Below are 57671 nucleotides of genomic sequence, written 5' to 3' on the forward strand. Positions count from 1 at the left end.
TATCGACTCCGCTCGACTTGCATGTATTAGGCACGCCGCCAGCGTTCGTCCTGAGCCAGGATCAAACTCTCCATAAAAGTGTTTGACTTGCTCATTTCTTGCTGGCGAGAACATTGCTGTTCTCTATTGTTTGAAGAACCGAAGTTCTTCACTCACTCGTTGTTCAGTTTTCAAAGATCAAACTCTTTCGTTGCCGCTCAGTGTCTCTCGCAGCAACTTTTATATCATATCATGTTGTGTTTCTTTCGTCAAGCACTTTTTTTAAGAAGTTTTTCTCGTTTTAAGTGTTTAACTTGGATCTTCATGATATTCCTTACATCGTTCTCACTCGTTCGTGACAACTCTTAGATCATATCATGTTATCAATTATTTCGTCAACAACTTTTTTTCCAAAATCATTTAAAAGTTTGTTTGATTGAAATTAATGACATTGTTTATTCTGCTTGTAAAACTGTAAAAGCTTTAAGCGGAACGTTTTATAATTTATCATAGATGAATTGTTTGAGTCAACTATTTATTTAGCATTTTATTCTCGGTCTACCAAGGTCACTACTTTGCTATTACAACTTATGTGGTCGATTCCTTTTCTATTCTGAAAACTTTTCTGATCTGTGATAAAAAATGGGATCATGATATAGATTGTTTTCTAGTGTATAACATTTATGAAATAAGGCTTGGACACTTGTATCTACTACCTTAAAGGAATTACATGTTTACTCTCTAGCTTCATAAGCAAACTCGACTATTCGCTGTTCTATGAAGACCATGAATTCAATTCTCTATCTACAATTGTAATTAGCTCTGTTTTATGGGTAAGTTCAAATATACTTCTTGCTTTATTGATATAACTCCTACCTTCTTCTCTTCGCTGAAGATTTACTAGATTGATCCCCATTTGATAATGTAATTCTCCAAATAAGTACAGACGTTCTTCCTGAATGCATAGTTTGATTCCTTTTTGACAATACAATAAAGAGTTCTGATATTGCTCCAGATTGATTAATGCTTTGGATAGATTGTAGTAGAGACGTAATTGGATATTACGATCCTGTACGAGAGGAAGTTTGTCCAAGCTTTGTAATGCAGTATGAAATGTCTCTGCTGCTTGGCTGTATTCGTGCAATTGGTCGTGAATAATTCCGATGCTGTTCAGAATCTCGGTTTGACGTTCAGAGTAGATTCGATTGATTTGTGGTGTGAGGTCGAGTGACGCACACAGACATTGCATTGCATAGTCGGCATTTTTATAAATCTGAAAGTGGCACATGCCTTCATGCCATAACAAAAACTGCTTTTTGTCTTTGGAGTCGAATAGCGGATTATCTTTTTCTTTTTGTACCATCCATAATGCTTCATCGTATTCTTTGTTCCTGGCATGCTTTCGTAAAAAATAAAAGAAATCACTCACGTAATCAAATTCAGGGCTTCTTACAAACGAAAAGAAATAATCCAATGTAATGCCAAGCCTGCTGGTCAACTCAGATAATGTGCTGCTTAATGGAAGAATGTCACCTTTTTCAATTTTGCTGATTTGCGCTTGAGTACATATGTCTTGTGCCAGCTGTTGCTGCGACATTCCCATTTCTAGTCTAAACTTTTTTAAAGTTGATCCTAACGTATTATACTGCTGCATGCCATTCTCCTTTCTTCATGATACATGGAATATGCCTACAATTATATTTTATCACGCTACAAGTACTATTTGTTATTAAGTGTAATAAAACCCAAAAAATATGATCATTCTGGCTTTTTCCACCCTTTTAGACAATGTTGTATGATCAATTCAGTTCTTACATAAGGAGTGGTGATCATGAACATTGTATTCAAATCATTGTGTGCAGGGCTGCTATTTTTTTCAACAGTTAACTCCATATTGACAATAAGTATGACCACCATGCATCCCGCTTCTACTCATGATGTGATCTTTTCCGGCAAGCAGGAAGAACTGCCTCACGAAAATGGATTAAAGGTCTAATTGACTTTTAATAAATATTACTCGTGAAAGGAGGAGTCCATCATGAAAAAAAGTATCGTTCTGAAACCTGTTGACGCGAAAGACCTGAAAGAACTGGAAGCGAACCGCAGAAATGCTTCTGGTTGCTGTGCAAGCGGACGCTGTGCTTCTGGCCGCTGTTAATATACTTAGGAGGTGCAGAAAGCTTCGGCTTTTTGCACCTCCATTCCTTTTCTCAAGGAGGAATGGGCATGCTGATCATTATGTGGATTGTGTTGGTCTATATTTTGTTTACGTTCGTAAGCACGTATATTCATGAACTTGGGCACGCGTTAAGTGCTTATGCTCTTGGTGCTAATCAGGTAGTTATTGCCAAAAGTCGTCGTTCGTATCAGGTAGAGTTCAAAACATACTTTGCGTTTGAACAGGAGATGACAGAAAAGCAAAATATCATTGTCAGTGTAGCGGGCGTAGGATTGCAATTTATTTTCTCTATGATTCTGATCTGGCAGCCTTTCTCCATGATGCTATCCTGTATCGCGCTCATCTATATGCCTTATATTTCCTTTAACCTTTTACCATTTTATGGATTGGACGGTCATTATGTATTGGAAAACATGGCTACATTCAAAATGCGAATATGGAGTATATTGCTGTACCTTTCATTTTGCATTAGTTGGATAGCAGCCTTATCGGGTTTACAAAGTATATTAGCATTGTCTCATTCGTACGCTCAATGGACGTACCTGTTATTGTGCCTGCTGATATGGGGACAGGTGGTACTGAAATTTATACGCTATTCCATAAAAGGAAGAAGGTTGGAACATGAATAAGACGAAATATGTATTAGATAAAAATCTTCGGGGCGAGGCAATCATTAGCGATTCTTCTTTGGAAAACTTTTGGCTATCTGAAGACGTTACATGTTCCAGCCCTACGCAGGATATATGCTTCTATCACGCCTCTCTACCATCCGCCCCTTATTCGGAGCAACTTCATATTATGGGTCTACCCTTCGCTGACGGCTCCAACCATCCAGACAGCAAGGTACGGCAGTTTCCGGCGACGCTACGTTATGTGAGTACGAAAACGCCGCTTTACCCAGCACTGGAACGTACACAATCCAGTGGAATTTTCGATATAAACTATCAGGAGCATATCCTCACCCATTGTCATCTACATGATTGCGGCGACATGGCGCTCCAAGACTACAATGCTGAAGCACTTTCACAATCGTTGGAACTGCCGATTCGGCAATTTTGCTCCGCTAACGCCAAATTTGCATATATTGGCGGCGATCACTCGGTTACATACCATATTCTGAAACAATTGAAGCAGAATGGTCGACGTATTCTTTATTTACATTTTGATGCCCACCTGGATTGCGGCTCTGATCCTCTACGCCTGGATCATGAAGTACATCACGGAAATTTTGTGCGTCATTTACTTGCCAATCAAATTGTTGAGCATGTGATACAGCTCGGTGTTCGGGGACTTCGCTCACTTGGGCAATATTATGAGCATCCACGCCTATCCTGTATTCCTGCTGCACAATTGAATGCGCAAGAACTACAGCATATATTGGAATCGTTATCAGCGTATCATTATGATATCTACGTCTCATTCGATGTCGATGTTTTGGACCCTTCTGTATTTCCTTTTGTTGATTTCCCTTCTCCTGGTGGTCCGTCTGTACATGTATTGCTGGATGTCATTCGCAGCTTGCGGTATGTACCAGGCATCATCGGCATGGATCTGGTCGAAGGTCATGGCGCAGATATAAACGCAGAACGTATTCCTTTTCAATATGACACTGTGATTCATATCTTCTCTCAGTTACTGCATATGCTTCAACAATCTGTATCTATTCCAGAAAGGAGCATCCCCCATGAATACGAAAACAACACCATTACAAAATGAGTTAGATCAACTGCTTCGATATGAAAAAGAACATGGACTGGGCTATGATGATTTTATGGCACTCGTGAACATCTCCAAAGAGCTGCTGCCATTAGATTCCGCTGATACCAATCATATTGAATCCACTTGGATGAAATATCGTATGAACAATCTGGAACAAAATGAATATCGTTTATCCCCAGATGCCTTTGCTGGTTTTGACGAGATTGTCGGTGCCGAGCATATTTTACAATGTGTTCGAAACAAGGGAGTATTCGGTACGTTTCATTATGGAGCCTATCGATATGTCGGTCTTGAACTGGTACGCATGATGGAGAATCTGAATTCGCGTCTGGATGTGGTGGTGGATCAGGATTCGTATGATAGCGAAAAGGAACTGGAGCCATGGAACGATATTCGTCGAGAGTCGGATATTCATTATATTGTTTCCGAGGAGCAGGGCAGCGGTCTAAAGTTGGTACGCATTCTTCGCAACCGTGGAAATATTCTCCTCTATCTCGACGGTAATACCGGGTCCGGCGAGGATTCGCAGCCTCTCGTTTGTCAGCATTTGACTTCTTCCGTGCAGATGCGTAGCGGGATTTACCGTCTGGTATCGCTATTAAAAAAAGAACTGTGTATTGTAATCGCGGATCAATCGGAACCGGGTCATAATCGTCTGATCGCCTATAAACCATTTGCTGTAGATAAAACAACATTGCAGAGCAGTGCGGATCATAGTTATTCCCTATTTCGCGATTCCCTGATGAAGCGACCGGATTTGTGGCGTTTCTGGTATCGTCATCATCAGTATGTGCATCAGTGGCGCGACACACTTACTGATGAGAGTTCCTTTTCGCCAAATGTCGATTGGATAGATGAGGAGTATGGGTTAGGTGTGGATTTGAGAACGGGTCAGATTTACGAAACCAAAACAAACTGAGGTTGATCATATGAAGCTGTGGAAAAACCGACCTTTTGTATATTTGTTTCTCGCCCGCTTTGTAGCGTTAATCGGTGATGGTTTATTATTTTTAGCCTTATTGAAAATGCTGGAATTGCAGCAAACGGGGAGTATAGGATTGTCGTTTTATTATTTAGCTGCCGGTATCCCCGCTTTTCTGTTTGCGATTCCAGCAGGTGCCGTTGTCGAAAAATCCAATTTACAAAAAACGATGATCATAACGGATCTGACGCGTGCGCTATTGATCGTTATATTTATCGTCATGCAAATCTATGGTTGGCAGCATCCGGCACTAATTTATACGCTGTTGTTCGTTATTACGATCAACGATATGTTTTTTCTGCCTGCCAGCCAATCGCTACTGCGCTGGATCGTTCCAGAGGAGTTACGACCTTCCGCCAACGGTCAATTGCAAATGGCCATGATGACCGGCAAGTTGCTGTCCTATTCGATGGGTGCATTTTTAATCAAACAAGGGATGAGCCTATCCATGCTGTTAGTCGTGACGATTGCAACGTTTCTATGTTCGGCTAGCATTGTACTACGTATTCGCCCGTATATTGTCAATCACAGTAATCAAACAGCTAAAACACTTCAACTTGCTGTTGAGGGTGTGCGATTTATACAACGAACGCCTGTTATTCGTAGCATCTTTATCATCTTTGGATTGGCATGGCTTGTTGGATCGTCCATTGATATCTTTTTGATCTCTTATTTAAATCAAATTCTGCATATGGGTACGGAAAATCTGTATTTGATCTCTATCTTTTCACTTTGCGGAATCGTGATCGGCTCCCTGCTTGCCCCGTGGTGTTATAAAACTATAAATAAAAAGATCGGCTTTTGCCTGCCCAGTCTGATCTTCGGATTGGTGTTTGTCGCCTATGCTATGCAGCTTCCGCTACCAGTTCTACTTGTTTCTCTCATGATTGGCGGAATTGCGCAAGGTATTTTCATTACGTTTGTGAACTCGTATTTGCAAGAGATTACGTCTCAGGATTATTATGCAAGGATATCCAGCTTCTACACACTGCTAATGCAAGGTGCGAGTTTACCGGGTTTTTTCCTGATTGGTGTACTTATTGAGCGTACTGGTGTCCTTTATACCGGATATATGATTGGATTGTACATGATCCTGCTTGCCGTCTTCTCGCTATTCATTCTGCCTTCGCTACAAAAACAAAAAGAAGAGCAGACAGATATTGCTCTTCCGGTACATCCATTGCAGGATGAGTATTCTGTTTCCAATCGTTAATACCGTTCATCGTCTATAACTAACCACTCATAAGTAATGATCAAAGTGTGCCTTATTCGGGCATGCTTTTTTGTTTTAGTTTTATGACGCTATTTTGTACCTGATACCCTTAGCCGATCCAATAACGGATCTCGCGTTCGCCGCCGGGTGTTGGTTTCCAAGTGATGGTCTCGTTAATGAGTGAGCGATAGACCAGCTTGCGAATAACCATCGACAGGTTGCTGCCGATATGAGACAGTTCGGGATGATCCATTAATTCACGGATACTCCACGGCTGTTTGCGACTGCGCAATACGCGGAATAATGCTTCTGAGCATTCTCTCATTTTGGACATGACGGAGAATTCACAGGCGAGTAGAACCAGCTCTACACGCTGCTCCATCGTTTCGGTACTGAAGGCGAGCTGCTCGTACAGCTTGTGTACGTCCAGCTTGTGTTCGCGCACCTGCTCCCAGACGGCAGATACTGGGTAGATGCCTTTTTCACATAGATCGATGCGCGCCCAATGCTGTAGCGCCTGAAAAATACAGTTGTACGCATCCATCGTTTGCTGCTCTTGCATATGACGTTTGGCTTCTACATACAAGGCGAGAAATTGGGCAAATTCCAGCAGAATACGGCGCTCGCTCAGTGGACGAGAAAAATGAGTGAACTGTTCACGCATTCGTTCCAATTCGCGCTCGGTATCCCAAATGATCTCGCCATTCATAAATTGCTCAACCAGCATAGGGTTGCGGCCGGTAATCGTATCGTTTTCCAACATTTGACGGTCGACGTAAATAACTTGAATATTCGTATTAAACGCATCCATACGATGCTCGATGATTTCCTCTTCCTCATGGTGTCGGTAAACGACAATAATCAGCACATCGAAATCATGCAGCAGCGAACCGTTAAAGTTGCTGCCTTTGCTGCGAGAAGCGACGGCTCCGATGATCCGGTGATTGTTTTTGTTTTCATGAAGAAAAGAAAGATTGGTTAATTCCACAATATCCTCCCTTATCCGTTCAACGAAATATGGACGGCAAACCAGGCAAATCTCATTCTGACGATGCTATGCCTTCTTGAATAATAATTTCGCTGACCAGCCCTTTTTCTCCTGCTGGCACAAAGCAAAATTTCGTAAAAATGAATCTGCGTGAAATTTGCAACATGGATGCAAAGCTTGCTGTTATGCACATAAACGTTGTATCAACACGGAAAAAGACAATCGTTTCCGCCATAATTCGGAAACAATTGTCTTTTTCTGAAAAAAATCGCTTTGGTGCTTGAATACGTATCTTCGCATCTCTACTTATCTTTGGCACTGGAAAGATTATGATGATCTATTTTAAAGCGGCTTGCTTGTATCTGCTGTCTGTTGGAGCATGCCGTGGAGAGTAAAACCCTGTTGTGAAGCGTACTATTACGATACTTATTTCAACGAAAAATGTACGGGAGAGTGCCGATCATTTTTATTGGCAACGTGTATAGATTCCTCTGTGATGCTCTTACTCTGTGGTACTGTTATTTACCGGAGATGCTGGACAGTGCTTTCCAAGCGCGGTCGTCGCCGAGGCTGCGTGTCCATGAAGCGATACCACCAAGACCAAGTTCGCGCGCGAGCTTAACACGGGTTTGCAAAGATACCTCGTCTTCGATCCAAATTTTCTGGGTAGCGCCATTCTCTTGATATTCCACATAATTTTGTCCGGTTGTTTTATCGTATATGGGTTGTAGCTTTTTGTCCTGAATGAGGTTGGCAATCTTCTCCATGCCGTATGCACGAGAGGAGACTTTGGTTTTGCCGTTTTCCTGCTGCTCGGTCCAGATGCGCGTATAGAGCGGAACACCAAGTATGAGCTTATCCGCTGGGACCTCATCTTCGTCCAGCAAGCGACGCGTTGCCTTCTCTACCCAAGGAAGCGAAGCAACGGACCCGGCTTCTGGGCTGGATGCCCAATGCTCGTCATACGCCATCAGCATCATATAGTCTAGCGAAGGAGCAAGCGCACGGCGATCCAGAAACTTCGACCATAGTTCACTATTTGATTTAGGGGTTACATCCATCGACAGAATCAGATTACGTTGTGCTGCCAGCGGCTTCAGTTCGCGGATGAATTGCACAACATTCGGTCCATCAGAGGTATGCACACTTTCAAAGTCGATATTGATGCCATCTAGTTGATAGAGATGAGCGTATTCCAGCATCTGTGCAATAATACGGCTACGCTTCTCATAGGTGGACAATGCCTGTGTCGTACGATCCGCATCAAATCCATTGCTGAGCAGACCCCATACTTCGATATTACGGTTATGCGCCCAATTGACATATTCCATATCGGCTTTGCTACGCACGTTACCGTTATCGTCAATAACCTCGAACCAGGTTGGGCTGAGAACGTTGATTCCTGGCAAAGAACCGATTTTGTGCGGATCGATACGCTGCTCATAAACAGCTTCCCATGCGAGATTGACCTTTTTGCCCCGCCAGTCGATGTCTACACGGTTATCCGCAATGGTCGGCACGGGTACAGTCACCAGCTTATCCAGCTTGATCTGACTGCGCTGGATATACCCAGCCACTCCGCTATCCAGCTGAGCAAATACCCATTGATCACCGGTTTCCCATATACGTAAACGACTATCTGGCGCTACATCAGCGTAAATACGCGCATGAATACTGGCATCGGTTCGCATGGGTACAGTACCATCCCCATTAGAAGCATGGGCATATTGGATATGATCACCAGCACGCATGAGAATAACAGCGCCCGTCTGCGGATCTTCGTATACATCGACATGATAAATTTGCTTGAGCGGTGCGATGGGAATATAGACGATATTATGTTCCTGCTGTGGAGCAACACGTAGCTGCTCGGACTTCATATTTAACTCTGCTTCGGTACTGCCTTCCTGTAGGTGCATAATATTGCTACCCGTCGTTAAAATGACGGAACGTGTACGTTCTTCGTAACGGATATTCTCGTTGATCTGTGATTGGACAACCGATAACGGCAGTTGCAGCGATTCTCCACTTCCTGCTGCGGGTTCATCCATCAGTACGCCTTCCACGAAAATCGGCTTATTCAAGCCTTTCCAATTCGGATCTTCATGTAACGGGTTAGGCAAAATCAAAAAAGCAGCAAATCCAGCGACGATGATGAATACCCAAATGCCAATCCACCATTTGATGATACGGCTCTTGCGTGCGCGTGAGCGCCTCTGTCTGGTCAAGGTAACCCTCCTATGTGCTGTGCGATATCTGTAGATGCGACGACGATAGCGACTGTACTGGATGGACAGGATGGACGTAGAATGCGGCTTGCTTCTCTCTATGTAGTTTAACCTTGTGCGTTATAAAAAAAGCAGCACAGGATGAAAAGGTCTGTGCTGCCCAAAAGATGTGTCATTACATGACGTATTATTTATGCTGACAGGATGGACAAACTCCATACAGTTCCATCCGATGACCAGATATACGGTATCCAGTATGCTGTGCTGCCTGATGCTCCACATCGGTTAGAACTGGATAGTGAAAGTCTTCGATTTTGCCGCATTGCTGACAAATAATATGATAATGCTCAGTGACGTCGGCATCAAAACGGCTGGAGCTATCTCCATACGTCAATTCGCGTACCATGCCAGTTTCCATTAGCATTTTCAGATTATTATATACAGTAGCTACGCTCATGCTTGGAAAGCGCGGCGCCAGCGAACGGTAAATCTCATCCGCGGTTGGATGCTCCAATTCCTCTAGCAAATAAGTCAATATGGCGTGTCGTTGTGGCGTGATGCGCACTCCACTTGTTTTCAATTGTTCTAGTGCATGTTCTACCCGTGCTGTCATCTGCCCACCGTCCTGTTGAACTTCCAAATTTCGCAGTCTCCTGTTCCTTTGCGATCCGTGATGCCTGCATGTAACGCGCAGACTCATATGGTTTACATTTTACGTGCTGGAAAAAGGGATTGTCAACGCTACACGCGGGCTAGTCTGTAGCGGTCGTATTCGATTCCGTGGTCGATGATGATGAATCAGAGGACGAATTAGACGTTGATGTCGAATTGTTCGTATCTGCTGCATTACCATCCGTTGTGCCTTCCTGCGGCACGGTTTCTCCGTTACTCGGAACGACCTGCTCATCATCGTTATCTTCAACCAGTGCATCGGTATTGCGCAAAATATTCAGATCGCCATTACCATCCACCTGCACGGTATGCTCACCGGTGCCAAATTCGCCGCTGATGTTTTTATTTTTCGTTTCCAAAGGCAAATCGGTCTTGATCGTACCATAGCTGTTGGAGCCGTCGACGGCATAATCTCCGCTTGGCGGTAAGTACAGGCTGATGACACCAACGGCACTGTATACAGACCAATCAGCACCAATACTGACGGAACGAATCTCGATATTGCCGTTCAACGTTTGAGCTTTGACGCCAAAGTTAGCTTCATTGACCAAAATATTGCCGTTGCGGGTATTCACATCGATATCACCAAGTCCGCTAGTTAGGGAAATATCGCCAACCTGAGTGTATAGTTTGGCTGCACCGCTAATATCGTTAACTTTAAAGGTTCCTTGGCTCGTCTCGGCATTCAAGCTGCCAAGAATAGAGTTGATGTTGATATTACCATTTGTAGATTGGGCTTTGACATCGCCCATCAGATTGCGCAGTACGATACCGCCACTGCCGGTACGCACTGAAATATTGCGCAATGCTTCCACATTACTCATGGTGATTTTGCCATTGGTTGTCTGAACGTTAATATCAAAATGACGATCCGTTGGCAGCGTAATGTCCATATTCACACGAGGCTGACGATTCTTGGATTGACCATAGGTTTGCGTCTCCGCATGGATGTTGATCTCTTCGCCTTCACTCGTTTGGATGGTAGTAGCTTGAGCGATTTGCTGAGCCTGTTCGGTGTCGAGTTCATCTACCCAAACGACAGGACGTACCCGTACCTGATCCACATTGCCTGTATGAATAATAAGATCGCCGTTGATGCCTTCCACGGTCAACTCGTCGGTCTCTTCTGCAATGGGAACATTGACCTGCTCCAGTTCGGTACGCGTACCGGAAGCTTCGCTAAATTCGGCGGAAGCAGCAGTCAGATCGAGACTGACTTTACTCCACAGATACAAGTACTGGTTCTGCTCCGTAACGAGAAATACAGCCGCTGCTGCTACAATCGCAATCAGTACACCTTTAATATCCAGTCGTAAACGCAGCTTGCGTAGACGTGCCAGAATGTAAAAGACCAGATATTCGATGCCCCATGCCACAAGGATGAGCGGCCACCATGTGAGCAGCAGCATCAGCTGTCCATCGCCAGTGCGCTGATCCATAATGACGAGTACACCAAGTGTGAGCCAGAGTAGAGCTGCCGTGATACGACCGGCTTTAATTTTTACGGGCATGGATGACACCTCCTGCCTCGCCAGATGCCGGACGATGAAGCGCGCGATAGATGCGCATGATCTGGAGGATTAGCAGCGCCAGACCAACTGCTAGACAAACGCCAGCAGTCAAATAGCCTGCCCAAAAGCTGACGATATTGCGCAGCCAATACGGTCGCAGCCAGAACAAGCAGATCAGCACCCCTTCGATAATGAGCAAAATGCCGAAGGTAATACCACGCAGACGCGCGAAGCTGCGATGCTTCTTTTTGAACGGAATCAATGCACGGATATGATCATTGATCCAGTCCGTCGATTGCAGCACGTCGTAAATGTTGTAAAAGTAAATAATCGGGATCAGCAGCGCCAGCAAGATCAGCAGCGGCAAATTGATCTGAATGCCTTTGGATGTAAAATACAACAGTGCCGATACATCTAATAGCAGTAGAGCAATAAACTGAATCCCTTTCTGGGCCAATCCCAGATACATGTGACCCAAACCCGGAACTAGTGCAGCGATAAGCAGCGCAAAAAATTTGCGCTTCAACGGGAGTTTGGACGGTGGTGTGGTCATGCCGGGTCCTCCTTCCATTCAAAACAATCCATCATGAAAACAACCTGTTTACTATTTACACCGTTATGGCGCTTTTGACTTGCTTGCATGTCAGAGCATGTGATTTATTCATCAAAGTATGAGAATTATTCAAACGAAACAGCGGTGACGCCTTCGATTTTTTGTAGACGACCGATAATGTCCATCGGGCTATACTCGTGGTGAATCTCCACATTCATACGCAGCTCGGTCAGCAAAATCTCGGACGAGATCGTATGACCACTGCGCTCCTTGATAAAGGTTACTTTCTTGATGCTGATATTCTCAGCGTACATAAATTTGGAGACGCGCTCTAATGTCAATATGCCGGAAATGCCTTCGACTGTAATAGAGTGCGCCTTGCTGCGGCGAATATAGCGCAGCTCAACAATATTGAGCACCCACAGATTGAGCAGCACCAGCACAGTCGCCGTAATGGAGGCAAAATAAAAGCCCGCGCCAATTGCCAATCCAATCGCCGCTACGACCCATAGCGATGCAGCGGTTGTTAAACCGGTGATCGCTTTGCCGGTAAACAGAATCGTACCCGCACCGAGAAAACCAATACCGGAAATAACTGCCGTTGCCAAACGCGCGGGATCAATCCGCACATTGGTTTCATTTACAAATTCAGAAAAGCCATAAACGGACAGCAGCATAATCAGCGTAGAACCGACGCACACAAGAATATGCGTGCGAAGACCAGCGGCATGACTGGAACGTTCGCGCTCCCATCCGATCAGACCACCCAGCAGCATCGATACCAGCAAGCGGATCAAAATATGTGTATTATCAATAAACCAAGGACTGTCGATCACCAAGCCTATTCCTCCCTGTTGTCTGTTGGTGGTTGCTCTGGATTATGCCGGTGAAAGGTCGTCAATTCCACACCAGGCGCCACCTGAAACGCTTCAATCGGTTCAAAACCGGCTTTGCGGTACAATCGAACTGCCGGTTCGTTCAGCGTACCCGTAGAGACGATATACAGCGGCACTTGTGGATGCTGGGCAAAGACATGATTTAGCAATTGACTACCAATGCCTCTTCGACCGTAATTGGGATGGACCATCATGCGGGTAATTGTCAGCGTGCCTGGCTTCTCCCGCAGTACAGCGACTACGCCATGAATCTCGCCGTCTTCGTCCACTTCTCCGTAAAAGGTTTCGCCGCAGGTACGTAGGCTTTCGACCGTATCCATTAACGGCGGCAGCTCCTTAGCGCCGATCATCTCGGCTTCAATGCGGTAAGCGATATGTTGAAGGCTCCATATTTGACGTACGGTATCATCATCGTGCAACGAAAACTGGCGTATCATGATTACCTTCCCCTCTCTCTGTTAGACAACTGTGTGCCCTTTGACAACTTCTGCGTTATCTTTTTCATACAGCTATCGATATAAGTATACCTGCAAAGAAGGACCTCATGCTCCACAGAGTGGAATGTGAGGTCCTTGTACTAATATTGGCATAGATGATGCTTATTATAATTAACGAGGCAGCAGTTCCGCCAGCAGTTGGTTAACCATGCCAGGGTTTGCTTTCCCTTTGCTTTGCTTCATAACTTGACCAACCAGGAAGCCGATTGCTTTGTCCTTACCTGCCTGATAATCAGCAACAGATTGCGGATTGGCGGCAATGACTTCTTCGACGATCGATTTGATCGCACCGGTATCACTGATCTGAGTCAGACCTTTTTCTTCAACGACCTGCTGTGGCGATTTGCCCGATTGCAGCATTTCTTTGAAGACGGTTTTGGCGATTTTGTTGCTGATCGTGCCTTTCTCGATCAAGCCAATCATCTCGCCCAGATGCTGTCCGGTCAATGGTACATCGGTCAGTTCTAGATTACCTGCGTTAAGATAACCAAGCAGTTCACCCTGAATCCAGTTGGCTGCCGATTTGGCATCCTTGGTGTAATTCAGACTTTCTTCGAACAGATCCGCGAGCGGCTTGGACGAGGTAACGACTGCGGCATCATACGCTGGCAATCCGTATTCGGACGCATAACGCGCTTGACGTGCATCTGGCAGCTCTGGAATCGATGCACGAACGCGATCCTTCCATTCCTGATCGATATGCAAAGTCACGAGATCTGGGTCTGGGAAATAACGATAGTCGTGTGATTCTTCCTTGCCACGCATAGAGATCGTTTTGCCCTGAGTTTCATCCCAGCGACGCGTTTCCTGTACAACCAGCTCGCCGTCATCCAGAATTTGTGCTTGGCGCAGTTGCTCGTATTCCAGACCGCGCTGTACGCCGCGGAAGGAGTTCATGTTTTTCAGCTCAGCGCGTGTACCCAGCTTTTCCTGACCAACTGGACGCAAACTGATATTGGCGTCACAGCGCAGGGAGCCTTCTTCCATTTTCACATCAGATACATCGCAGTATTGCATGATTGCGCGCAGCTTTTCCAAATAAGCACGTGCTTCCTCCGGTGAGGAAATATCTGGCTCGGACACGATCTCAATCAGCGGTGTGCCGACACGGTTAAAGTCAACAAGCGAATCGTAGCCGCCGGAAGTGTGCGTCAGCTTGCCCGCATCTTCTTCCAGATGCAGACGAGTTACGCCGATTCGCTTCGTCTTGCCATCGACTTCGATGTCGATCCAGCCGTGTTCGCCGATGGGCTGATCAAATTGGGAGATTTGATAGGCTTTGGGCGAATCGGGATAAAAGTAGTTTTTGCGGTCGAATTTGCTGACATCTGCCACCTGGCAGTTCAGTGCCATTGCTGCTTTCATCGCATAATCGACTGCCTGACGGTTCAGAACGGGCAATACGCCCGGATGACCGAGACAGACAGGGCATGTATGGGTATTCGGCGGTGCGCCAAAGGCGGTGGAGCAACCGCAGAAAATTTTGGATTTGGTATGAAGCTCGACGTGAACTTCAAGCCCGACAACAGTTTCGTATCTGGCTGTGGACATCGGTAGTTCCTCCTTGTTCAGATAGGGTTACAGCTGTGGACGCTGCTTGTGAAAATCGGTATGTTGTTCAAACGCATGCGCCACACGCAAAACCGTCTGTTCATCAAAGGCTTTGCCGATAATTTGCATGCCGACCGGCAATCCAGATACGAATCCGCATGGAACGCTGATTGCTGGTACGCCTGCCAGGCTGACCGGAATGGTCAGAATGTCGTTCAGGTACATCGTCAATGGATCATCTACCTGCGAACCGAGTTTGAAGGCGGTTGTTGGTGCAGCTGGTCCGATGATTACATCGTATTTGGCAAATACATTGTCAAAGTCCTGTTTGATCAGGGTACGAACCTTTTGTGCTTTGAGGTAGTACGCGTCATAATAACCGGAGCTGAGCGCATACGTACCAAGCATGATGCGACGTTTCACTTCCGGTCCGAAGCCTTGACTACGGGACTGGTGATACAGTTCCAGCAGATTGCCCGGATTGTCGGCACGCACGCCATAACGTACGCCATCAAAGCGCGCCAAATTGGATGATGCTTCCGACGAAGCAAGCAGGTAGTACGTCGCTACAGCATACTCCGTGTATGGCAGGGATACTTCTTCCCATTCTGCGCCGAGTCCTTCCAGCACTTTAAGCGAGTCCATAATGGATTGCTTGATTGCCGGATCCACGCCTTCACCAATGTACTCGGATGGTACAGCGATTTTCAGACCTTTGATGTCTCCGGTCAGGGAACTGATATAGTCAGGAATATCCACATTTGCCGACGTTGAGTCTTTGGCATCGTAGCCTGCAATAGCTTGCAGCACATAAGCGGAATCTTCTACATTTTTGGTGATTGGACCGATCTGATCCAGCGATGATGCGAAGGCAACCAGACCGAAACGGGAAACCAGACCATAGGTCGGCTTCAGTCCAACGACACCGCAATACGATGCTGGCTGACGAATCGAGCCACCGGTGTCCGAACCGAGTGTGAAGTAAGCTTCGCCCGCAGCAACTGCCGCTGCCGATCCGCCGCTAGAGCCGCCTGGTACATGATCTAGACTCCACGGGTTACGTACAGGCATAAAGCTAGAGTTCTCATTGGATCCGCCCATAGCAAATTCGTCCATATTGAGCTTGCCCAGCGTAACGGAATCCGCTGCTTGCAATTTCTCCACCACGGTTGCGTTATAGATCGGATCATAATTACGTAAAAATTGACTTGCACATGTCGTGCGCAGCCCTTCCGTTACGATGTTATCTTTCACACCGACTGGCAGACCAAACAACAGTCCGCGCTCGCCGCCGGATGCTAGCTTCTCGTCCAGCGTCTTCGCCTGACGGGTCGCACCCTCTTCGTCCAGCGTCAGATACGCTTGGATTTTGTCATCACGTTCGTTAATGGTCTGAAATGCCTGCTGCACCAGATCGGTTACAGACAGATCGCCGGCATGGAGCCGGTTATGTATTTCATTCAGACTGAGGTCAAATAAAGTCACTTGCATGTCCTCCTTTAATTCTGTATCCGCAGCTTGATTGTACGCCTATTCCAATACGGCAGGAACTTTGAACTGTCCATCTTCGTCGTCTGGTGCGTTCCGCAGTACCTTTTCAATTGGCAGGCTTTCCTTCACTTCATCGTCACGCATAACATTGCTGACGTGAAGCACGTGGGTCGTTGGCTCCACATTGTCGGTATCCAGCTCATTTAGCTTTTCCGCGTATTTTAAAATGGCGCTCAATTGCGCTGTAAACATTTCCTTTTCCTCTTCGCTTAAGTCGAGACGTGCCAAACGTGCCACGTGTTCCACATCTTGAATATTGATGCTCATATGCCATCCTCCTCTGATGCTATACCGTTCATCCGCCGCCGTTTGCCAGATAAATCGGTTCTGGGTGCGGTCGGAAATAACTTTTTTCATTATAGGGTACATGCTGGTACAATTCAATCCGTTAAAGCGAAGCATACAAAAAAAGAGTCGGCTTAGCCGACTCTTTTAAATCCAAGCGCGCAGATTGATCTGTTTCACGAAATCAGCCTGTGCGCTTTTATCAGTTAATGGTTCTTCTGGGACTGGAAGCTCTCCACCATTCATTACATGGAAAAACAATTGTTCATTATGTGTCGCCAGAGCATAATCGATCAGTGCCTCGCGTCCGACTCGTTCCGCTTCCTGTTGCAGCAGCTTTTCTTCTGGCTCAATATCCACAGCCGGTACGAAGAAGTTACGGTTTGCTTTAGGAATGCGAACGACATAATCGAAGGCATTATCAGGATTGCGGTCATATGCGATGATATATCCGTAATCGCCCACAGGCAGATTTTGCTCAAAGGTATCAGCGACCACTACGACTTTTTCTCCGAGGTGTAGCATCGTTTATCTCCCCCTAGCTGTATCTACTTATTTGTACATCCTACTACAAAAAGTAAGTAGTGTCCACTTCTATCATGAAAGTTACATCCAAATCCTCTTGCTAAAATAGTATATGTCTCTTTTACGAATATGCACGTCGATTGGTGTCATATGATTATACGATGTTTTATCGGCTTAGGATGCCTAATTTTCAATAAAATATGGAAAAAGGATAGAAAGAAAGCACGCGAACCGTGATAATCATGCGGTCTGCGTGCTCGTGCATATATTTATTATATTCATAATTGCTCATATGGCAATAGATATTCCATATTTTTATGTCGAAAATTATCGTTTTATGACAATCGCGACATTACGCAGGTACGTAAGGGTTGCCTGCTTTCTCAATCCCAATTGTCGTGCGTGGTCCATGTCCAGGGTATACGGTCACATCATCGGCAAACGTATACAGCTTGGTCCGAATCGAATCCACCAGCTGGCGCTCGCTGCCACCAGTCAAATCGGTACGTCCTACACCCATGCGGAACAACACATCACCAGAGAACAAATCTTTGCCACTCAGGAAGCTCACGCTGCCCGGTGAATGCCCCGGCGTATGATATACGGCAAACGTATGACCGATTAGCTCCAGCTTTTGCCCTTCATCCAGCGCATACTCCGCAGGCTCTGCCGTAATCGGCGGCGTTACCTGTGGCCAATTCGCTGAACCGTTCAGCTTGCCATTGGTCATCCATTCCGCTTCTAGATCATGCAGATAGACTGGACAATCAAAATGCTGACGCATTTCTTCGACACCGCCCATATGATCAAAATGAGCATGAGTCAGTAAAATTGCCTCCGGCTGCACACCTAGCGTCTGTATACGGCGAATGAGCGAACCCGGATTCATGCCCGGATCAATTACAACCGCCTGCTTACTCTCCTCGTTGATCAGCAGATACGCATTCGTCTGCAGTGGACCGAGGGAAAAGGTTTCGACTTTAAACACGATTACTCACACTCCTGACAATAATTCATGCAGTTCGCGGATCACCATCGCATGGGAAGCAGAGCCTTCACCATAACGATCCATCATATGCTGACGCACGACTGCCATTTTATCCTTATAATCCGGCGCTTCACGATCAGGGTTCTCCTCACGGAATTGCACCATTAGCTCCTGTACATGCTGTGGACGAGGTCCCCATTGACCAAGCACATGACCGCCAGTATCGGTAATGATCACAACCGGAATCGAACGCCCGCCCATCGTCAAATACTCATCGATGACATCAAGATGTTCCTCCATGATCAACACTTTGGTCGGAATGCCGCCTTCTTCAAATGCACGGAATACGACAGGAATATTGCGTACTACATCCCCGCACCAATCTGCTGCTACGATCAAGGAGCGTAGATCATCACGTTGATTCAGCAATTTGAAAAATTCATGATCATCCAAATCCGTCCAGTTGAACAGCTGGTAGTTATCGTGAAATGTTTCTTTGTTCTTGGTCATCCCATCCATAAATTGCTGAGGTGTAATACCTTGTTCCCATTTGTCTGCCAGATTGCGTTTGCTCATGAAGTCAGCCGCCTTTCGAAATGCAGATTATTTTTTCTTCATCTTCATTTTAACCAGAAGGTAGCCTGCTAACAGCACAACAGCCACAATTAATATCGGTGTTGTGTATTTGCCGGCGATTTCGTCGATATTCTCCCACTGGCTGCCCAGCACCATACCGAGGTAAACGAACAATGCCGACCACGGAATCACCGCCATCGTTGTCAGCAAAATAAAACGCATATGCGACATTTTGGCAATACCGGCTGGAATGGAAATAGCGTGGCGTACAACCGGAATAAAGCGGGCGGTAAAAATAACACCCGTACCGTATTTGTTAAACCATTCTTCCGCATGGTCGATATGGCTTTTTTTGATCAAAATGTATTTTCCATATTTGTCCAGCACGGGACGTCCACCATAGCGTCCAATCCAGTAGATGAACAGCTGCGCCAGCACACCGCCAACCGTTCCGAACAGTACGGCACCAAAATAGTTGATGCTGCCGATATGAACCAAATATCCACCGTAAGCTAGCACAATCTCACTTGGAATCACTTCAATCATCAGGCCGAGCATAATGCCGAAATAACCGAGCTGCTCCACCATATGCAATAATTGGGCAATAATATTGGAAATAATCTCCACCAATCCTCCTTGTATATGTGTACTCTTCTCTATATCCGAGCGTATGTATGTCCACGCGTACAGCCCTGCTCATGATGTCCTTACATATTCTAGCACACCACCTGTCATGCAGCTACTTTACAAGCAATTACACAGACAAAAGCTGCGCGATTCCACACCTACTCGGTTGAACAACGACATATGCAAATAAGCCGGGCGAGTGCGCGGTGGCAACGCCGGCTTATTGCAGTATAGATGATCATTATGAACTCTGTTTGAATACAGCAGTTGACGAATCAGTTGGACGTTGCTCCAGCTTCCTGCGGCAACAGATCACGGCAGGCATGTTCCAAATACGGAGCGGCTTGCAGCATGTTACGGAATACGGTGTATTCTTGCCACATCACAGGAATCTCACCAGCGGAGCCTTTGACTGCACGAATTAGAATGTTTTTGGGCGTATGCTCCATATCAATGAATTCGAGCAGCTGCGTACGGTATCCCATTAGATCAAGCAGCTTGGCGCGAATGGCATCGGTAGCAAGGGCGGAAAAGCGCTCTTTTAAAATGCCATGCGATAGCAGCGGGCTGAGTGCATCATTCTGCACTTGGCTAAACAATTCATGCTGACAGCACGGTACACTCAGAATGGCAGAAGCGCCCCAGCGTACTGCTTTTTCCAATGCGGCATCGGTCGCAGTATCGCACGCATGCAGCGTAACGACCATATCGACTTGATCCAGCTCATCGTAATCGGCAATATCGCCGACAAGGAAGCGCAGATGATCATAGTTCAGCTTCTCAGCGAGCTGGCTACAATGCTGAATCACATCCGCTTTCAGATCCAGACCGACGATATTGAGCGGACGACGCTGCTGAATATTCAGATAGTGATACAGGGCAAAGGTCAGATACGACTTCCCACAGCCAAAATCAACAATCGTCAGCTCGCGACCTTCTGGCAGCGCAGGCAAAATATCCTGCACCATCTCCAAAAAGCGGTTGATCTGACGGAATTTATCGTACTTCTTCGCCAGTACTTTGCCATCGGCGTTCATAATGCCCAGCTCTACCAAAAATGGCACTGGCTCGCCTTCGTCTAAAATATAACGCTTTTTACGATTATGGTTCAGGTCAGCGACCGTTTTGGTGGCGGTTTTGGTCAAAATAGATACTTTGTACTTTTTGCTGATCAATATTTGATAATCGGCTTCGGGCGTGCAAAGCAGCCCCTGACGTAAATGCTGTTCAAACAGCTCCATCAGCGGACGTGCGGCTTCGGCAGCCGGTACATTGTCATGAGTAACCTTATTGCTGTAATGATAGGCAAACTGGTAGAACAGCTGCTTTTTCAATTCTACCGGCTTGACGACCACTTTCGTAAACGCCTCCGGGTCACGCTTGCGGCGCTGACTCAATGTTGCTGAGATCAGTTCTCCGCTTTCAGTTAGTTGGTGAATCAATTTGTGGAGTGACTCCATTGCGTACATCTCACTTTCCATTTGTTCAATTTTGAAAACGGACCAACCCGTCTTCGACTTCGGCACGGCTCAATCCGCCCGCTTCCAGCTCCTCGTCAGTCTTCACCTGCATGCTGACGTAAAAGTCATGACCGACCTGCTTGCCTTCGGCGGCATCCAGTTCCACTAGACGGCGCACGGCATCTGCCGCATTATCATAATAGCCTTCCTGCTGCTCATATTCCACCATCAATTTCTCAACTGCGGCTGGCAGCACGTATTCTTCGAGTGCATCCAATAGACCATCGATCTGTGCGGGATAGTCTAACAGGTTGCGGTCTGCTTGGTTTACGGCGCTATATAGGAACAGATTGAGCGCCTTGATCCGGCGGACGACGGCTTCGTCTTCATTTCCAGCGGCATCGTAAATATCCGCTTCGACGCTAACCATACGCGCCAGCCCTTGCAGCTGATCGACTTCTACGGTTGCACCGACGCGGAACATTTCGACGATCTCCTCGGCTGGCATCCGATTGACCAGTTCACTATTTAAACGAAAATTTTTACGCATAAGATCGTCGGTTTCCCATAGTGCTTCGGTATATTTTTTTTGTTCCTTGAGTCCAAATGCTTTGGCAATCATGGTGGTCATGTCTTCGATCATGCCCATGAGGTAATCTTTTCTGAACATTGTGTATCCCGCCTTTAGATTGGATGAGATGGGGTAAATGCAATATTTGCTGGGACACTGCTTCGGAAAGGAATAAGGGAACGTGGCTCCGGTGGAGGGGGGAGAATCTACGGATAAGGTGATAATTGTAGATTCTCCCCCCTCCAAGGTCGCACTTATCCCTTATTTCCTTTCCTTCGCTCTGTGCCGGTGCATGATGCGGGTTTACCTTGTCTCTGGGTGGAGTAGTAGTTGAAGTACTTTTAATATATCGTATTGCTTTACTTAGATATAAAAATGTATTCATATGATTTGTTGCTTAACTATAATGGATGGTTGGCGGATATGCAATTTCCGTAATGGGATGCTGTGTATTGTTAGTATGAAATGATCAGATGGTATAAATTTGCACTTATTGTGTGTATTGATGATTGTTTTGGTTGGACTTGTTGTATTACTGCTTTTGGTTGGATGTAGTCGTAATCCGTATATTTTTGATTATTGTTTCTGTGTAAATGAGATGATAATTTCCGCCAGTTGGTCGGGTGCTTCTAATAGGCTCATGTGACCGACGGTTGGGATGGTGGCGGTGGTGATGTTGGTGCCTTGGGCTGTGAATAGTCGTTCGGCTGGGATGAGTTGGTCGTGTTCGCCAGCAACTAATAGAATAGGTAGAGTCGATGATGATAGGACCTGCCTACGATCTGGACGTTCACGCATGGCGAGAGCGGCGCCGCAGCCACCTTGGGGTGGTGTGTTGTAGCCGATTTCGCGCGCTTTTTGCACCGCTTGTGGGAGCTGCTCTAGCGAAGATGGGGCAAACAGACCTTCAACGAAGCCATCGACAAAGGTAGCTACTCCATCGCTGTTGATTTTGGATACGGCTTGCAGGCGTTTTTCCTTGGCTTCGGGTGTATCTTCGTGCGCAGTGGAGTGGATCAGTCCCCATGCTTGCAGACGGTCGCTATGTTGTTCTGCCAGTGCAAGTGCGATATAGCCACCCATGGAATGTCCCAGTACGACGGCTTGATCTAACTCCAAATGATCTAGTAAAGCAATAATGTCTTCTGCCATTTGTTCGATTCGATAGCTGCCTTCTGGTGCCAGACTGCGTCCGTGTCCACGCAGATCAGGTACGATGCAGCGAACATGTGAATTCAGTAAAGGAACTACTTCGTCCCAATACGCGGAGCTTCCGAAAAAGCCGTGCAGCAGGACAACAGGTGTACCTTTGCCGGAATCGGTATAATGTAGCAAAGATGGGTTGGATTGAGGTGATAGGTTGCTCATAATAGATTCCTCCTATAATGGGGTAAGATGGTATGTTCCAATCCTACGTTTCATTTCCTATATACATCTATACATCGTCCACAAAAAATCATAACATCCAATAAGTGGAACACACCCACACTAATTGGCGTGGTGCAATCCCAGTCCGCGTATGGCGGCTTGTACAATATCGTTGGACATATTCATAACCCGGTGCAGCGATGTCGTTTGCAGAGTTACATAAGGCTTAGGTCCGTTCTCATTCACAATGGCAGCGATGCTATACGTGCCGACACCCGGAAATTGACCGCCCACGGACAGTGCGGGGAACAATGGTTCTTCGCCGATACTATATAATCCAACGGAGCGTTGTTGTCCAAGGCATGCGTCGATAGCGACAATGGTCAGATGCTCGGCAATCTGTGGAATGCGTATGTGCAAGTTATGAGCATCGCAGGGATGCTCCATTGTGCCGACCACATGAGGAATGCCGTATGCTTCCAAACCACTTCCAGTCAATGGACCGAGCGCGTCGCCGGTGGAGCGATCGGTACCGATGCAAACGAAGGCAAGTTGATCAAGCGCATGTCTGCTGTGAATCATTCGAAAAAATTGCACCATGCCATCCATATTTACATTACGTCGGTTCTGCTGATCGTAAGGCAGCAGGCTTGAACGGCGATTAATCATATAATGGTAGATTCCCTTCATTCTGTTGATCGTATTTTCTGTCATTTTAACCTATGACTCTAGTTACCGCAAAATGTTGGTTCCTACTCCATATCCATGATACAATACAACAAAATCAGTTATTTGCGAAAATGAAGGAGCACACTATATTATGGATCTGTCTCAAAAAACGCCTGAAAATCTGAGCATTATGATTGAAGGCATTAAAACCAAGCTGCGTATGGCAAGTGGTGCAGCTATGCAGGCCTCTGCTTTTTCGCTGGATCAATATGAAGATATTCATGATGTGTACGACATTGTGATGAACAAACCGAATCTGAGCATTAGCGAAGTGGAAGCCCTCGTCTCCGAGCTTGGACGTCTGCGCAACAAGTAATGCCGCCTGTAAAGCCCGCTTCCGTTTCGACGGTGGCGGGCTTTATTCTATTAGAGTGCCTTGTTTTGCCCTCTCTGCTTTGATTATCTTTGCTATCCAATGATGATAGCAGAAGCGTTCACGATTTGTTTGCAGCTAACAAGGTTCAGACGTCGGACTGCGGTTATATTTAACATAACGATTACAATCGTAGATCGGGACATACCGCTTGCTGATTCATAGTATATGTCGGTATGGACGATCTGTTCGTTGATTTTAATGAATTGATTTTAAAGTGAAAGAAGGCGATGACCATTTCAACACGACCTGCTTCCGGTACATCCGGGCACCGTTCCCCTATTCCCATGTGGCTATTGATGATTCTGATACTGGTTGGCGGCGCGATTGGTTCCTTCTTGCTGCTGGAAGCGGCAATCTGGATCATCCAAGCAATATTCGGCGTGAATATCCATATTTGGGAAAATGACTTCCAGCGCGATCTGCGTGAATATCACGGAGAACCGCTACGCAGTATTATGCTGTTCTTTACGTATCTCGGCTCGTTTTATCCGACTGTATTCGTGGCATTGGGCGTTACGGCACTAATGATCAGTCGGCAGCAGCATCGTGAAGCCCTAATGCTGGTCATTACGACAGCTGGTGCATGGCAATTGAATACGATGCTCAAAGCGCACTTTATGCGTCCGCGTCCTGAGCTGGAATTCTGGACACCTGCATCGGGTTACAGCTTCCCAAGCGGCCATGCCACGATCGCGGCTGCAATGTACGGTATGTTATTCTTTATGTGGGCACATTATCGCAAGCGGCAGGGAAAATCGATGTGGCCCGCAATCGTATGCGGCATTTGCCTCATTGTCATTATTGGTACAACACGCATTTATCTCGGTGTGCATTATCCAACCGATGTACTGGCTGGCTTTTTCAGCGGTGCCCTCTGGCTAACTGCCTGTGCTTACTGCCTGACTGTATGGGAAAAGCGGCGCCCACGGTAACATCCGTCCCGCTAATGGGCAGTGGCTCTTAATGTTTCACGCGATATGAACGGGGTTTATATACGAAGTAAGACCGAATCAGTTATCCGGCTTTATCTTGTAGCGGCGTGACTGGATTCCCGTTCTATTGCTAACCTGCCTTTACCTCATCCGGTGCAAGGCCATCTTACTGGAAAAGGAGGCGTTCGTATGTGGGGAATTATTATCAGTCTGATTCTAGCCATCATTATTGGTGTCATCGGCAATGCCTTAGCAGGTGATGAAATGCCTGGCGGTATTATCGGTGCAGCGATTGCCGGTTTTGTCGGCGCGTGGCTGGGTGCTCTGTTATTTGGTAACTTTGGCCCGGTTATTGGCGATTTCGCCGTGATTCCTGCCATCCTTGGTACTGCGATCTTTGTTTTTTTGCTTGGATTGGTTTCCAGACTGCTACGAAGAGCAGCTTGATTCCATACTAGGCTTAAATATAGCCATACTTTCGTAAGCTAAACTCTCACTATGTTTTTACTCCTCAGAAAGCTTCACTTGATATGATATGGCTGAATCTTCCTGACGGGGAGATTTGTATGCTAAACTGTGCACTTTATACTAATTCAAGGAGTGATTGTTCATGAATGAAGCAGAAAAAGAGTACCCAGCACAAAGCAGTTCTACATTTATTAAAGGCGTATTTATCGGAGGTCTGATCGGTGCGGCTGCAGCATTGCTGTTCTCGCCAAAGCCTGGACGCGAACTGCGCAGTGACATCTCCGACAAATTAACGGTTGCCGGTGAGAAAACGAAAAACGTTTACGGTACGGTATCCGATCAAACGGCTCAAGCAGCTGGTCTGATCAGCGATAAAACTGTTGAACTGGCTGGCGTAGTCGGCAACAAAGCAACTGAAATCGCTCAGACCGTAGCATCCAAAGCTACTGAGCTGACTGGTAAAGTTAAAGAAGCAACAACACCTACACCAGAGCAAGCTGACGCGAAAGACAACATTGTCAAACACGTAGCTGAAGCTTCCAAAAACATTGCTGAAGACATCAAAGATGCAAAAGATGACATCAGCAAAGAAGTAAGCAAAGCTTCCGACAATGTAAAAGAAGATGCAAAGCCGCTGGCTCAAAATAACTCTGCTGGCAGTAGTACAACAGGTACCAGCAAACCTGGTTCCACATCGTCTACTACGCCTTCTTCGTCCACAACGCCGAAGATCTAAGCAGTCATCTAACCGAAATATTCACATAGCCGGCTCATTGTAGTCGGCTATTTTTATGCCCGGTGCATCCCAAATCACGCGAAAGCGAGGAAACGATATGGCTGACAAAGACAATAAGGAATTATCACCTAACCCACCACAGGTCACCACCGCCCCCGATGCCATTCGCGAGCATCCTTTTGAATTAAGGCATGAGGTCCATCGTTTGAATGAGCGTCTGGATCAATTGACTGCCGCACTCGACAAAGCGGAGATCAAGGATATTATCGAAAATTATAGCAGTGTCAAAAAGCGCATCTTAACCAACTTTGTCGCTGGCGCAGCGCGCGGTCTCGGTCTATCACTGGGAACGATCGTCATTCTGGCATTACTTGGTTATCTGTTATCCCTGCTAGTAAGCTTTAACCTGCCGGTGATCGGCGATTACATTAGCGAGCTACTCAACTATGTGAATACCTCTCAAGGCTCCGGCGGAAAATAATCCGCCTCTTTTTTTGCCTTCCTTTACGTGTGGCATCCCTATCAAAAAAGGTATGCTGCTTCATTCCGTAATGGAAGAATCAGCATACCCTACTGCATTGCCTACTCGACAATGATACATATGAAATGGAACGATACATCGGCTTTATCCTGAGGATGAAGCATTGGACATAATCTGCTTCAGCTTTTCGGTTGCCCGCTTCTGAATACGTGATACACTCATCTGTGAAACGCCCAGCTTTTGTGCAATTGCACGCTGGGATTGACCTTCTTGGAACGCGAGCAGCAAGACTTTCTGCTCTTGCTCTTTCAGCTGACTAAGCGCCTGCTGTAGATCCATTCGTTTCTCGACGGCATCGTAATCGTTCACGTCCGCGCTGATCAGCTCACCCAATGTCGCAGCACTTTCCTCTTGCGACAACGGGGAATCCAAGGATACATAATGATAGCATTCGCGTCCTGCCAGTACTTCGATCGTTTCCTCTTCGGACAGATCCAAGAATCCGGCGATCTCGCGTACACTTGGCGAACGCTCCAGCTTAACGGTCAGTTCGTCAATCGCTTGCTGAACTAGGGCACCCTTTTCCTTAATACGGCGCGGAACCTGTATGTACCATGATTTATCGCGCAAAAAGTTTTTCATGTGCCCGATCATACTCTTCATGGCATACGGTTCAAAAGGAATCCCCAAGGAAATATCATACTGCTGCAAAAGACGAATAAGCGCCATCTGACCAACCTGATACAGGTCTTCATACAGGTCAGGACGGTTACGTGCGATTTTGCCCGCGGCCATTTTGACCATCGGCTCGTACTTTTTGATCAGTACGGTTGCAATATCGTTGTCCTTTGTTTGTTGATACTCCCAGATCAGGCCGATTGCCTCGTCCATGGATGCAGGGGGAGTCACTTTTTCACTCATACTCTTTCCTCGCTTCGAGCAAGGCTTTTGGACATGGTCACGCGTGTTCCTTGACCAGACACATTCTCAATGCTGACATCATCCATCAACGCCTGCATCAGATAAAAGCCCAATCCGCCGATTTGAACATCGCTCAGTTCTTTGTCATGCAGGGTGGACTGATCTGCTGTATCAGTTACCGTCTCAAAGCTCTCCCCTTCGTCTTCGACGATAATCGACAGCGTTTCTTCACCAATTTCAAAAATAACGTCAATATGACCGCCATCTTGTCCGTAAGCATACAAAACCGAGTTATTACATGCTTCGGAGACAGCGACCTTCATATCTTCAATATCTTCGTAGGAAAAACCCATTTTTGAAGCAATTCCGTACAGGTTCAAGCGTACCACATCTACAAATTCTGCTGTGGCGGGCAGATTAAGGATTACCTTTTGAGTATCTGCTTTCATGCTATGTTCGATCCTTTCCTAGTGGGAGTTCTCCTGAGGGGCAAAAAACTTGGCGATACCGGTCATTTCAAACAGCCTTTGAATTTGTGGAGGAACTTCTTCAACGGCAAAGCTTGCGTTCATACCGTGACGGGCTTTGAGGATGGAAAGTAAAATACCGATACCGGTACTGTCGATGTATTTCAGATCCTTCATATTTACGATTAAATCTTGGTCTGCGTTACCGACCAAAGGTTCCATAACCAGACGAAAATCAGGTGCGACCGAAAGATCCATTTCCCCGCTTAAAAATACGGTGCATGCACTCTCGTCCATCTCGGTTACAGCATTGAATTTCTCGTTTTTGTTAGTATTCATAGACATTCTCCCCTGAACAATGGTTTCTTTACTAATAACCCAACCGAAGAAGCGCTGAAACAACCAATATATTCCATTCGGTTGGTAAGTGGCTTTCCAGCAAATAGCTAAAGACACAAAAATTGGTTGTCATAACAACTATAAAGGCAAAAACGCGACCTCTTACAGGTACGCCTTTCACATCACCAGCTTACCAGCAATCCATCGCGCTTGCTATGGGGCAAACGTCATTACCTATTCAGTATACTGTTTTTTTGACTTCAAAGCGTGAGATTTCCGCCGAGTAGCGTTCCAGTATATTTTTCACACTGACCATTTTAACTGGCTTGCTAATATAATCATCCATACCGGCAGCAAAGCAGCGTGCCTTAATGCCTTCCATCACATCGGCGGTCATCGCAACAATTACGGTATGCTCACCCGTTTGTAATTCACGAATACTGCGCGTCGCTTCTAATCCATCAATATTAGGCATCTGCACATCCATGAAAATGTAATCGTACATTTTGGCATCCGCCATCCGAATCGCTTCGGCTCCATCTTCTGCTGTTTCGCATTGATACCCGAGTCTGCCGAGCATGCTGACCATTAATTTCTGGTTAATCGGATGATCATCCACGATCAGAATCTGGGGGTTCGTCGTCCTCGGGTGGAGCAAATTTGAAGTTCCTTCCTCTACAATGCCGGGTTCCAATTCTTCCATCACGTACTCACCGACCATAATATTGAAAGCAAAAATGGCGCCGTGTTGTAGATCCATTTCATTGCAATCCAGATAAATATCGCCGCCCATCATCTGCACCAGATTTTTGCAGATGGCAAGTCCAAGCCCAGTGCCGCCATATTTGCGAGTCATGGACGAATCCAATTGGGAGAATGGCTGGAATAGCTGCTCGCGTTTCTCTTGTGCAATACCGATTCCAGTATCCTTTACTTTGAATTCCAGTTCCAATCTACCGTCAAGCTGGCGTTTGCGCTGTACTTCCAAATATACGCCGCCTTGCTCGGTAAATTTGATCGCATTGGCAGTCAGATTGATCAGCACTTGACGCAGTCGCGCCATATCGCCGAACAGATAGCTTGGAATATCGTCACTCAGTCGATAAACAAGCTCCAGATTTTTTTTGCTAGCTTCTACCGAGAACAGACTGAACACTTCGGAAATGCACGATTCCAATGTGAATGGATGTTCTTCCAGTTCCATTTTGCCTGATTCCATCTTGGTAAAGTCCAAAATATCATTAATGACCATGACAAGGGTATCCGCGCTGCTGCGGATAATCTCGGCATAGCCTTTTTGTTCAGGATGTAGATCGGTTTCCATCAGCAAATCAATCATACCGATGACACCATTCATCGGTGTACGGATTTCATGACTCATCATCGCTAGAAATTCGGTTTTGGCTTTGGCAGCAATCTCTGCGTCTTCCTTCGCCCGAATCAGTTCTTGATTCATCTTTTCCAGTTCCAGCGTTTTCTGCTGCAACAGCATCGACTGGGTTTTATGACGCTTGTTCGTCAGATACATATTCACAAATCCTTCGATCTTGGATTTGAGAATTTGCGGAATAAACGGTTTGACCATATAATCGATCGCTCCGGCAGAATAACCAGCAAACAGATGCTCGGCTTCCTTACTGTTGGCAGAAATGAAGATGATCGGTATTTCCTTCGTCTTCTCGCGGGCTTTGATCAATTTGGCAGTCTCGATACCATCCATGCCCGGCATCTGTACATCCAGGATAATCACAGCAAATTCGTCCTTGAGCAAACAGCGAAGCGCCTCTTCACCAGAGGTCGCTTTGACAAGATTATAGCGTTCGCTTTCAAGGACGGCTTCCAGGGCGAGTAAGTTTTCAGGTCGATCATCTACAAGTAAGATGTGAATCGGTTCATGAAACCTCATGGAATCCCCCTACATTCTCTAGTTAATTTTCCGGTATACCTTTTCAATGCGGTCCAGCGGCTCGTAGCTATCGCTGTATCCCGTAAACTGCATGGATTCTTTGGAACCGAGCACCAGAATACCAAAACGGCTCAGACTCTCATGGAACAATCCATGCACCCGCTCACGCAGTTTATCGTCAAAATAAATCATTACATTTCGGCAGAAAATAACATTAAATTCGTTAAAGGAACGGTCGGTCGCCAGATTATGCTCTGCAAAAATAATATGCTTACGCAAAAATGGCTGAAAGATAACCGACTGATAACGAGCAGTATAATATTCTGAAAACGAACGGGTACCGCCAGCTTCCAGATAATTTTTCGTGTACAGTTGCATACGATCAATGCCGAATACGCCTTCCCGCGCCTGCTTCAAGGAGCGGTCGTTCATATCGGTCGCATAAATCCGAGCCTTATCGAGTAACCCTTCTTCATGAAGCAAAATCGCCATCGAGTATACCTCTTCACCAGTAGAGCAGCCTGCATGCCAGATCCGAATATACGGATACGTGCGCAGCAGCGGAACAACCTGTTCACGGAACATACGAAACAGTTGTGGATCACGGAACATCTCAGTCACAGGAATAGACAGATTCTGCACGAGCCGTTCAAAACAGGCGCGGTCATGCAGCACCCTTTCCTGTAATGCTGATACGGAAGACAGCTTCTCCGAATGCACATGATGCCAGATGCGACGTGTCAGCGAGGCACGGGCATAATTACGAAAATCATACCCGTACAGTCGATGCACGCCTTCCAGTAGCAAATCAATTTCGATATTTTCACGTTCCGCGAGATTGGTTGTAATCTGACTATCTGCCCGGGGCGCTTCGGAACCATTTGGTATTTGCTCATGATCGATTGGTGTCATTCTCTTTTCAGCCCCAATTCTGTAAACTCTTCTATCTGTAATCTATCGATTCATTCAGGTATAGTTATCACTTGTGTTGATTCTGTATTGTTATGCACATCATATCGTCTACTTAGCTTAACAATCTACATTATACTTCATTTACCCACTTTTATGACTTACGAATACAACCAAACACGCATAAGTGACAAAAGTTGGTCGGTTTGAACTGGTTTTTTGACATAATCGGATGCACCAGCTTCAATACACTTGGAACGATCATCCTTCATCGCTTTGGCGGTGAGTGCAATAATCGGCAGTTTATCATGCTCTGGCATCTGGCGAATGAGGCGCATTGCCTCGTATCCATCCATCTCCGGCATCATCATATCCATCAGCACCAGATCAAATTCCTGCTGCTGCACCATCTCCACCGCTTCGCGTCCGTTCTCAGCAAAGGTCACATCCATCCGGTAACCTTCTAGCACGCTGGACAGAGCAAATACGTTGCGCACATCATCATCCACGAGCAGGATGCGCTTGCCTTCAAACAGCGTTTCCTTGTTATGCAGCTTTTGCAGAATTCGGCGTTTGTCTTCCGGCAAATCGGCTTCTACCCGATGCAAGAACAAGGTGGTCTCATCCAGAAGGCGTTCCGGTGATTTCACGTCTTTAACGATAATCGACTCGGCATATTTGCGCAGCTGGGTTTCTTCTTTTGTATCCAGCTCTTTACCGGTATAAATAATGATCGGCAGATCGCGCAATTGTTGGTTATCACGAATGCGATCCAGCAGCTCGAATCCAGTCATATCGGTCAGCATCAGATCGAGAACCATACAGTCGTAACGCTTGCTGTGCAGCTCTTCGAGTGCTTCGCTACCCGTCGATACAGCAGTAATCTCTACATCGTCATGCCCAATCAGCTCAATAATGGATTTACGCTGAATCTCGTCGTCCTCTACGATCAATAGCTGCTTCAGACCAAGCTGAGTATAACTTTGCAAATGATTGAACGCTTTTTCTAGCGCGTCCTTGCTGGTTGGTTTTTTCAAATAAGCGATTGCTCCCATCATTAGACCCTGCTTCACATCATCCATAACAGAGATTACATGCACCGGAATATGACGGGTTTGCGCATTACTCTTCAGCTCACTCAAAATCGACCAGCCATCCATTACTGGTAATTGAATATCGAGAATGATCGCATCTGGTCCATAGGTCTTCGCCATATGCAACCCAGTATCGCCTTGCATTGCCACAAGAGCTTTGAAGCCGCGCCCGCGTGCCATATCAACCAGAATACGGGCAAAGTTCGGATCATCTTCAATGATCAGCAATACCTTATCGCTTTTATTCAAATGATCGCGGTCATCGGCAACCGTTGCTGCGATCACTTTGTTTTCTTCTTGCTCCAGTTCGCGATTGCGTGCAGCAGTATTGCCATTTTGCAATTGCTGACTCATAAAGTCAGACGGCAGATACGATGCGCTCACATGATCCACTGAAGTACCAGATGTGTTCGCTGGCTGATCATCTGCTGTCGGCAGCGTCTTCGGCAGATACAGGGTAAAGGAACTGCCTTTACCGTGCTCGGAGCTGACGGTAATGCCGCCGCCCAATAGACGTGCCAGCTCACGGCTGATCGACAGACCAAGTCCGGTACCACCATACTTACGACTGGTAGTGCCATCAACCTGCTGGAATGCTTCAAAGATCAGATCCAGCTTATCCTGTGGAATGCCGATTCCACTATCCGTCACGCGAACCGCAATATACTCATCCTGCTTACGCAGATATACCGGCAACTCCTTACCATCCGATTCGCTGATATTCACTTCAATAAAGCCTTTTTCAGTAAACTTGAACGCATTGGACAATAAATTGCGCAGCACTTGCTTCACCCGATGCTCGTCCGTAATGAGATACTCTGGTACGCCTTCGCCAACATTGATATGCAAATCAATATTTTTCTTAGCAGCTACTGGCGCAAAGTTCATATTTACAAACGATTCCAGTACTTTTACTGGCATCGTCTCGCGGTTCATTTCCATTTTGCCAGCATCGACTTTGGATAGATCCAGAATCTCGTCGATCATCTTGAGTAGATCGGCGCCGGACATATAAATGGTACTAGCATATTCCATCTGCTTGTTGGTTAGATTGCCGTCCTTGTTCTCGGTCAGCAGCTGCGACAGAATAAGCAGACTGTTCAGCGGTGTACGCAATTCATGCGACATATTCGCTAGGAATTCGGATTTGTATTTGCTTGTTACAGCAAGTTGCATCGCTTGTTGCTCCAACTGATGCTTGCTCTGCTCGATCTCTTCGTTTTGCTCCTCCACATGCTGTACCTGCTCTTGCAGCTCGCGTGTCTTGGCGATCAGTTCGTTGTTAAAATGCTCCAGATCCTGTTGCTGACGTTGCAGCAGATCTTCGGAGCGCTTAAGTTCCTCGGTCTGCTCTTCCAAACGCTCGTTGGAACGACGCAGTTCTTCTTGCTGCATCTGCAATTCCTCAGATTGGCTTTGCAGTTCTTCGGTCAGCGCCTGCGATTCACGCAACAGCTGCTCTACATGCAGACGACGGTTGATATTGTTGATGATTACACCGAGGTCTTGCAGCAGCATTTGCAGCAGCTGACGTTGCAAGGAATTGAAGCCTTGCAGCGATGCTAGCTCAATTACGCCAAGCAGCTCATCCTCGAATACAATCGGATAAATCATAATGCTAGTCGGCTGACTCGCACCCAATGAAGAATTGACTGGGAAATAATTCGCCGGTACATTGTCCAGTACAATCGGCTTCATATCGGCAGCACATTGCCCTGCCAGCCCTTCCCCAATGCGTAATTCCTTTTGCGATGGCAATACGCCCTCTGCCGCATACGAGGACAGCAGCATAATTTTGTCGGGCGCTTCATGGCTACGCAAATAGAGATTACCAAAATGAGCACCTAGACGCGGCGCAAATTCATTAAGGAATGTTTGCGCACTCTGCTGAAGTGTAATGACACCCCGCAGCAATTCAGTAATGCGAGCGGTGTTGGAATCCAGCCACGATTGATCGTCCTGCGCCTGCTGATATTGCTCCTCTAGCTTGCGCTTCTCCTGCAAATCGTTAGCCATATTCTGAAATACACGTGCCACATCACCGATCTCGTCTTTGGACTTAACTCGGATGCGGCGAATAGCGCCAAAACGTTCTTCGGAAAAGCCCTTGATCATCGTCGATACCGTTCCCAGTCCACGGCTAATGCTCGGTACGATCCACAGCATAACCAACAGACTTAGCAAAATACCAAATGCCATCACATACGTCGTGATGCGAATCGAATTCTGATAGGCGAGGTTGGCTGCCTGAATCTCCTGATCAATCGTTGTATCCTGATAGTTGGATAGCACGGTCAGACTGTCGTTCAGACCGATCTGAGCAGGCAATCCACTTGTTGTACGATAATTGTTAGCGGCGGCAATCTGATCCTGCTCCAGCAGATCGGTCACTTTGCGAGCATATTCAATATATGCCTGCCAATTGGACGAAACAGTAGCAGTCAGCTGTCGTTCTTCCGGTGTATCAGCGCCACTGCTGAGCAGCTTGAGATTGTTGTTGCCGTCTGCGATATTTTCTTCAATAATGCTACGACTCTGCGTAGGCTGTGAGGTTGCACTGAGCAGCACGTTGGCAATCTCGCGTGCAATCACGTTCATCTCTGAACGTACATCCGTGGAATAGCGCACTTTCAAATAACGATCCTGATATACCTTATCAAGCTGTTCATTCATGTAATTCATACGATCATACGTAATAAAGCCCAGCGCCATTAAGATAATAATAATGGCACTGAACCCCAGAACGAGCTTCGTTCTTAGTTTCATTCACTGTCCGTCCCTTCCTGTAGCGAAATCCAGACCAGACATTTGTCGTCGTCTCGATCAGCAGGTATGATGTCGTCGAAAAACACCTGTTCTACAGCTGTATTTTCCAGATGATGTCCTTTTTTCAATTCGTTAATCAAAAACTCCAGCTGTGTCTCCTGATCGCCTTCCACTGCTTCCAGCAAACCATCGGTATACAGCACCAGATGAGCGTCGCCTTCGTAATGGAAGCTATTCGATTCTGCATCAATGCGATCAAACAGTCCTACTGGGAATGTGGTCGTTGTCAATCGAGTCACATCGCCATTATCAGCAAAAAATAAGCCTGGCGGATGACCAGCATTCACATAATCAATCCGTTTGTATTTCGTATCGACCACCAGATAGATCGCTGTGAAATAATATTGTACCAATTGATTCTCAATATGCAGCTGATTAAAACGACGATTCAGCTCCTGAATAACTTTTTCAGGTTCCACATATGTAGTGACCGTATCCTTGAGTACAGAAGCGATAAACATACAGAACAGAGATGAAGAAATTCCATGCCCCATCATATCCAGCAAAATGATACCATATCGACCTTCACCGAGCGGATACCAAGCGTACAGATCCCCTGCCAGCTCAAAGGAAGGCTTGTACCGCGCTTCAATCTGAAATTGTTCATCCTGAATCGGCGTGCTAAGTACGGCATGCTGTACGAGACTCGCTAGCTTCAGCTCATCCTGAATATGCTGGTCGCGCTCTTTATGCCAGTCTTTTTCATGCTTGAGACGCAGCGCAAGACGGATACGCGCCATCAGCTCCACTTTGTTAATTGGCTTGGTTACATAATCGGCGGCACCGGCATCCAGTGCTTCCGCGAGTTTTTTGGAATCGCCAACCGCAGTAACCATAATGACTGGAATATCGCGCAGTACTTCATGCTGCTGCAAAATCCGGCATGCCTGAATACCATCCATCTCCGGCATCATCATATCAAGCAAGATCAGATCAAATGTGTTGGCTTTCGCACGCAAAATAGCATCCGATTCCTCATGACCGAGAGCTTCAAACATCTCTCTGGCAGACGTAGCGGTAACCAGATTGGTATACTGTTCTCTTTTCAGAATTTCTCGAATAATGATCAAATTCGTCGGATTATCATCAACGATTAATATATTCATATCTTCTCCTCATTCCTATCATCAACACGGATGTCGCGCAGTCGAATTATTGATTTTATTTTAGGATACACGAAAATTTGCGATAAAAGGAGCTGTATCAAAAACTCGTCAAAAAACCTTCAACACCACCGAGCAGGTGGTGTTGAAGGTGTATTCCCTACCATTCTGGGCCCTTGCGGGGACGATGGGTATATGCGTTTGATACAACCTCTTTCCGCAAAACGGGCATGTTATGCATCAGGCTTTATGCTGAGCGATAACCAATACTTTATTTTTGTCGAGCTCTTCTTCGTAGAAATCAGCTTCTTCCTTGGTAAAGCCTAAGGAAGTCATTTTGGAGCGAAGTTCGTCCCCACGGGAGCGGAACAGATTCGCGAGAGAATCAAATGCGCCTTCTTCCTTGATGCCAATTTCTTGTGCATCGGCGGTTTCAGCGATTTTTTCGGTACGGTCCTTTTGATGAGCCAATACATAGACTTCTTCAAATCCGTAGCCTGTGCTGCGCAGTTCTTTTACTACTTCTACTGCTTGCAATCCATTTTCCACAACTTTTGCATAAGGTTTTGCGTTCGTAGATGACATAATCTTCGTTCACCAGCCCTTTTTAAGTTACTTAAAATGGTCATTCAGTATATTAACCCGATTCCAATCATCCGAAACACATATTTCGTCGAAATTTGTACAATTATCTTATTCTTCAGCAAACAACAGGTATAGCAGCCCGTTATTGAGATAATGTATCAAAAATGTCTGCACTTACAATGTCTCCGGTATTCGGATCGGTAAATACCTTAAAGGCATAAAATTCATTGTTATAGCCTTGGCCATCCTCAGCGGTAAACTGCGGCTCTCCAAGTGCATGTGTAATATCTTGTTTGTTCAGCGCAATACGCTGTCCATCCAGTTCAATGGAACCTGCTTGTACCGGCACACTAATATAATAGATCAGACCATCGCGCATACCTACAGTCACATGATCGTAGCGGTATTCGGTATAGCCGCTTACGTCCTCTGCAATGTGAGCTGGCTTACCAAGCTTACGGATCACATCCGCCTTAGTATCTTCCAGTGATACACCATTCAGTGTACTGTACGTATAGTTGTGGTCCTCCTCATATACGGCATTCGATACAGTTGGCATAGAAGCCTGTGCAGTCGTAATACCGGTGTCGTCCGGTGTGGATGAAGCATATTGAGCGGTCTGTACAGTCGCAACCGGCTGTACGGAAGCAGCAGATACTTGATCATAACCGGCGTCAGGGGACAATATTCCAGCGAGTAGCATCATGAGAGTAATCATCGTCTCACCCTTTCTTCGGCTTGCTTCTGTGAAGCGTTCTATCTACATCATAAACGATACAAACGCTTGCTTGGTTACCAGTTTGTCTATTCGGGGTTACAGGTCTGTTGCATCTATAATTCAACCGGCAAAGCGTAGTCATCTAAAGAAGGTTCGCTCTGCCGGTTAAATACAACATGAAGGTTTCAATCAATTAATAATAGAGACAATCCGTGTGACTTAACGAGATTGCGCTTTGCGCAGACGTTGCCATACGTTGGCGATAATATCGACAGTGTTTACCCATGCGCCAGATTTACCATACGTAGCAGCATACGATTGCAGCGTGCGATCTTCCGGTGTGGACGCTTTTACTACGCCATGTGCGTTGCTTGCATGCTCGTGTGTATCACCAGTAGCGAATTTCACTTTTTCAAAAAAGCCTGCGGATACTTCTTTTGTTTTGAGCGTCAGATCCTTGACGGTTTCTGTTACTTCGCTGAGTACAATACCCAGATTGTTGACGGAATCGACAACCGGATCAACCTGTTTCAGCTTGTGCTCAACGTTCGCCGTAATATCGTTGACGTTGCGGACGGTTTGTTTCACTTCATAGGTGAGTTCTTCCACCGTTTTCTGGACATCCTTCAATGTGGCGGACACGTTATCCAGCGAATCTTTGGCTGCCAATAGAAGTTTAACCAAGAATACTACAAGTACTGCGAATGCGATCGCGATAATCGCGACACTGATACTAATGATCATAATGTCTGTCCTCTCCTTCAACGATAGAAATTTTCTGTCTTCGATGTATTTCGTGATGCACCTTTATGTTACTCATACACTACCCGCCAGATCAGGCACCGAAACAAAAAACGACGGGATGGACGACGTTTTTGCTTGCTTGTTTCAAGCTGAAAATTCAAGGTTAAGTGACATTACGATCCGCTGACGGAACAAGGACAAAATGAACATATTTGCATATCAGATATGTTCATGATTGATTCCCGTTGGCTTATGGATAAGCGCCTACATACAGGCAATTCCACTGCGAAAGAAGGTGAAACTCATGTTGAAATGGTCTATCATTTTTCTGATTGTTGCCATCGTAGCTGGCATCTTCGGTTTCTTCGGTATCGTGGAAGCAGCAGCGACTATTGCCAAAGTCTTGTTCTTCTTGTTCCTGATCCTGTTCGTGGTCAGCCTGTTTACCGGACGTCGTCGAACCTATTAGATGATAACGGTGCATCTTCCATTCATCGGAAGACAATAGCAGCGTGATACTTTCATACACGACAAAAAGCGAAAAAAGCAGGATGATTCCTTTACAGGATCATGTTGCTTTTTTCGCTTGCTGTCTGTCTGCTATCTCCATAATAAACGAGGCAATGTGAATAAATCCAGTTTAAATGTTACCGTGAGTTGCTGATCACCAAATTGTAGGTCGCTCACTTCCACAATCGCCGGTACATATTTGTTTAATGAAATGGAAATCGGCTGCAAATGCGGCCAATTGAATGCACCGTGCTTGACGGTGGTATGGGTATGTGTCAATACTAGCGCATTGCCCTGACGCTCCGCATCAAAATCCAGCAATGCCCCAAATGGTATCCCCCATAGACTACCTCGTACATCCGCCTGTACGACATTGCCTTTCCAGCTAAAATCCGCACCTGTTATCGTAATGCCTGCCGGAAAACGTGCAGCACGCTCCATTAGTTCCTCGCGTGCCAAATCATTAAATTCCGCTGGTGATAAGGTAATCTCCGGTTTCTTTTGCTTGACCATCTCGATAATCTTCGCCTTCATATCCAGACCGGTATATGCCAAGCCTGGCTGACGCTGCGGGGCAATCATCCATGACAACAGCGCAACGCTGCCGCCGAATATCAGAATCAGCACCAGCAGTACGATCAGCCAGCGCCGTCGGTTCCGTTGTTTACGGGAAGAATCGGAAGATTGCTGCTGAGATGGTGATGAATCAAGTTGCGATGACGGGTTCAACGTACGGCCTCCTTTTCGCCAAAAGGAGCCGGTATCCCCAATCAGGTATCCTTCGGCTCCACGTGCACATGTACATAATGAATATTATGCACGTTCGCCATCTTCGCTTCAACCCGATCTGTAATCTCATGACTATCGCTTACGGACATTTCTGGTGCCACTTCGATCACTACATCGACTAGCACCTGACTGCCGTTCACGCGTGCTTTGATGTCCTTGATATGTTCTACCCCTTCAATCGAAGCAATCGTTTCGCGCAGCTCTGGCAATTCCTTTTCATCAAAACCATCGGTCAGTCGGTGCATCGATTCCTGCAAAATATCCCATGCCGTTTTGCAGATTAGCAAGCCGACTACCAGCGCTGCTACCACATCCAGCCACGGCATGCCAAATTGTGAACCGATAATGCCAACGGCTGCGCCAATACTAACCATTGCATCTGACAAATTGTCCTTGGCTGCTGCCATCAATGCCTGACTGTTCGTCCGCTTCGCCAATGCCATATTGTAACGGTATACGCCGTACATGACAGCTGCACAAACTAGCGCTACTGCTGCCAGCCACGGCTCCGGCGCTTGTTCTCTACCGCCGAATAGTGAACCTACCGCGTCGATCAACACTTGAATACCGACCATTGCCATAATGAGGGACGCAATCAGTGCCGCCACCGTCTCTGCACGAAAATGCCCGTACGCATGATCCGAATCTGGCGGTTTACGCGCGATACGCAATCCGATCAATACAGCAATCGATGCTACAATATCGGTCAAATTATTCATTCCGTCCGCGCGCAATGCGCTCGACAGGAACAAATAACCAAGAATCAATTTAAACGAGGATAGCACCAGATACGATACAATACTGAGCCATGCTCCACGTTCGCCTTCTTTCAGGTTTTGATACACATCAACCATTGGTTCTGAATCCTCCCACTATTGGAGTCTGCCAAATGGCTGACTTCCGCTTTCGTCTGTTCATCTTAACAAACGATTTTGTTGTGGGTCTAGAGAAACGTTGTAGGGGTGGGCAAACCTTTTAGCCTGTGACAAATGTTGTAGTGCCGGGCAAATCATGTATGCCTGATGAAACGTTGTAAGGGTAAGTCAACAGTTTTGCCTGCCTGCAATATATGCAGTTTGTTCAATATAGTAAATATGTAGAGGAATAGACAGGTACGTTTGGATGTCTACATCTATATCTACATCTGTCTCTATACCTGTATCTTTATCTGTATCTACTGTACCCTGTTCCTTTTGCTTAGAATGACAAAAAAGCCTGCGGATCGGCGGATAGAAGTATCCGTTGATCCACAGGCTTGAATATACTCAAAGATACAATGATCCGGTGATTATACTTGTACCGGATACATTTTGTTGCGCATTTCTTGAATTTCTTTGCTTTCCAGATATTCATCATAGCTCATCATACGGTCGATCACGCCGTTTGGTGTAATTTCGATGATGCGGTTAGCGATTGTTTGTACGAACTGATGGTCATGAGATGTGAGCAGAATCGTACCATCAAAGTCGATCAGACCGTTGTTCAGCGCTGTAATCGATTCGAGATCCAAGTGGTTCGTCGGCTCGTCCAGCAGCAATACGTTACCGCCCATCAACATCATACGGGACAGCATGCAGCGAACTTTCTCGCCCCCGGACAGTACGCTTGCTTTTTTCAAAGCTTCGTCGCCGGAGAACAGCATGCGACCGAGGAATCCGCGCAGGAACGATTCATCCGGGTCTTTGGAGTATTCGCGCAGCCAGTCAACCAGCGTCACGTCCACACCATCAAAGTAAGCAGAGTTATCATTCGGGAAATACGCTTGTGATGTTGTTACACCCCATTGGTATGTTCCTGCATCCGGCTCTACTTCGCCCATCAGGATTTGGAAAAGCGCTGTTTTCACGTTGCCGTTTGGACCGACCAGAGCGATTTTGTCGCCTTTGTTCACGGTCAGGGTCAGGTTGTCGATGACTTTTTCACCATCGATCGTTTTGGTCAGACCGTCGATCAGCAGCAATTGTTTACCAGCTTCACGCTCGCCTTTGAAATTGATGAACGGATATTTACGGTTAGATGGACGAATGTCATCCAGCGTAATTTTGTCCAGCATTTTCTTACGGGACGTTGCTTGTTTGGACTTGGATTTGTTGGCACTAAAGCGTTGAATAAACGCTTGCAGTTCCTTCACCTTGTCTTCTTTTTTCTTGTTTTGCTCACGGCTCAGTTGCAGAGCCAATTGGCTGGACTCATACCAGAAGTCATAGTTACCCACATACATCTGGATTTTACCAAAGTCGATGTCCGCGATATGCGTACATACAGTGTTCAGGAAGTGACGGTCGTGACTGACTACGATAACAGTGCCGTCATACGATGCGAGGAAGTTTTCCAGCCAGTGAATGGATTCGATGTCCAAGTGGTTGGTAGGCTCATCCAGCAGCAGGATGTTTGGATGACCAAACAATGCTTGTGCCAGCAGGACGCGTACTTTCTCGTTGCCGTTCAATTCCTTCATCATTTTGTATTGCATTTCGTTGTCGATGCCCAGACCGTTCAGCATCTCAGCCGCTTCGGCTTCCGCTTCCCAACCGTTCATTTCGGCAAATTCTGCTTCCAGTTCGCCGGCACGCATACCGTCTTCATCGCTGAAGTTTTCTTTCGCATACAGCGCGTCTTTTTCTTTCATAATATCGTACAGACGCTTGTGACCCATGATGACGGTCTCCAGCACTTGGAACTCATCGTATTCGGATTGGTTCTGTTTCAGAATCGCCATCCGCTCGCCCGGTGTGATATGCACTTCACCTTCATTTTGCTCTACTTCGCCGGACAAAATTTTCAAAAAGGTCGATTTACCAGCGCCGTTAGCACCGATCAGACCGTAGCAGTTACCTGGTGTGAACTTAATATTTACATCTTCAAAAAGGGCGCGCTTACCATAACGCAGCGTGACACCTGAAGTACTTATCATGTATACAACCCATCCTTATCGTTTATAAAATGTTGTTTTGGTGAAAATGTCTGATTTCATAGGAAAAAGACAGTATTCGTTTTCACAAAACGACTGTTGGGATTAGTATACCATACAAGTTGGGGGAATCGTAGGCGTGGAGTGAATGTTTTGATGATTAAAATTTTGAAAGTTGGTTTTTGGGGGGCTGGGGTTTTGATGAGTGCTTGGTGGTGCAGCAATCGCTGCGGGAAAGGATTTGACCACGTCCTCCGGTGGAGCACAGGAATCTACGGAATGGGTGGGAAGGTAGATTCCTGTGCTCCAAGGTCGTCCTTTGGTCAAATTCCCTTCCCTTCGCTTGGTGGGGTTAGGGGCATCTGAACCTCGAACCTCGAACCTTGAACGCCAAACCTTGAAAATCGGACGTCAAATCTCATACATTGGGCTTTCAACTCAACTCAACTCAACTCAACTCAACTCAACTCAACTCAACTCAACTCAACTCAAACAATGGTGGGTCGGTTATGCTTGAGGGTCAAGCTTTTTTATATAGGAGCAAATATTTGCTTCTATATAATATGTAGATATATGTGGATGTAGATATATCTGTTTGTTGTGTTTTGTATGGTGGAGAGTTGAGTATTGGATGTCTCTTTTGGAGCTACTTGTTGCGTTGGTAGTGCTTTAGGATTGAGGTGGTACTGCGCTTTCTTTTTTTCTGAAGGGTATGGTGTTGTAGTAGTGCAAGTCATGAAAAAAAGCCTCTTCTTCGTATTGAGAAGAGGAGGCTTTTTCACGACTTGTGGTGATTGTATGGGATGGTATCGTGGGATGAGTGAGTTATATGGGTTATGGGCTGTTATAACGCATCGGCGCGGCAGGCGTCGGCGCGTTGTTCGGCTTCTTCATCTAGTAGACCGTGTACGATTAGGGTCTCGCCGTAGCCAAGGACGCGAATGCGGTCTTGTTGGATATTTAGGCGGTCTCGTTCGGCTTCTAAACGATCAAGTGCTTCGCGCGCGGTGTCGTCGGCGAGCTTGAATGTTCCGTAATGCATGGGCACCATGATCTCGGCGCATACGTCGCAGAAGGCGCGCAGTGCTTCTTCGGGGGTTGTATGCTGAGAGCTGCTGAACCATTCAGGATCGTAAGCACCGATAGGTAGCAATGCGACGTCAATGCGATGTCGTCGCCCAATATCGATAAAGCCGGGAAAGTATCCGCTATCTCCTGCAAAATATACGGTTGGCGGCACTGGGCGATGGATATATCCCATCTCTTCGCTCTTGCCGACCTCTGGGATTTTGGGACGTGGATGGGTAGGGTCCTGCTCGGTATTCCACACATTATGCGGTTCATCTGGCATCACCGGATGCTGTACAGGTTCCAATACATAGCCTCCCCAGTGGGATGTATTGGTATCCAGCAGTGTCCGCCGACTCCAATGCTGGGTCGGGACAAAGGTAATATTGGCATCGCCCATTCGGAACGTTTCCCACCACTTCATTTCATGGCAACGATGAAAACCTTTGCGTACCATTTTGGATTTTAAGCCTTGTGGCACCAAGATGGTAGTCGAACTGCGATACAGCTTGCGGATGGAATTGATATGCATATGATCGTAATGAGAATGCGAGATTAGGATGATGTCGATTGGGGGAATATCCTCAATCGGAATCCCCGGCTGACCAATACGCTTTTGAAAAGCAAGACGTTGCGCCCATACCGGATCTGTCACGATATTCAGTCCCTCGTATTGGATAAAAAAGGTCGAGTGCCCGATCCATGTAATGGAAGCATCGTCGCGATTGGCATGCAGATAATCCATTTCCGGCTGATGATTGGGCACGAGGTAAGAGCGGTCACGAGTCGCCTTTTTGCGCCGATCCTCCCGCCACTGACGAAATTGCTTGAGCGTCTTGTCGATACTGACGTTGTCGATGTTATGATAACGAGTTTTTGGCATACAGATGCTGTCCTCCCGCATACGAAGTATAAGATGCCCGAATCCAAAGCAAATGCCAGGGCTGCGTCATCCACAGTACCCTGGCATCGTTGGCAGCAGGCTTTCAACTGGGCTGGCTGTCTTTATTGGTATATTACCCGCTTTCAGACAGGCCGCAACACTGCCTGCATTGGCACGATATAGACACCAGCCTCTTCATCGCGGCGCACTAGCACCTGCACATCGTACACTTCCTGTATGAGATCAGCCGTCAACATATCATGCGGATGCCCAGATGATAGTATTCGTCCATCCTTCATGGCGATAATCACATCGCTATAGCGTAGCGCCTGATTAATATCATGCAATACCATCACAATGGTTAAGCCATATTCCCGATTGAGCCGATGAATCAGCTCCATAATTTCCAATTGGTAAAACAGATCCAGATACGTCGTCGGCTCATCGAGAAATAGAATCGGTGTCCGCTGTGCAAGCGCCATCGCAATCCAGACGCGTTGCCGTTCGCCACCTGACAATTGATCCAGCGTACGGAAGCGGCGCTGCTCCAGATTGGTGCAGGCAATCGCCCACTCGACCGCCTCTTCATCCTCTGCCTTGTTACTGGCAAACATTCTCTTGTACGGCATCCGTCCGAAGCTGACCAGCCTTTCTACTGTCAGATCATCCGGCGCTTCGTTCTGCTGATGCACGACTGCTAGCTGCTTTGCCAGCTCAAGCGGACGATAGCGAGCGATAGCTTTACCATCCAGTATGACCTCGCCCTGTCGCGGTTTGCCGTTGTTGGACATAACGCTCAATAATGTAGATTTACCGCAGCCGTTTGGACCGATAATGGTCGTGATTTTGCCTTGTTCAATCGTTACCTGTACACCATGCAGTCGGTCGATTTTGCCATCATATGAAAAAGTAATCTGATTAACGTCCATAGATGACATCACTCCTCCGAATTAGGAAAATCAAGAACGGTCCACCGATCACTGCCATAATGATTGACGCGGGAATCTCTTGCGGTGCCAGCACGGTTCGACCAAGCGTATCGGCAAGCAGCAGCAACAAGCCGCCCGCCAGCGCACTAAATGGAATCAACCATTTATGATCTGAACCGACCAGTTGTCTGCCAATATGCGGAATAAGCAGTCCGATAAATACAATCACACCTGCAATCGCTGTCGCCGTCGATGCCAAAATGACCGCCACCACCGAGATCAGCACCCGTGCCAGCGTAACATTTAATCCTAGATTGCGAGCCGTCTTTTCCTGTAACGACAAATAATTGCACCATGTTGCCACCAGCAGCGCCAGCACCAGACCGATGCCGCCGTACCAGAGCATCACATCGACATCGACCCACTTTTTCATCGATAGCGTGGATGTGGTTACCTGATTAATACTGGTCACTGCATAACTCCCCCGATAATTAAACGACTGCCCCAGCCCGGAAAAGATTGCATTCACCGCAACTCCGATCAGAATCAGCCGAACCGGATGCAGCCCGGAGCGCCAAGAGAACATATATACCATCAGACACGCCAGCGCACCGCCCAGAAAGGAAAAGACCGGCATCCAGAAATATAGCGCTGGGAAAACTGTCACCGCAATCAACGATACGAGCGCTGCCCCAGACGAGATACCGATCACGCCAGAGTCTGCGAGCGGATTCTTCATCACCGCCTGAAACAGCACCCCAGCAACCGCCAATGCCGCCCCTGCCATGACCGCAATAATAATACGCGGCAGCCGCAAATCGCGCACCACATTCACCTGTGCATCATCGCCAGTCCACAATCCCTGTACCAGTTGCAGCGCACCAACACGCAAACTGCCGGTCATCGCCGAATACAGTACCACGGCAATTAGCAGCACTACAATTCCAATAAAGCTCCATAGCCTCTTTTTCTCCTGACGACGGTAGATAAAATGTGTATCATCACTTTGTCTGTCCGTACGCCCCGCTGCCACGGAGGGCGTTTGCATAGTCGGCAACATGATTCTCTCCTATTCTTACATAGATTGGTATTATTTCGAGTCCGGGTACATCATTTGAACCAGTTCATCCAGCGCGTCGTTGGCGGACAGGCTGGCAGTAGTGCCAAATAACGGTTCTGGCAAATCGTAAACACGACCGTTTTGTACAGCATTAAAGTGCTTCCAGATGTCATTCGTTTTGAATTCTTCATCAAACATCTTCACTACTTCCTCTGGCATGCCATGCGCAGCGCGTAGGATAATATCCGGGTTGGATTGCTGCAAATATTCGGTATTGGATGCTAGATACTCCACATCCTCGCCCTGCACAATATTCGTACCGCCCGCAATCTTTACTAGATCGCCGATATACGAATTCTCAGTCGCTACCAGATAACTGCCCGGTACACCAAGCAAAATCAGTACCTTTGGTGACGGCTTGCCTGCCACCTTCTGCTTGATCTCAGCCACTTTGCTTTGCAGCTTACTATTCACCTCTTGTGCCTGCTCTACCCGGTCAAAGCGTGCGCCTAGCTTGGTGATTTCAGCTTCCATATTGCTCAGACTTTCAAAATTCAAAAACTCGGCGTTGATGTTCAGCCCTTTGAATTTCGGTTCCAGATCGTATTGGAGCGTCGTTACGGATAAAATATCGGTCGGACTCAGTGACATTACCTTTTCCATATCGGGGCTCATGGGGTTGCCTACATCTGGTATATCCTTGTAACGCTCTGGAAGCGTCTTACTGCTGGTCGGTTTGCCTACCAGATCAAGATCAAGCGCGTTAGCAATTTCAGTAATCGCCACTGTAGTAGCAACGATACGCGCCTGACTATTGCTAGTTGTGCTTGTATTGTCCGCAGCAGCACTCGTGGCTGTTGTCCCGGATGCAGACGAGCAGCCAGACAAGATTAGAAACAGCAAAACCAACAGTGACAATCCACGATATATTGGCTTGCGTGTGGATACCACTGTTGCGGTTGCTGCTGTACGCGTATCGATTGCGGCGCGACGGGATGAATGTATAGACACGTTGTTCCCTCCTTATCTCAAACATCTCAGAATCTCCCCAAAATCTTTCTCAAAAATCTTTTTCAAAAATAGTTTCCAAAATGCCTGCAAGCCCTGGCACAAAGCAATGCCAAGACTTGCAAGCGTACAGACGATTGGTGCCTGTCTGAATATGGTGTTGTTAGTTCCGTAGTTTTTTGCTAGCTTCGTCAAATTTAATTTGTATGGTATACCAGTGATCATACGGCACGCCGCCGATGATCAGACCCGGTACGATCACATGCGTGTAGGCATTGATTTTGCTGGACAATTGATCCACTTTGAAACGAACGACAGTGGTTGTACCAGTCGAGGATACCTTTTCCACGTCCTTCAGCGCGCCGTCCTGCTCGACTTGTAGTACAGGCATCCAGCTGCCGTTGTTCAGGGTCAGTTCAGCATAGGTTGTGCCATTCTCTTCGACCAAGGTGGCGACTGGATTCACATAATCGTTCATCACGGACAATTCACTGCTCTTGTCCTTGTACACTTTGACATTGATACTATATCTCTGTGCCGATGCTTGTGTTGCAGGCGTTTCGGTTGTATCGGCATTGCTGGTGCTGGAACCGTTCGCGCCTGTCGTTGCTTCTTCTGCTGGAACAGCGCCAGTTGTACCGGATGGATGGGCAGGAGTCGCTTCCGCAGTTGGTGCAGGTTGTGTCTCGGTGTTGGAATCCGACGATTTCAACGTTGCACGGTCGAACAGCAGTTGACCACCCAGCTTCTCGTTGTTCATATAGCGGGACGAGACATTGGCATGAGCGAAGATGCTCAGCTTGCTATCCAGATCAGGAACTTCGAATGTTACCGTGCGGGACTTGTTGCCGTCTTGCGATTGGGACAGCACCTGCGGCGCTGTATATTTACCTTCGTGATCGGTCATAAATACAGGTACTGCTTCACTATCTGCAATCGTGATAGTCGCATACACCTTACCGTCTTTTGCCGTTAATTTGGCGTTACGATCCAGATAAGGTGTCAGCACAGAGTCTGCATCAGAGCCATTTTTCAAAATGCGGTACGTAGCAGTGTATTCGCCATCCGCAATATTGTTGGTGCCTTTGCCGCTTGCTGTATCCGTCACAGCGCTATCCGCAGTTACGGACGCGGTATCGAATTTGAAGGCAAAATCGTATACCGTATCGCTGCTGTCCGATGTACTGGCGATACTAACGCCACCAGTCGTTACAAGCTGTGCCGGTACATTTTTCGTATAGTCAGATACGCTGAATTTGACCGTTTTGGTATTCTTGACGTCATCGCTGCTAACTACTTCGGCATCCGTATAGGCATTGTTGTTGGAAATACGCAGCGCTTTGATGTTGTTACCGTTTTTCAATGTCATCGTGACATAGCGACTGCCATGTTCTACAGTCAGCTGTACCGGCTTATCCGCTGATACAAAGCGATCTAGCGGAGACGCTGTACCAGAAGCCACACCCGGCATTACAATGCTGAACGGCAGTTTGTACGTACCGACTGCCAGATTGGTAAAGTCGAGCGGAACGGTTGTCGTTGCTGCGGATAGTGTTGGCGATTCATACGGCATGAGCGAACCGATTTGCAGATCGACATCATACGTATGATCGTAATCTACGCCGCCCACTTGCAGACCGGGTACAATGACATGCGTATTGATCTTCACTTTGCGCGGCAGCTCGGTTACTGGGAATTGAACGACTCGTGTGTCGCCAGATGCTTCAATCACTTGCGCCTCTTGTCCTCCGACTTTGAACGTTTTGATCCAATCACTTTTTTGCAGCTTGACTTGTACATAGTATTTGCCGGATTTCTTGAGTACCGTTGCTGGTTTGGCAAGATATTCATCCATTACGGAAACTTCTTTGGTTCCGTATTTGTAGGCTGTTAGAGACGCACTGTATTTGCCGTCCGCCATACCATCTGGTGTTGTGGTGACGGATTGCACGGAATTCGGGTCCATGTACAAACGTACCGACTGCACCTCATCAGCAGAAGATTTTAGCTTCATCTCTGCATTCGTGATCGTTTGCAGCGATGAAGTACGGAACGATACAGTACGCTGATTTTTAGTGGTATCTTCATTTAGTGTTTGAACGTCGCTATAGATTCCATTCTCGCCAATCTGGAAGCTTGTGATCTGGTCGCTATTGTTCAACGTAAAGGAAGCTGTATACAGCCCATCTTTAACACTAATGTTAACCGTATGATCCAGATCGCTATCCAACGGTGAGTTTGTATCTTCATTGGATTGCCAAGCATGCAGATCGGCAGTATAGTTCCCATCCGCTAAAGCGAAAGGCTGCGGCTGCTTCAGTGGCTTCGTAAAACCAATCTGTACGGTATACCAGTGATCATAGGGCATTCCACCAATTTGCAAGTCTGGTATAACAACATGCGTATATACCGTAGCTCCTTTGGCTACACTATCTATGGGAAATTCAATGGTTCTTGTATCATTTGTTTGAGCAATCACTGTTGCTTCCTGATATTGATTGTTCACTTTGGTTTGGAACGATGGAATCCAAGCGCTGTTTTTCAATACGACCTGCACTTTGGATTTACCGGATTCTACAATCAATGTTGCAGGTTTTGCTAGATAACTATCCATCACCGAAACTTCGGAGCTGTCCAATTTGTATACGGAAAAAGGAATGTTGTATATTCCATCGGTATATTCGGGTTGGGTTGGTTCCGTTGGTGGTATCACTTTTGCAGTCAAACTAGACGCGTCGAATGCCAGACGAATATTGTAGTCTGCTTCATACGTTGGTGTAGCTTTTACATGCACCTGAGCGTTCAACACATCATCCAAATTCGCTACTTGGAAGCGAACGGTGCGTGTATTGTTGGCGGCGTCTTGACTGACCGTTTCCGACTCAATCAACTTACCGTCAACTTGCGTTTTTAAGCTAGTTACGACACTGCTGCTTTTCACATCAAAGGATACATAGTACTTGCCATCTTGAGCTGTAAATGTAGCTGGTGTTGTAAAATAATTCGCCATTGATGAGGTTTGATCTTTGGTGGCGTGCAGCACGGCATAATTCAGCGTATAGTCCCCATTATCATATAGAGGTGTCTGCACTCCACTATCGAATTGGAACTGGACATAATACCAGTTGTCATATCCGATGCCCGGAATGACCACATGCGTATATGCGTCCAATTTTTGTGTAACATCACCGATTGGGAATTGAACAATACGTGTGTTGTTCCCGCTATCTTGAGATACGGTTTCTACTTCGGTGTACGATCCATTTTGCTTCGTTTGCAAGGAAGGAATCATACTGCTGCTGCCGACAGTCAGGCGAATGTACTGCTGATCCCCTTTGGTCACCAGCTGTGCAGGCTTCTGCATATAGCCGTCCATAATGGACGTTTCTTGGGTACCATCCTTGAGTACGGTATAGTGAATATCTGATACGGTTTCTTCGATCAGACTACTGTTGTCGAATTGGAATTGTACGGTATACCAGTTGTCATAATTCATACTTGAAATAACAACATGTACTTTGGCAGAAATGCTGGTATTGCTCTCTGTCAATGTATCGGCTGGGAATTGCACCGTACGGGTATCGTTGGCTGTATCTTTTGCAATGATGCCTACGTTGGTATACGCACCATTCACATCTGTTTGAAGCTCCGTTACCATGCTGCTGCTATTGATGCCCAGTTGGATATAGCGCTTATGATCCGCTGTTGTCACCAGAGTGGCAGGCTTTTGCATGTAGCTGTCCATCATAGACTTTTCGTTCGTGCCGTCTTTGAGGACGGTGTAGGTTAGGCTTTGCTTAGTACCTGTTACCGGCTCAACCAGCTCAGGATCGGTTGGCGTTGGAGTAGGTGTTGTGGTTTCTTCTTTGATCAATGTCGAGGTATCCAGAACTAGATAACCCGAACCGTCCACATCGTTAAATTTGTAATTTAATGTGATCTGACTGTTCAGATCATAGACATCAAAGCTGACTCTCGTGTAGTTTTTGGCAGCAGAGCTACTGGTTGCAGCTTGTGTTTCCTGTGTGTAGACTGCTGTACTGGTTTGATCATTTTGAGTCGCCGTCAGATCCGTAAAGCTGCTGGCGTTGATACCGCGGAAACTGAATGTATATTGACCATTTTTTACAATAATACGACCGGGACGATCGGCATTGCCGTAGCTTTCGCGGAATGCAGTAACTTCTCTGCTAGTATCATTCGTACGAACAACTTTGTAGCCAATCGTATACTGTCCATCTGCATACGTATCGTATGTCGCCGTCGTAGCCGTAGAGTATTGAAATGCACTCAGCGGGTCCTGCGAAGGGACGTGTATCGGTGTATTCGCTGGAGTATAGGTGTCATTGCTGACTGTTTCGGATGAGGAATCGCCATAGGTGTCGGCACTCACGCTGCTAGAATGGGAATCACCGCTGCCAGTCTCCTCTGCGAATGCGGAAGGCAGCGCTGGTGAAATCATAGAAACCAGCATCACAAAAACAATACATTTTATTACATATGGTGCAAAGCGCCTTTTCAAAGTCATGCTCCCCCTGTGAACAAAATAGACTTATCCGGGGCCGGGTGGCCCCAGATAAGCAATAGTGGTTGGTCTACTTTGTCTGTAGTTTTAAAATTAGATGCTGCCTTCGTCAAACAAATATTGAACAGTGTAAGTATTGTCGTATGGTTGACCTGCCACTTCTGCTGGAACCACGACATGGATTTGTGCATTTACTTTGGCAGACAGATCACTAACTGGGAACGTGTATGTTACGGTGTCACCGCTTGTTGTTGAAGTAGCGGCAACATAGGTTCCGTTTTGTTGTGTTTTGAGGGATTTGATCCAATCTTTATGATTCAGTGTTACTTTGACTGTTGCTTTGCCGCCAGATACGATCAGCGTAGCGGGTTTACGGGAATACTCCGAGCTATCCATATACGAAGCATTGTTGGTGCCATTCGCGTATACGGTGTAGTCGATTTGGTACGTGCCATCTGCAATCGCTGCATCTGCTTTGGATGACCATGGTGCCATCAAGGCGCCAACGAGAGCGACGATCATAGCGATCATCAGTGCTTTTAACCATGTTCCTTTATCCATACGGTTCATTGTCATATTCATTGTATTCATTCTCCTTCTTGTGTAGTTGGATGAACGGTTCCTTCATTCCCCATTCCGTCTTACAGCGTGTAGTGTAAATAACCTGTGATTACTCCGCGCTGGAAGAATCGAATGTCAGGTCAACATTGTATTTGCCAGTGTAGTTGATAACTGGGATTTTGATCTCAGCGTAAGCGTTCAGAGTTGCATCCAGATCAGCAACTGGGAATTCAACAACACGCGTGTTGTTCGCTGTGTTTGTGCTAATGACAGTTGCGTCAACCAGTTGACCGTTTTGTTCCACCTTGAACGCTGTGATCAGATTGCTGCTGGTGATCGTAATACGGGCTTTGGTTACACCATTTGCTACGGTTACGGTTGCTGGTTTCACAACATAGCTATCCAGACGGGACGTATTGGACGTGCCATCTGCTAGTACTTTGTAATCTACAGAATACGTTCCATTTGCCAATGCTGCGTGTGCTTGGCTCGCGCCGAATGGCAGGATCAGAATGCCTAGCAAAGCGGTCAGTACGATAGACATCAGTGTATGTTTAAAGCTCCATTTTTGATTACGGTTGATCGCGATATTCATAACAACACTCTCCTCGATTGAGATGGATTAGTTTACTTTTTTCAGGCTGCTTCGATCAAACTTGAAGCGAATCGTGTAGTCATGGTCGTAGTTGTAGGAAGGTACAGTAACGTGAATTTGCGAGATCATGGGATTGTTGATGCTCGCAATCGGGAATTGGACGATACGCGTATCTTTGGTCTTGTTATGTTTGAGCACGGTGCTATTTACGATTTTGCCTTTGTACTTCACCTTGAACTGGGTTGTCCAAGCACTATGGTTCACCGTAATTTGCATCGTCATTTTGCTGCCAGTCACATATAATTTGGCAGGCTTCTCAAAATAATCGTTTGCCATCGATACGGAATTATCTTCCGCCCGCACAATATCGTAATCCAGCGTATATGTACCTACAGCCGGTCGGGATGATGAAGCTGCTATAGCGGAAGATGGTGCGGTTCCGACGACAAGCAAGACTGTCATGATCATCCACACTACCGACAACGTGAATACCCGTTTCATTGGTGACAGGGTTCCTCCTTTCGATGGGAAATAAGTCATACCGGCGAAATCAATTGATTATCATTCTCAATTGATTTCAAAAAATAAATGCCCTCTCAGGACATGTGAAATGCTAATTTTTTCCTCCCTGTTCATGATCAGGAACGATGTGTGCATTACACAATGCCAATGGTAGACTATATTTTTCATACTTGTCAATACGTCAATATTTCCTTAATCCCTCATAAAATCAGGCATGAAAAGCAGGGTTTTTATTTTATATTCATCTATACGCATCAAAAGCTAACATGAATTTCAGGAGCATTCCCCAAAAAAAATAAATTAAAATTCATTTTAATGTTGACGACTCAAATGATATTAATTATCATTTAGATTAAGTTAATTGAAAACGATTATCAATTAACGCGGTATAATATTTTGTATACAAATAGCAGGAGGAATAGATGTTTATGAAGGCTTCGTATCTCGGTTTATCCGTCCTGCTGATGTGTGCACTTGCCGGATGCAGTCAACCGACTGCTAGCAGCTCATCGACTACAACAGGCTCGACAGTCGCCGAAGCGACAGAAGCATCAGTGACGGTTACCGATTTTGCAGGCAGAACGGTTCGTTTACCGCATACCCCACAGCGTATCGTAGCGCTGAGCAATGGTGAGGTGAATATCATTTATGCTCTAGGCGGTACGGTTGTCGGACGTCCCACTTCCAGCAGTGGAGCTGCGGTCAAGGAAGCGGAGAATGTACAGACGATTGGCTCCACCCACGAGATCGATCTGGAAAAGGTCGCACTGCTGCAACCGGATGTTGTACTTGGCAATCATCCGATGAATGAAAAGGACATTCCATCCGTAGAAGGCATCGGTTCGCAAATGATACTGAGCGCCGCCAACTCCGTTGACGATATTCAGCGGCAGATTACTCTGTTCGGACAATTGTTGAACAAACCAGATCAAGCGTCCAGCCTCAACGCGGAGCTGAAGCAGCATATCGCCAAGCTGGCTCAAAACAGTGAAGCCAATGGAGCAAAGCCCAATGTGTTACTCGTCTACGGCGCACCCGGTACATATATGGCGGCACTGCCTAACTCACTCAGCGGTAATATTCTAGAGCTGGCAGGCGGAAATAATATCGCTGCCGAGCTGCCTGGACTGCAAAACTATCCGCAATATGCCCAGCTGAATACTGAGCGGGTAGTAGAAGCTGATCCAGATTATGTATTCATCATGACGCATGGCAATAGCGAGGAAGTGAAAGCCGGTTTTCTCAAGGAGATGCAGGATAATCCGGCATGGAGCAGTGTAAGCGCAGTGAAGAACAATCACGTCGAAGTGCTTCCTTCTGATCTGTTCGGTACCAATCCTGGTACACGCGTAACCGAAGCGCTCGATCTGCTGCACCATCTGCTCTATCCGGCTACATCATCCGATGAGTAACGTCGATATTCGCAGGCGGTCGCGTCGTCGTTTACTGCTCGCCATATTGTTGCCAGCACTACTAGTTGTAGTGTCATTATACAGTATTGCTTATGGCGCGATCTCCATTCCGCTGTCCGATCTACTGGCGGTCGTATTCGGTCAACAGGAATCCGTATACCGCACGATCATTATGGATTTGCGCTTGCCGCGTGTACTGATCGGTATACTGGTGGGTGCCTGTCTCGCTGCCTCTGGTGCACTACTACAAGGCGTTATGAAAAACCCACTCGCTGATCCCGGTATCATCGGCGTCTCGGCAGGTGGCGGGCTGGCAGCGATGGTGACTATGGTGATTTTGCCCCAATTCAGCTATCTGCTGCCAGTAACTGCCTTTATCGGTGCATTTATCACAGCAATCATTATTTACTTCATGGCGTGGGAGCATGGCGCTTCGCCAGTCAAAATCGTACTGGCAGGTGTTGCGGTCAATGCACTACTGGGCGCAGTCACCAATGGCATTATGGTGGTATTCAGCGACCGCGTACAAGCGGTCTTACCGTGGCTGTCTGGCGGATTGAACGGACGCAGCTGGCATCATCTGGAGTTTATGGCACCCTACGCGCTGATTGGTTTGGTGCTATGTCTGTTCGCAATCCAGCCTGCCAATCTGCTGCTGCTCGGTGATGATTCGGCAAAATTGCTCGGGCAACGAGTGGAATTGCAACGATTCATGCTCATCATGCTAGCGGCGCTATTAGCGGGAACAGCAGTCAGCGTAGCGGGATTGGTCGGCTTTGTTGGACTGGTTGTACCGCATATGATCCGATTGTTGATCGGCGAGGATTATCGCTTTCTACTACCGTACTCTATGATTGGCGGCGGTGTGCTGGTTGTGCTAGCAGATCAGATTGCACGTTCGTGGTTTGATCCGATCGAATTGCCAGTCGGTATTCTGCTGGCGGTCATCGGTGCTCCATTCTTCCTTTATCTATTAAAAAGAAAAGGACCGGTGCTGTCATGACATCTGCGCGTAACACATCTACCGCTTCAGCTAAGGACATATTGCTACAGACACCGATCCATTCAGAATCAAGTCCCGATCTCCACTACGCGGTTGATGTCCATGATGTTGCTCTAAATCGCGGTCATTTCCAGCTGGATTCCATTTCACTATCGATTCCGGCAGGCAAAATGACTGCCATCGTCGGACCCAACGGTTCGGGCAAATCCACATTGCTACGCATCATCGTACGGCTGCTCAAGCCGGATCGCGGTGCAGTTCACGTACTTGGACAGCCTTCGTCACAGTACAGCTTGCGAGAATGGTCGCGCCGGATTACGATGCTGCCGCAGCTCAAAGAAGCTCTCCCCCAGCTCACCGTACGTGAACTGGTCGCCTATGGACGCGCCCCACACAAACGGCGCTTTCAGACGCTACCTAGCGCTGAGGATGATGCTATCGTGCAGCAGATGATGGATTGGACAGGCATCACCGCCTACAGTGACCGGATGTTCCATACGCTGTCCGGCGGAGAGCAGCAACGAGCGCGAATTGCTATGGCACTTGCCCAGCAAACACCAATCGTACTGCTGGACGAGCCGACCACCTTTCTCGATATTGCCCATCAATTTGAAGTGATGGACATGCTGCATCGAATCAATCGCGATACCGGCTTGACGATTGTGATGGTGCTGCATGATCTACAGCAGGCAGCCGCTTACTGTGATCACATGATCGCCCTTAAGGGTGGACGGCTGGCTGCACAGGGGCAACCGCTGGAGTTGTTGACGGATGATTTTATTCAACAGGTATACGGCATGAATGCCACTATTAAATATGAAGGGAAGTATCCGGTCATCGTACCGGTCATCCCTCACCATTCAGGAGGAATATCCCATGATCATCGTAACGAACACATCGCAAATCACTAAAGGTAGTGCCCATCTGCTCGTTGAACGTTTTGACAAAGTTGGGAAAGTGGAATACATGGAAGGCTTTCTCGGTCTGGAAGTACTATACAATGACGGCAACAAGGAATACGACGAGGTAGTGATCAGCACCCGCTGGGAATCCAAAGACCATTTCCACGGCTGGACACGCAGCGATGCGTTCCGCGAATCTCACGCTCACCGCAATATTCCAGATTACATTCTGGATAACAAAATCGGTTTTTACGAAGTGAAGATTGTGCGCAATCCGCAGCAATCCCCAAGCGGTGATCAGGCAGCAGTATAAGGATAAGATAGATAGTAGAAGCTGTAAGCAAGATCATATATATAGGTAGCTCGTAGTTGATTCAATCCAAATAGATGTGCGACATATATAAGAAAAATGGCTCTATGCTATATGTACCTGAGTTGATCAAAAAGGCTGTTCCGTTATGATACGGAGCAGCCTTTTCGTCCTATTCTTATGCTTGGTCATTCTTTATTTTATTCATGTTGTCATAGGCTATCATGCTGTATAAGTATAGCTTCACTTCACTTCACTTCACTCTGCTCTTACACAACTATGACACTACCGTTCTACTCCGCGCACATCTCGAATCATCTCGATGTATTGCGTATCGCCAAGTCCATAATGCGTGAACAGCTTCAGCATCTGACGCACTAGCTCCGCCTCTGTTTGCTCTGGATGAGCGAGAATATAGCGTCGCAATTCA

At 46.7% G+C, this 57671-nt stretch carries 56 protein-coding genes and 1 rRNA gene (1 of these 57 running past the window's edge); 15 read left to right on the forward strand and 42 right to left on the reverse strand.

The genetic code is table 11. From position 1 onward, the window contains the following. Positions 1-77 (reverse strand): 16S ribosomal RNA (locus tag ABXR35_RS21550); the annotation flags it as partial. Positions 78-754: 677 nt separating this feature from the next. Further along, positions 755-1633 carry a helix-turn-helix domain-containing protein gene (locus tag ABXR35_RS21555; protein ID WP_367064129.1) on the reverse strand — a complete coding sequence of 293 codons (879 nt, stop codon included), beginning with the start codon at positions 1631-1633 and terminating at the stop codon, positions 755-757. 177 nt (positions 1634-1810) lie between these two features. Here ABXR35_RS21555 and ABXR35_RS21560 point away from each other — a divergent pair, with 177 nt between their 5' ends. The 5 genes from ABXR35_RS21560 to ABXR35_RS21580 all read left to right on the forward strand — a co-directional run bounded on the left by ABXR35_RS21560 (position 1811) and on the right by ABXR35_RS21580 (position 6072). Next, positions 1811-1975, forward strand: a complete 165-nt coding sequence (locus ABXR35_RS21560; RefSeq protein ID WP_367064130.1) for a hypothetical protein — start codon at positions 1811-1813, stop codon at positions 1973-1975. A gap of 230 nt (positions 1976-2205) precedes the next feature. Further along, on the forward strand, positions 2206-2787 hold the full coding sequence (locus ABXR35_RS21565) for a hypothetical protein (protein ID WP_367064131.1): 582 nt from the start codon (positions 2206-2208) through the stop codon (positions 2785-2787). Continuing rightward, a complete protein-coding gene (locus ABXR35_RS21570; protein ID WP_367064132.1) occupies positions 2780-3874 on the forward strand; it encodes an arginase family protein in 1095 nt (364 codons plus the stop codon). Before ABXR35_RS21565 ends, ABXR35_RS21570 begins: the two co-directional genes overlap by 8 nt. After that, a complete protein-coding gene (locus ABXR35_RS21575) occupies positions 3843-4796 on the forward strand; it encodes a hypothetical protein (protein WP_367064133.1) in 954 nt (317 codons plus the stop codon). Before ABXR35_RS21570 ends, ABXR35_RS21575 begins: the two co-directional genes overlap by 32 nt. 10 nt (positions 4797-4806) lie before the next feature. Beyond that, the gene (locus ABXR35_RS21580; RefSeq protein WP_367064134.1) at positions 4807-6072 is read left to right on the forward strand and encodes an MFS transporter; all 1266 of its coding nucleotides are present in this window, start codon (positions 4807-4809) and stop codon (positions 6070-6072) included. Between the two features lie 109 nt (positions 6073-6181). Here ABXR35_RS21580 and ABXR35_RS21585 read toward each other — a convergent pair whose 3' ends face one another. From ABXR35_RS21585 to yyaC, 18 genes are all read right to left on the reverse strand, one after another. After that, positions 6182-7060, reverse strand: coding sequence for a nucleotidyltransferase-like protein (locus ABXR35_RS21585; RefSeq protein ID WP_367064135.1), 879 nt, complete (start codon positions 7058-7060; stop codon positions 6182-6184). A 518-nt stretch (positions 7061-7578) separates the two neighbouring features. Then, positions 7579-9288, reverse strand: a complete 1710-nt coding sequence (locus tag ABXR35_RS21590; RefSeq protein WP_367064136.1) for a glycosyl hydrolase family 18 protein — start codon at positions 9286-9288, stop codon at positions 7579-7581. Positions 9289-9475: 187 nt separating this feature from the next. After that, positions 9476-9901, reverse strand: a complete 426-nt coding sequence (locus ABXR35_RS21595; RefSeq protein ID WP_367064272.1) for a Fur family transcriptional regulator — start codon at positions 9899-9901, stop codon at positions 9476-9478. Between the two features lie 139 nt (positions 9902-10040). Beyond that, positions 10041-11471, reverse strand: a complete 1431-nt coding sequence (locus ABXR35_RS21600; RefSeq protein ID WP_367064137.1) for a DUF4097 family beta strand repeat-containing protein — start codon at positions 11469-11471, stop codon at positions 10041-10043. After that, a complete protein-coding gene (locus ABXR35_RS21605) occupies positions 11455-12024 on the reverse strand; it encodes a hypothetical protein (RefSeq protein ID WP_367064138.1) in 570 nt (189 codons plus the stop codon). The genes ABXR35_RS21600 and ABXR35_RS21605 overlap by 17 nt, the downstream gene beginning before the upstream one ends. 125 nt (positions 12025-12149) lie before the next feature. Further along, positions 12150-12857, reverse strand: coding sequence for an MgtC/SapB family protein (locus ABXR35_RS21610; protein WP_367064273.1), 708 nt, complete (start codon positions 12855-12857; stop codon positions 12150-12152). A gap of 8 nt (positions 12858-12865) precedes the next feature. After that, entirely contained in the window at positions 12866-13357 is a 492-nt protein-coding gene (locus ABXR35_RS21615; RefSeq protein ID WP_367064139.1) for a GNAT family N-acetyltransferase, read from the reverse strand. A gap of 171 nt (positions 13358-13528) precedes the next feature. Then, positions 13529-14968 carry an Asp-tRNA(Asn)/Glu-tRNA(Gln) amidotransferase subunit GatB gene (gatB, locus tag ABXR35_RS21620; RefSeq protein ID WP_367064140.1) on the reverse strand — a complete coding sequence of 480 codons (1440 nt, stop codon included), beginning with the start codon at positions 14966-14968 and terminating at the stop codon, positions 13529-13531. A 27-nt stretch (positions 14969-14995) separates the two neighbouring features. Further along, positions 14996-16453, reverse strand: a complete 1458-nt coding sequence (gatA, locus tag ABXR35_RS21625) for an Asp-tRNA(Asn)/Glu-tRNA(Gln) amidotransferase subunit GatA (protein ID WP_367064141.1) — start codon at positions 16451-16453, stop codon at positions 14996-14998. 45 nt (positions 16454-16498) lie between these two features. After that, positions 16499-16786, reverse strand: a complete 288-nt coding sequence (gatC, locus tag ABXR35_RS21630) for an Asp-tRNA(Asn)/Glu-tRNA(Gln) amidotransferase subunit GatC (RefSeq protein WP_367064142.1) — start codon at positions 16784-16786, stop codon at positions 16499-16501. Between the two features lie 165 nt (positions 16787-16951). After that, positions 16952-17329, reverse strand: a complete 378-nt coding sequence (locus tag ABXR35_RS21635; protein ID WP_367064143.1) for an ATPase — start codon at positions 17327-17329, stop codon at positions 16952-16954. Between the two features lie 352 nt (positions 17330-17681). Beyond that, the gene (locus ABXR35_RS21640) at positions 17682-18317 is read right to left on the reverse strand and encodes an MBL fold metallo-hydrolase (protein WP_436669401.1); all 636 of its coding nucleotides are present in this window, start codon (positions 18315-18317) and stop codon (positions 17682-17684) included. Positions 18318-18323: 6 nt separating this feature from the next. Next, positions 18324-18893: a thioredoxin family protein gene (locus ABXR35_RS21645; protein ID WP_367064144.1), complete on the reverse strand. Its 570-nt coding sequence runs from the start codon at positions 18891-18893 to the stop codon at positions 18324-18326. A 27-nt stretch (positions 18894-18920) separates the two neighbouring features. After that, positions 18921-19520 (reverse strand): undecaprenyl phosphate transporter UptA, encoded by a 600-nt coding sequence (gene uptA, locus ABXR35_RS21650; protein WP_367064145.1) that lies wholly within the window; start codon positions 19518-19520, stop codon positions 18921-18923. Between the two features lie 275 nt (positions 19521-19795). Beyond that, the gene (locus ABXR35_RS21655; RefSeq protein ID WP_367064275.1) at positions 19796-20989 is read right to left on the reverse strand and encodes a class I SAM-dependent methyltransferase; all 1194 of its coding nucleotides are present in this window, start codon (positions 20987-20989) and stop codon (positions 19796-19798) included. A gap of 16 nt (positions 20990-21005) precedes the next feature. Beyond that, a complete protein-coding gene (locus tag ABXR35_RS21660; protein ID WP_367064147.1) occupies positions 21006-21650 on the reverse strand; it encodes a DUF6483 family protein in 645 nt (214 codons plus the stop codon). A gap of 477 nt (positions 21651-22127) precedes the next feature. Next, a complete protein-coding gene (locus tag ABXR35_RS21665) occupies positions 22128-22919 on the reverse strand; it encodes an alpha/beta fold hydrolase (RefSeq protein ID WP_367064148.1) in 792 nt (263 codons plus the stop codon). Positions 22920-23039: 120 nt separating this feature from the next. Then, a complete protein-coding gene (gene yyaC / locus ABXR35_RS21670) occupies positions 23040-23588 on the reverse strand; it encodes a spore protease YyaC (protein ID WP_367064149.1) in 549 nt (182 codons plus the stop codon). Between the two features lie 151 nt (positions 23589-23739). Between yyaC and ABXR35_RS21675 the strand changes: the two genes are divergently transcribed. From ABXR35_RS21675 to ABXR35_RS21695, 5 genes are all read left to right on the forward strand, one after another. Further along, a complete protein-coding gene (locus ABXR35_RS21675; RefSeq protein ID WP_367064150.1) occupies positions 23740-23964 on the forward strand; it encodes a DUF1128 domain-containing protein in 225 nt (74 codons plus the stop codon). A gap of 287 nt (positions 23965-24251) precedes the next feature. Further along, the gene (locus ABXR35_RS21680) at positions 24252-24956 is read left to right on the forward strand and encodes a phosphatase PAP2 family protein (RefSeq protein ID WP_367064151.1); all 705 of its coding nucleotides are present in this window, start codon (positions 24252-24254) and stop codon (positions 24954-24956) included. Positions 24957-25145: 189 nt separating this feature from the next. Next, positions 25146-25403, forward strand: coding sequence for a GlsB/YeaQ/YmgE family stress response membrane protein (locus ABXR35_RS21685; RefSeq protein ID WP_367064152.1), 258 nt, complete (start codon positions 25146-25148; stop codon positions 25401-25403). 163 nt (positions 25404-25566) lie between these two features. Further along, entirely contained in the window at positions 25567-26160 is a 594-nt protein-coding gene (locus ABXR35_RS21690) for a YtxH domain-containing protein (protein ID WP_367064153.1), read from the forward strand. Positions 26161-26257: 97 nt separating this feature from the next. Next, a complete protein-coding gene (locus tag ABXR35_RS21695; protein WP_367064154.1) occupies positions 26258-26641 on the forward strand; it encodes a DUF5665 domain-containing protein in 384 nt (127 codons plus the stop codon). 144 nt (positions 26642-26785) lie between these two features. Here ABXR35_RS21695 and ABXR35_RS21700 read toward each other — a convergent pair whose 3' ends face one another. The 10 genes from ABXR35_RS21700 to ABXR35_RS21745 all read right to left on the reverse strand — a co-directional run bounded on the left by ABXR35_RS21700 (position 26786) and on the right by ABXR35_RS21745 (position 38253). Then, positions 26786-27562, reverse strand: coding sequence for a sigma-70 family RNA polymerase sigma factor (locus tag ABXR35_RS21700; RefSeq protein WP_367064155.1), 777 nt, complete (start codon positions 27560-27562; stop codon positions 26786-26788). After that, complete coding sequence (rsbW, locus tag ABXR35_RS21705) at positions 27559-28011, reverse strand: anti-sigma B factor RsbW (RefSeq protein ID WP_367064156.1); 453 nt, start codon at positions 28009-28011, stop codon at positions 27559-27561. Before rsbW ends, ABXR35_RS21700 begins: the two co-directional genes overlap by 4 nt. Positions 28012-28029: 18 nt before the next feature. Then, positions 28030-28368: an STAS domain-containing protein gene (locus ABXR35_RS21710; protein ID WP_367064157.1), complete on the reverse strand. Its 339-nt coding sequence runs from the start codon at positions 28366-28368 to the stop codon at positions 28030-28032. Between the two features lie 238 nt (positions 28369-28606). Next, positions 28607-30274, reverse strand: a complete 1668-nt coding sequence (locus ABXR35_RS21715; RefSeq protein WP_367064158.1) for a response regulator — start codon at positions 30272-30274, stop codon at positions 28607-28609. Positions 30275-30292: 18 nt separating this feature from the next. Then, a complete protein-coding gene (locus ABXR35_RS21720) occupies positions 30293-31186 on the reverse strand; it encodes a CheR family methyltransferase (protein WP_367064159.1) in 894 nt (297 codons plus the stop codon). Between the two features lie 158 nt (positions 31187-31344). Then, positions 31345-35043 (reverse strand): response regulator, encoded by a 3699-nt coding sequence (locus ABXR35_RS21725; RefSeq protein ID WP_367064160.1) that lies wholly within the window; start codon positions 35041-35043, stop codon positions 31345-31347. Continuing rightward, positions 35040-36209 (reverse strand): PP2C family protein-serine/threonine phosphatase, encoded by a 1170-nt coding sequence (locus ABXR35_RS21730; protein WP_367064161.1) that lies wholly within the window; start codon positions 36207-36209, stop codon positions 35040-35042. Before ABXR35_RS21730 ends, ABXR35_RS21725 begins: the two co-directional genes overlap by 4 nt. A 237-nt stretch (positions 36210-36446) precedes the next feature. Further along, the gene (locus tag ABXR35_RS21735; protein ID WP_367064162.1) at positions 36447-36791 is read right to left on the reverse strand and encodes a YflT domain-containing protein; all 345 of its coding nucleotides are present in this window, start codon (positions 36789-36791) and stop codon (positions 36447-36449) included. 142 nt (positions 36792-36933) lie between these two features. After that, complete coding sequence (locus tag ABXR35_RS21740) at positions 36934-37509, reverse strand: hypothetical protein (protein ID WP_367064163.1); 576 nt, start codon at positions 37507-37509, stop codon at positions 36934-36936. Positions 37510-37728: 219 nt separating this feature from the next. Beyond that, positions 37729-38253, reverse strand: a complete 525-nt coding sequence (locus ABXR35_RS21745) for a DUF948 domain-containing protein (RefSeq protein WP_367064164.1) — start codon at positions 38251-38253, stop codon at positions 37729-37731. Between the two features lie 304 nt (positions 38254-38557). On the opposite strand from ABXR35_RS21745, the gene ABXR35_RS21750 reads away from it, so the two are divergent. Then, a complete protein-coding gene (locus ABXR35_RS21750) occupies positions 38558-38722 on the forward strand; it encodes a DUF1328 domain-containing protein (protein WP_367064165.1) in 165 nt (54 codons plus the stop codon). 131 nt (positions 38723-38853) lie between these two features. On the opposite strand, the gene ABXR35_RS21755 is transcribed toward ABXR35_RS21750, so the two are convergent. The 11 genes from ABXR35_RS21755 to isdC all read right to left on the reverse strand — a co-directional run bounded on the left by ABXR35_RS21755 (position 38854) and on the right by isdC (position 53593). Next, a complete protein-coding gene (locus tag ABXR35_RS21755) occupies positions 38854-39492 on the reverse strand; it encodes a hypothetical protein (protein WP_367064166.1) in 639 nt (212 codons plus the stop codon). Between the two features lie 41 nt (positions 39493-39533). Beyond that, on the reverse strand, positions 39534-40406 hold the full coding sequence (locus tag ABXR35_RS21760) for a cation diffusion facilitator family transporter (protein WP_367064167.1): 873 nt from the start codon (positions 40404-40406) through the stop codon (positions 39534-39536). A 434-nt stretch (positions 40407-40840) separates the two neighbouring features. Further along, a complete protein-coding gene (locus ABXR35_RS21765) occupies positions 40841-42466 on the reverse strand; it encodes an ABC-F family ATP-binding cassette domain-containing protein (RefSeq protein ID WP_367064168.1) in 1626 nt (541 codons plus the stop codon). 841 nt (positions 42467-43307) lie between these two features. Next, complete coding sequence (locus tag ABXR35_RS21770) at positions 43308-44414, reverse strand: MBL fold metallo-hydrolase (protein ID WP_367064169.1); 1107 nt, start codon at positions 44412-44414, stop codon at positions 43308-43310. A gap of 143 nt (positions 44415-44557) precedes the next feature. Beyond that, positions 44558-45343 (reverse strand): ABC transporter ATP-binding protein, encoded by a 786-nt coding sequence (locus ABXR35_RS21775; protein WP_367064170.1) that lies wholly within the window; start codon positions 45341-45343, stop codon positions 44558-44560. After that, positions 45333-46403: a FecCD family ABC transporter permease gene (locus ABXR35_RS21780; RefSeq protein WP_367064171.1), complete on the reverse strand. Its 1071-nt coding sequence runs from the start codon at positions 46401-46403 to the stop codon at positions 45333-45335. Before ABXR35_RS21780 ends, ABXR35_RS21775 begins: the two co-directional genes overlap by 11 nt. 30 nt (positions 46404-46433) lie before the next feature. After that, positions 46434-47333, reverse strand: a complete 900-nt coding sequence (gene isdE, locus ABXR35_RS21785; protein WP_367064276.1) for a heme ABC transporter substrate-binding protein IsdE — start codon at positions 47331-47333, stop codon at positions 46434-46436. 241 nt (positions 47334-47574) lie between these two features. Beyond that, positions 47575-51873, reverse strand: coding sequence for an NEAT domain-containing protein (locus ABXR35_RS21790; protein WP_367064172.1), 4299 nt, complete (start codon positions 51871-51873; stop codon positions 47575-47577). 156 nt (positions 51874-52029) lie between these two features. Next, a complete protein-coding gene (locus tag ABXR35_RS21795) occupies positions 52030-52518 on the reverse strand; it encodes an NEAT domain-containing protein (RefSeq protein ID WP_367064173.1) in 489 nt (162 codons plus the stop codon). Positions 52519-52606: 88 nt separating this feature from the next. After that, positions 52607-53092 carry an NEAT domain-containing protein gene (locus tag ABXR35_RS21800; RefSeq protein ID WP_367064174.1) on the reverse strand — a complete coding sequence of 162 codons (486 nt, stop codon included), beginning with the start codon at positions 53090-53092 and terminating at the stop codon, positions 52607-52609. 27 nt (positions 53093-53119) lie between these two features. Further along, the gene (gene isdC / locus ABXR35_RS21805; protein WP_367064175.1) at positions 53120-53593 is read right to left on the reverse strand and encodes a heme uptake protein IsdC; all 474 of its coding nucleotides are present in this window, start codon (positions 53591-53593) and stop codon (positions 53120-53122) included. A 449-nt stretch (positions 53594-54042) separates the two neighbouring features. On the opposite strand from isdC, the gene ABXR35_RS21810 reads away from it, so the two are divergent. From ABXR35_RS21810 to isdG, 4 genes are read left to right on the forward strand one after another with little or no spacing between them, the layout of a single operon-like run. Then, positions 54043-55026, forward strand: a complete 984-nt coding sequence (locus ABXR35_RS21810) for an ABC transporter substrate-binding protein (RefSeq protein ID WP_367064277.1) — start codon at positions 54043-54045, stop codon at positions 55024-55026. Next, positions 55019-56029, forward strand: coding sequence for a FecCD family ABC transporter permease (locus ABXR35_RS21815; RefSeq protein WP_367064176.1), 1011 nt, complete (start codon positions 55019-55021; stop codon positions 56027-56029). Before ABXR35_RS21810 ends, ABXR35_RS21815 begins: the two co-directional genes overlap by 8 nt. Further along, positions 56026-56940, forward strand: a complete 915-nt coding sequence (locus ABXR35_RS21820; RefSeq protein ID WP_367064177.1) for an ABC transporter ATP-binding protein — start codon at positions 56026-56028, stop codon at positions 56938-56940. The genes ABXR35_RS21815 and ABXR35_RS21820 overlap by 4 nt, the downstream gene beginning before the upstream one ends. Further along, positions 56906-57244, forward strand: coding sequence for a heme oxygenase (gene isdG / locus ABXR35_RS21825; protein ID WP_367064178.1), 339 nt, complete (start codon positions 56906-56908; stop codon positions 57242-57244). Before ABXR35_RS21820 ends, isdG begins: the two co-directional genes overlap by 35 nt. Positions 57245-57526: 282 nt before the next feature. Here the strand turns inward: isdG and ABXR35_RS21830 are convergent, their stop codons facing one another. Next, a protein-coding gene (locus ABXR35_RS21830; RefSeq protein ID WP_367064179.1) for a helix-turn-helix transcriptional regulator crosses the window boundary here: on the reverse strand, positions 57527-57671 show its 3' end. The gene runs 986 nt beyond the window's last position; the window shows 145 of its 1131 coding nt (coding positions 987-1131); the start codon falls outside the window, past its right edge; the stop codon is at positions 57527-57529.

The organism is Paenibacillus sp. JQZ6Y-1, assembly GCF_040719145.1.
GTDB classification, from domain to species: Bacteria; Bacillota; Bacilli; order Paenibacillales; family Paenibacillaceae; genus Saccharibacillus; species Saccharibacillus kandeliae.

What these genes read in the sequence shown, in the direction of transcription:
- ABXR35_RS21750 (WP_367064165.1), top strand. Translation starts at nt 38,558, where the DNA reads ATGTTGAAATGGTCTATCATTTTTCTGATTGTTGCCATCGTAGCTGGC.
- ABXR35_RS21595 (WP_367064272.1), bottom strand. Translation starts at nt 9,901, where the DNA reads ATGACAGCACGGGTAGAACATGCACTAGAACAATTGAAAACAAGTGGA.
- ABXR35_RS21740 (WP_367064163.1), bottom strand. Translation starts at nt 37,509, where the DNA reads ATGATTACTCTCATGATGCTACTCGCTGGAATATTGTCCCCTGACGCC.
- isdG (WP_367064178.1), top strand. Translation starts at nt 56,906, where the DNA reads ATGATCATCGTAACGAACACATCGCAAATCACTAAAGGTAGTGCCCAT.
- ABXR35_RS21820 (WP_367064177.1), top strand. Translation starts at nt 56,026, where the DNA reads ATGACATCTGCGCGTAACACATCTACCGCTTCAGCTAAGGACATATTG.
- rsbW (WP_367064156.1), bottom strand. Translation starts at nt 28,011, where the DNA reads ATGAAAGCAGATACTCAAAAGGTAATCCTTAATCTGCCCGCCACAGCA.
- ABXR35_RS21665 (WP_367064148.1), bottom strand. Translation starts at nt 22,919, where the DNA reads ATGAGCAACCTATCACCTCAATCCAACCCATCTTTGCTACATTATACC.
- ABXR35_RS21720 (WP_367064159.1), bottom strand. Translation starts at nt 31,186, where the DNA reads ATGACACCAATCGATCATGAGCAAATACCAAATGGTTCCGAAGCGCCC.
- yyaC (WP_367064149.1), bottom strand. Translation starts at nt 23,588, where the DNA reads ATGATTAATCGCCGTTCAAGCCTGCTGCCTTACGATCAGCAGAACCGA.
- ABXR35_RS21555 (WP_367064129.1), bottom strand. Translation starts at nt 1,633, where the DNA reads ATGCAGCAGTATAATACGTTAGGATCAACTTTAAAAAAGTTTAGACTA.
- ABXR35_RS21730 (WP_367064161.1), bottom strand. Translation starts at nt 36,209, where the DNA reads ATGAATATATTAATCGTTGATGATAATCCGACGAATTTGATCATTATT.
- ABXR35_RS21560 (WP_367064130.1), top strand. Translation starts at nt 1,811, where the DNA reads ATGAACATTGTATTCAAATCATTGTGTGCAGGGCTGCTATTTTTTTCA.
- ABXR35_RS21575 (WP_367064133.1), top strand. Translation starts at nt 3,843, where the DNA reads ATGAATACGAAAACAACACCATTACAAAATGAGTTAGATCAACTGCTT.
- ABXR35_RS21680 (WP_367064151.1), top strand. Translation starts at nt 24,252, where the DNA reads ATGACCATTTCAACACGACCTGCTTCCGGTACATCCGGGCACCGTTCC.
- ABXR35_RS21715 (WP_367064158.1), bottom strand. Translation starts at nt 30,274, where the DNA reads ATGAGGTTTCATGAACCGATTCACATCTTACTTGTAGATGATCGACCT.
- ABXR35_RS21655 (WP_367064275.1), bottom strand. Translation starts at nt 20,989, where the DNA reads ATGTACGCAATGGAGTCACTCCACAAATTGATTCACCAACTAACTGAA.
- ABXR35_RS21565 (WP_367064131.1), top strand. Translation starts at nt 2,206, where the DNA reads ATGCTGATCATTATGTGGATTGTGTTGGTCTATATTTTGTTTACGTTC.
- ABXR35_RS21815 (WP_367064176.1), top strand. Translation starts at nt 55,019, where the DNA reads ATGAGTAACGTCGATATTCGCAGGCGGTCGCGTCGTCGTTTACTGCTC.
- ABXR35_RS21810 (WP_367064277.1), top strand. Translation starts at nt 54,043, where the DNA reads ATGAAGGCTTCGTATCTCGGTTTATCCGTCCTGCTGATGTGTGCACTT.
- ABXR35_RS21695 (WP_367064154.1), top strand. Translation starts at nt 26,258, where the DNA reads ATGGCTGACAAAGACAATAAGGAATTATCACCTAACCCACCACAGGTC.
- ABXR35_RS21600 (WP_367064137.1), bottom strand. Translation starts at nt 11,471, where the DNA reads ATGCCCGTAAAAATTAAAGCCGGTCGTATCACGGCAGCTCTACTCTGG.
- ABXR35_RS21745 (WP_367064164.1), bottom strand. Translation starts at nt 38,253, where the DNA reads ATGATCATTAGTATCAGTGTCGCGATTATCGCGATCGCATTCGCAGTA.
- gatB (WP_367064140.1), bottom strand. Translation starts at nt 14,968, where the DNA reads ATGTCCACAGCCAGATACGAAACTGTTGTCGGGCTTGAAGTTCACGTC.
- ABXR35_RS21765 (WP_367064168.1), bottom strand. Translation starts at nt 42,466, where the DNA reads ATGATAAGTACTTCAGGTGTCACGCTGCGTTATGGTAAGCGCGCCCTT.
- ABXR35_RS21645 (WP_367064144.1), bottom strand. Translation starts at nt 18,893, where the DNA reads ATGAGCAAACGCAATCTGGCAGACAAATGGGAACAAGGTATTACACCT.
- isdC (WP_367064175.1), bottom strand. Translation starts at nt 53,593, where the DNA reads ATGAAACGGGTATTCACGTTGTCGGTAGTGTGGATGATCATGACAGTC.
- ABXR35_RS21570 (WP_367064132.1), top strand. Translation starts at nt 2,780, where the DNA reads ATGAATAAGACGAAATATGTATTAGATAAAAATCTTCGGGGCGAGGCA.
- ABXR35_RS21700 (WP_367064155.1), bottom strand. Translation starts at nt 27,562, where the DNA reads ATGAGTGAAAAAGTGACTCCCCCTGCATCCATGGACGAGGCAATCGGC.
- ABXR35_RS21795 (WP_367064173.1), bottom strand. Translation starts at nt 52,518, where the DNA reads ATGAATATGACAATGAACCGTATGGATAAAGGAACATGGTTAAAAGCA.
- ABXR35_RS21725 (WP_367064160.1), bottom strand. Translation starts at nt 35,043, where the DNA reads ATGAAACTAAGAACGAAGCTCGTTCTGGGGTTCAGTGCCATTATTATT.
- ABXR35_RS21770 (WP_367064169.1), bottom strand. Translation starts at nt 44,414, where the DNA reads ATGCCAAAAACTCGTTATCATAACATCGACAACGTCAGTATCGACAAG.
- ABXR35_RS21660 (WP_367064147.1), bottom strand. Translation starts at nt 21,650, where the DNA reads ATGTTCAGAAAAGATTACCTCATGGGCATGATCGAAGACATGACCACC.
- ABXR35_RS21615 (WP_367064139.1), bottom strand. Translation starts at nt 13,357, where the DNA reads ATGATACGCCAGTTTTCGTTGCACGATGATGATACCGTACGTCAAATA.
- ABXR35_RS21780 (WP_367064171.1), bottom strand. Translation starts at nt 46,403, where the DNA reads ATGTTGCCGACTATGCAAACGCCCTCCGTGGCAGCGGGGCGTACGGAC.
- ABXR35_RS21735 (WP_367064162.1), bottom strand. Translation starts at nt 36,791, where the DNA reads ATGTCATCTACGAACGCAAAACCTTATGCAAAAGTTGTGGAAAATGGA.
- ABXR35_RS21760 (WP_367064167.1), bottom strand. Translation starts at nt 40,406, where the DNA reads ATGGTTGATGTGTATCAAAACCTGAAAGAAGGCGAACGTGGAGCATGG.
- ABXR35_RS21685 (WP_367064152.1), top strand. Translation starts at nt 25,146, where the DNA reads ATGTGGGGAATTATTATCAGTCTGATTCTAGCCATCATTATTGGTGTC.
- ABXR35_RS21580 (WP_367064134.1), top strand. Translation starts at nt 4,807, where the DNA reads ATGAAGCTGTGGAAAAACCGACCTTTTGTATATTTGTTTCTCGCCCGC.
- ABXR35_RS21800 (WP_367064174.1), bottom strand. Translation starts at nt 53,092, where the DNA reads ATGAATATCGCGATCAACCGTAATCAAAAATGGAGCTTTAAACATACA.
- ABXR35_RS21790 (WP_367064172.1), bottom strand. Translation starts at nt 51,873, where the DNA reads ATGATTTCACCAGCGCTGCCTTCCGCATTCGCAGAGGAGACTGGCAGC.
- ABXR35_RS21605 (WP_367064138.1), bottom strand. Translation starts at nt 12,024, where the DNA reads ATGACCACACCACCGTCCAAACTCCCGTTGAAGCGCAAATTTTTTGCG.
- ABXR35_RS21635 (WP_367064143.1), bottom strand. Translation starts at nt 17,329, where the DNA reads ATGCTACACCTCGGAGAAAAAGTCGTAGTGGTCGCTGATACCTTTGAG.
- ABXR35_RS21675 (WP_367064150.1), top strand. Translation starts at nt 23,740, where the DNA reads ATGGATCTGTCTCAAAAAACGCCTGAAAATCTGAGCATTATGATTGAA.
- ABXR35_RS21710 (WP_367064157.1), bottom strand. Translation starts at nt 28,368, where the DNA reads ATGAATACTAACAAAAACGAGAAATTCAATGCTGTAACCGAGATGGAC.
- ABXR35_RS21690 (WP_367064153.1), top strand. Translation starts at nt 25,567, where the DNA reads ATGAATGAAGCAGAAAAAGAGTACCCAGCACAAAGCAGTTCTACATTT.
- gatC (WP_367064142.1), bottom strand. Translation starts at nt 16,786, where the DNA reads ATGAGCATCAATATTCAAGATGTGGAACACGTGGCACGTTTGGCACGT.
- ABXR35_RS21775 (WP_367064170.1), bottom strand. Translation starts at nt 45,343, where the DNA reads ATGGACGTTAATCAGATTACTTTTTCATATGATGGCAAAATCGACCGA.